The organism is Actinoplanes sp. NPDC026670 (genome assembly GCF_040638175.1).
Lineage (GTDB): Bacteria > Actinomycetota > Actinomycetes > Mycobacteriales > Micromonosporaceae > Actinoplanes.
In genome coordinates this window covers 1-51,733 of sequence record NZ_JBEZXU010000080.1, presented here as the reverse complement: position 1 = coordinate 51,733, position 51,733 = coordinate 1, and the positions used below count along the sequence as shown (strand labels likewise).

Here is a 51,733-nt window from a genome sequence, read left to right as displayed (position 1 = left end):
CCGCCACCGGCAAGTACGGCGGCGCCGCCAAGTGCGGTGACGCCGACGGTGACGGTGTGCCGGTGGCCATCTGCAGCTGGACCGCGGCGGGCCCCTCTCTCCCGCGATGTCTAGGCGGCCGCCACCGGCAGGCCGTCCGGGCCGGTCAGGGCCAATCTGGTACGCAGAGTGCCCCGGCTGGCGATCTTGTCGTAGTACGCGGCCCGCCGCCGGGCCACACAGCCCTCCTTCGGCGGGTTCTCCGCCGCCAGCGCCGGGTCCAGGTGGGTGTTCAACCCGTCCCGGAGCAGCAGCAGCGCCTCGGCCCGCAACTGCGACACCCGCGACTCGCTGACCCCGAGCTGGGCGGCGATCTGGGCCATCGGCCGCTCACCGTAGAAGTAGCCCTCCACCACGACACGCAGCCGCTCGGGCAGCGCGTCGACCGCGTGCCGCAGGTAGCCGAACCGCTCCCGGCGCAGCAGCATCTCCTCCGGGCCGAGCCCCGGCTCAGTGACGATGTCGTCGGCGGTCGCGGTGGCGAAGCCCTGGAGGCTGAACACCGTGGCGCGATGCACGTCACCCTCGCCGTGCTCGATGTCCTCGACACTGCATCCCAGCTTGTCGGCCACCTCCTGTACGGTCGGGGTACGACCCAGTTCGGCCATCAGCTCCTCACGGGCCGAGTCGGTTCGCCGGGCCCGCTGCCGTACCGACCGGCTGGCCCAGTCCAGGCCACGCAGCTCGTCCAGCAACGCGCCGCGGACCCGGGCCGCCGCGAACCGTGGGAACGGCACTCCTCGCTCGGGGTCGAAACCCCGGGCCGCCGCCACCAGCGCGGCATAGCCGGCCGACAGCAGGTCGTCCCGGTTCACATGCGAGGGAACCCGGGCCAGCATCTCGCGGACCAGGTGCCCGACGAGCGGCATGTTCGCCCGGACGATGTCCTCGCCACGCCGCTCGATCGCAGGTGTCTCAACACTCATCGGGGGTCTCCTCAGGTACCGGCCGGTCAGGGGGGATGTCCGGCGCTGAGGAGAAAGATGGGGCGCGCTGAGTGCGGACCGGTTCGCCTTCGGGTGCGAACCGGTTGCAGAGGGTGCCGAGCTAGAATGATCAGTAATCGACCACTCGGAGTTTCCATCTTCATGACTTCCTTCACCGAGCTCGGCGTGCCCGCCGTCCTCAACACGGCGCTCGACCGGCTCGGGATTACCACCCCGTTCCCCATCCAGACGGCCACCCTGCCCGACTCGCTGGCCGGGCGTGACGTGCTGGGCCGTGGGCGTACCGGTTCCGGCAAGACCTACGCCTTCGTGATCCCGGTCGTGGCCCGTCTCGCCGCCGCGGCCCGCAAACCGCAGCCGGGCCGCCCGCGCGCGCTGATCCTGGCGCCCACCCGCGAGCTGGCCACCCAGATCGAGGCGACGCTGCGGCCGCTGGCCGACGCGGCGGGCCTGCGCACCCTCGTCGTCTTCGGCGGCGTCGGGCCCAACCCGCAGATCAAGGCCCTGAAAGCGGGCGTCGACGTGCTGGTGGCCTGTCCCGGCCGGCTCGACGACCACATCCGCGGCGGCCACGCCTCGCTCGACGCGGTCGAGGTGACCGTCCTCGACGAGGCCGATCACATGGCCGACCTGGGCTTCCTGCCGGTGGTGCGGCGGCTGATGTCGCAGACCCCGGCCGGCGGCCAGCGGCTGCTCTTCTCGGCCACCCTGGACAACGGGGTCGACGTGCTGGTGCAGAAATTCATGCGCCGCCCGGTCACCCACCACGTCGACTCGGCCGCCCAGGCGCCGATCGAGATGGACCATCACGTCCTGCACGTGCGTGACGACGACCGGTTCGGCATCCTCGTCGAGCTGCTCGCGGCGCCCGGGCGGACCGTGGTGTTCACCCGGACCAAGCGGCGTGCCAAGGTGCTGACCCGCCAGCTCAACGCGGCCGGGGTCCCGGCCGTCGAGTTGCACGGCAACCTGGCGCAGAACGCGCGTAACCGCAACCTGTCGGCGTTCTCCGACGGTTCCGCGGGCACGCTCGTCGCCACCGACATCGCGGCCCGCGGCATCCACGTCGATGACGTGAGCCTGGTCATCCACGCCGACCCGCCGGTCGAGCACAAGGCCTACCTGCACCGGTCCGGCCGGACCGCGCGGGCCGGCAACCGCGGCACGGTGATCACCCTGATGACCGACGAGCAGCAGGCCGACGTGCGTGACCTGGCCCGCAAGGCCGGCATCCGCCCGGTCACCACCCGCACCCGGCCCGGCGACGCGCTGCTGGCCCAGCTCGCGCCGGGTGAGCGGACCTTCGTGGCCCCCGCTCCCCCGGCCGCTCCGTCGACGCCTTCCGCGCCGTCGCGCCCGGCCTCCCCCGAGGACGGCGCCGGTTCGGCCGGGCGGTCCCGCTCCCGCCGTCCGCGGCGTGGTCGCGGCCGCTCCACAGCGGAGGGGGCGGCGACGACAGCGCCCGCGACCGGTCAGGGCCGTCCGCGGGCTGCGGCCAAACCCGCTGACGACGGGCAGGGTTCCCGGCGGCGGACGTCCGGGGCCGGGTCCGGGCAGGGCCGTGGTTCCGGTTCAGACCATCGTTCTGGTACGCCGCAGCAGCGCGCCACCCCGGCCGGTGGAGGCACGCGTGCCGCCGCGCCCAGGACCGCCTCGGCGCCTCGGACCGCTTCGGCGCCTGCACGGTCCACTTCGGCCTCCACCGGGGCGGGAGCGGCCGCCTTCTCGGCACGTGGCGGAGGCCGCCGCGGCGGTCGGTGATCCTCACTTCGATCTTGTGGAGTTCGGCGATGACGGTGTGCCGGAACTCCACAGGATCGAGGTTCTGGCTTCAGTGACGGTGGAGGTGGGCGGCCAGCTGGGTGCGGTTGGTGACGCCCAGTTTGGCCAGGGTGTTGCGGACGTGGGTTTCCACGGTTCGTTCGGAGATGTGCAGGCGGGCCGCGATCACCCGGTTGGCCAGGCCCTCCGCGGCCAGCACGGCGATCTCCCGTTCCCGGGCGGTCAGGCCGTCGCGGGACAGGGCGGCGGCCTCGGCGGCGATCGCGGGCAGGTTCAGGCGGCGGGCGATGGCGAGCGCCTTCCCGGCCAGGGTTCGGCTGCGGTGCCGGTCGGTGTCGTGGACGCTCCGGGCGTACGCCAGAAAAGCGAGTGAAGCGAAAGGCGCGGCGCCGGCGTCCTGTTCCAGGGTGATCGCGTCGGTGAAGTGCCGCTCCGCGGCCGCCCGGTCGCCGATCGCGGCGGCGATCGTGCCGAGCGGCCGGGCCAGCACCCCGTAGCAGGCGGTCGTCATGTTGAGGAACCGGTTCGCGAACGGCAGCACCCGCCGGTAGCCGTCGGCGGCCAGGTCGGTGTCACCGGTCCACGCCGCGACCTCGGCCGCGCTCAGCACCACGAACAGCTGCCGGCTGTCCGGCGGCAGGTCGGGCACCATCCCGCGGAACAGCCGGACACAGTCGCCGGCGGTCTCCCGGTCACCGGCGAGCACCGCCAGCCGGCCGATGTTGGCCGCCGCGATCGGCTCGGCGCCGTACCGGGCCACGGCCTCCCGCAGGTCACCCGGCCAGCCGGGCAGCTCACCCGTGAACGGCGCCAGCGAACCGACGAACGCCGAATGCAACTCCCGCATCGGCTGCTCCTCGAACGTCCCGGCCAGCACGAACGCCTCGTCGGCGGCCTCCCGGGCGGCGATCGTACGGCCACCGAGGAACAACCGCGCGGCCCGCGCCCGCAGCAGATGCCAGCGGGCGACCGGCCAGCCGATCCGCTCGGTCAGCGCGGCCAGCCCGGCCATCTCGGCATCGAAGGCCGCCAGGTCACCGAGCGTGAGCAGCCCGTCGAGCCGCCACAGCCGGCCCCACAGTTCGGCGTCGGCCCGGCCGGAGGCGACCGCCAGGTCACGGCTGCGCCGGGCCAGGTCGAGCACCTCCTCGGTCGCCGCGTACGGGTCCAGCACCTCGTGGCGCGCGTGCACCGCGGCGGCGAGGGCGCCGGGGTCGCCGGTCCGCTCGGCGAGAGCCATCGCCTGCGAGCTGGCCGCCTCGGCCCGCGCATGGTCCCCGGTCTCGACCAGCAGATACGCGTAGTGCGCCAGCAGTTCGGCATGCGCGGCGTCCGGCTCGGTCGGCGGTGCGAGGGCCAGGGCGCGTTCGCAGAGGCGCAGCGCCGCGGGCGCGACCTGACCGCCGTAGCCCCGGACGACCAGTGCGGCGGCCGTCGCCAGACGCGGATCGTCGTCGTTCTCGGCGGTGTCGAGGACGGTGGCGCAGTCGGCGATCGCGAGGGCGAGGCGTCCGTCCCGGCAGGCCGCCTCAGCCCGGGCCAGGCGCAGCCACGGGTCGCCGGGCCGAAGGTCGAGGGCCTGCCCGAGCCAGGTGGCGGCGTGGTGGTCGAGCCGGCGGGTCGCTTCGGTGGCGGCGGCCGCACAGGCTTCCCCGGCGGCCCGCCGGGACTCCTCGTCGACGGCGGCCCGCACCCGGTGCCGGGCGGTCTCCTCGGACCGCGCACCCGACGCGCACAGGGCGTCCGCGATCCGGCGATGGGCGCCGATCCGCTCGGCCCGGCTCAACCGCGCGTAGCAGGCCTCCCGCAGCAGCTCGTGCACGAATCGCAGCCGGGCCGGCGCCCACGGATCCTCGGCGAGCACCCCGGCTCCGATCGCCTCGTCCAGCAGCGACTCCACGCAGACGCCGGCCGAACGGTCCGTATCGGGCGCGGTGAGGCCGGCACGGTCCGTATCGGGCGCGGTGAGGCCGGCCAGGAGGACGGCATCGACGTCGGGCCCCAGAGCGGCGGCGAGGCCGAGCAGGTCGCGGCAGGCGGGAGTCAGGGCCGCGGTTCGGCGGCCGGCGAGCCGCAACAGGCCGTCGGGCAGATCCAGATCAACGGCGGGCTTCAGCGGTACGGGAATCAGCCTCGCCAGCTCACGGGTGTAGAGCGGGTTGCCGCCACCGAGCCGGTGCACCAGTGGCGGCCAGCTCGGGTGTACCGGTCCGCCGGCATGCCGGGACAGGTAGCTCGCGACCGCCTCCCGATCCCACCGGCGCAGCACCAGCGGCACCGCGTCGGGCAGGTCGAGGCTCCGGGCGGTGGCGACCACCAGCATCGGGATGTCGCCGACCTCCCTGGCCAGCGCGGTGAGCAGGGCCAGCGAGGCGGGATCGGCCCAGTGCAGGTCCTCGAGGACCAGGATCAGGCCACCACCGGCACATCCGGTCGCCGCAGCCCGCAGCGCGGCGACGGCGGCCCGGACGGCACGAAACCGGGCGGTAGCGGGCGGCTCACCGGTGTGACCGGTCACCAGGATCTCCGGCCCGAGCTCGACCGGCCGCCGCCCGGGTGTCGCGCCGTCGAGCACGCCGGACAGGCCGGACAGGCCGGGCAGGCCGGGCGCGTCGGGCAGGCCGGGCGCGTCGGGCGGGCCGGGCGCGTCGGGCGGGCCGAGCAGGCGCAGCCACGGCCAGAAGGCGGGCGCGCCCTCGTCCGGGTCGGCTCGGCCGGTCAGGACCGTCGCTCCGGTCGCCGTGGCCTGGGACACGAACTCCTCGACCACGGCGGTCTTGCCGATGCCCGCCTCGCCGGTGATCAGCACCACCGCCCCGGAACCGGCGGACGCGTCGGCGCGCAGCCGGTTCAGAGTGACCGATTCGGCCGCTCTGGCGACCAGCTGGGAGAACCCCATGGGCACATCCTGCCGGTGCGGCGAGCGCGGAGGACGTACCCGAGCGGGTCTTTCTGGAATCGGCCGACCGTGACGTGCCCGAGCGGTCTTTCTCGAATCGGACGACCGTGACGTGCCCGAGCGGTCTTTCTGGAATCGGCCGACCGTGACATGCCGGCCGCGGTGAGCGGGCGCGGTGTCAGGCCTCCGGGACGCTCACCGCGATCTCGTCGCCGAGGGTGAAACCGGCGCAGAGTTCGAGTTCGTCGCCGCTCCAGAAGCGGCCCGGGTCGTACCAGTTGGCCTTTCGGCCGGTCGGCAGCAGGCCCATGTCCTCGTAGGTGACGGCGACGACCTCGGCGCAGTATGCCTTCTCCAGGGTGGCCTCGCTCTCCCGGCTCTCCTGCCAGGGCAGCCGGATCTGCGGGACCCGGCCGCGCACCCACCTGGCGGCGAGCTGCGACGTCGACGGGAAGGGGGTGCCGTCGAGACGGGCGACGGTCTTGAGCGCTTTGTCCTCCATCGTCCGGGTGATGCCCGGGTCGAGCTGGCGCAGCCATCCGCGCTGGCCGTAGCGGCGGGCCCAGACGGTGACCGCGTCGCGCAGGTCGTGGAGCTGGACGCCTCGCTGGAACTTGCCGGACCACATGTCCGGGAGCGACTTGCCGAGCTCGGCGTGCCACATCAGGGGCGGCATGTCGTCGATCACCAGGGACATGCCGACGTGGTTGACCGGGCTGTTGGTGAGGGTCTGGATGGCCCGGTCCGGCCCGGATCGTCCACGGAAGATCCAGATGTCGCCGGTACGGGTCAGGTCGATGGCCTCGTCGAGGCTGAGTTCTGCTCCCACATGTCTATTCTCGGCTGATGCGTTGGTGGAAGATAGCGGGACTGGCGGGGCTGGCGGGAGTAGCGGCGACGGGCGTGGTGGTGGCCCGGGCCGAACGGAAGCGCCGGGCCTACACAGCCGATGAGATCAGGGGCCGCCTGCACGAGCGGGCCGCCGAGGCAGCAACCAAGCCGGAGCTGGAGAAACCCTGACCGCCACCCCAAATTTCGATCTTGTGAAGTTCGACGATGACGGCGTGCCGCTCGAGTTTCGCCATTTAGCGCAGCGACATCGCCGGTCAGGGTCGACGCTGAGGTGAATCTTGCATTCGTCCTGGTAAGCGAGCTTCGCAAGATCATCGTGAGGTCTGATGACCTTGGGTGGCCGTCCGGAGGCGGTGCCGGGAGCGGGCCGCCGAGGGCGGGCCCGCTGGCCGCAGCGATGGTCAGCGCACACGTTCGCCTGGGCGCAGCGATGGTCAGCGCACACGTTTGCCGGGCTGGAGCGATGGTCAGCGCACACGATCGGCGAACGTGTGCGCCTGCTTCGCTCTGACGGGGACGGGCGCACGCGTTGTGCCGTCCGTGTGCGCTGGTCGTCGTCCCGGCGAGGATGAAATCGCACATTGCCGCATTGTGTGCGCTGGTCGTCGCGCGCCGGCCGAATACCGGCGACCGCGCCGGGCCGGGCGCCGGCGACCGCGTCTGGCGGACGGTCCGGCGACCGCGTCTGGCAGGACCATCGACGCCCGGCCCACCGGCCACACGGCCCGGGCGAAGAAAGATCGTCTAGTTTCTGGGTTTGCGGACCAGGTCGGTGTCGCGTAGCAGCGACCACAAGCCGGCACCGTCGGGGGCCGAGAACCAGGTCTTGCCGCCGGACGGCACCACCTCGGCGGTCTCCGACGGGCCGGGGATGGCGCCGGCGAGCACGGCCTGGGTCGGTGACAGCCGGCGGATCGCCACGGCCGCCACGTTTTCCGGGTGCTCGCGGGCGAACTCGGAGTAGATCTCCTGGTCGTGCTGGCCGTCGTCGCCGATCAGCAGCCACCGCACGTCGGGGAACTCCTCGGCGAGGCGGCGCAGCGACTTGCGCTTGTGCTCCTGGCCGCTGCGGAACCAGCGGTCCGGGGTGGGGCCCCAGTCGGTGAGCAGGATCGGCCCGGCCGGGTAGAGGTGGCGGCTGAGGAACCTGGTGAGGGTGGGCGCGACGTTCCACGCGCCGGTGGAGAGGTAGACGACCGGGGTGCCGGGGTTGGCGTGCACCAGCCGCTCGTAGAGGACCGCCATGCCGGGGACTGCGGCGCGGGCGTGCTCGTCGAGCACGAACGTGTTCCACGCGGCGAGCAGCGGGCGCGGCAGTGTGGTGACCATCACGGTGTCGTCGATGTCGGAGATCACACCGAATTTGACGCCGGGGTCGATGACGCGGATCGGCGCCTCGACCGGGACGGTGCCCTCGGTGGAGAGTTTCGCGCTGCCCCAGCCGGGGTCGAGGTCGCCCTTGACGCGGACGTCGAGGTAACCGCTGCGGTCGGTGCGGGCCTCGGTGATCGTGCCGCCGAGCTCGATGCGGACCAGCGCGCTGCTCACCGGGGTGGTGGTGAAGCTGCGCCAGCCGCGGACCTTCTCCCGGCGCCGGCGGACCATGCCTGGCCTGGCCAGCAGCACCCGGGCCATCACGCGGGCCCAGCCGGGAGCGCCGTAGCCGGTGTACGCGGTGATGTACGGCTTCCAGCCGCGGGCGCGCAGACGGCGCTCGACGATCTCGTGGACGGCGTCCTCGATCAGGGCGGCCCGGTGTATCCGGACCACGGGCGAGGATCCACCCGCGGGAGTTATCGTCACCATCGCCTCCTTGCCGTTCCGTACCGCCCGCCCGGCCACGTTACCCGGCGCTTGTCACGGTCCGCTGGGAACGGTCGGCGGATCCAGGGTGGACATCAGGCGGCGGCCGGAAGTTCCGCCGGTGTCCAGTGTTCGGCGAACACCTGCTGCTCACTGGCCTCGGTGACCGGGCCGCGCAGCCGGGCGGCGGCCGCTTCGGCGCGCAGGCCGCGCAGGGTCTCGGCGGCCGCCTCGGCGCTGCGCCAGGTAGCCCGCTCCTTCTCGACCGCCCGCTGGTACGCGGCGAAGCGGTGCGCCCGGACCGCGTTGAACAGGACCGGCTCCTGCTGGACCGGGTGCAGCCGGGGGTTCCAGCCGCGGTGCGCGTAGACGTCGTTGAGCTGGGCGATCGACAGGTTCTGGGAGCGGCACAGCTCGGTGGCGGCGCGGTGCAGGTAGCGCTCGCGGTCGACGTTCTCGCCGGGCTTGCGGCGGCGGCTCATCAGCGGGAACGCGGTGGTGGCGCCGATCCGGCGGGCGTCGTCGGAGGCCTGGTCGTAAGCGGCCCAGCTCTCGTCGACGGTCTGCTGGGCGGCGAGCCATTCGGTGCGGCGGCGCTCGGCGACCTCCGCGGCCTCGGCGGCGGCTGCCTCCAGCCGGTCGGCGAGCCGGTTCTCCGCGCTCGGCGGCGCGGGTGGGGTCACGCCGCGGGGCAGGGCCGCGACGGCGACCGCGACGGCCAGGGCGAGCAGGACGGCGAGCCAGATCACGGTCGCCTGCGGGACCGCGCTCAGAAAGGTTTGCAGGACGGATTCCATGGAGCACCCCAGTGGTAGGTCGATCTACGGCCGGCGGTGACGGGTCCGTTGGGGCCCGTCAGTGAGCCGGGGGCGCCCGGGGGCCGGTGGCTGCCGGGGTCTCGCCATGCGGGATACGGGTGGTGAACGTCACGCCCGCGGGGGCTGCGGCAGCCTCGCCGACCGGCGCCGGCTCGATCCGCTCCGCCTCGTAGACGGCCGGATCGGGGGCGGCCACCGCGGCCGGAGCAGGCAGGGCCGCGACCGCCGGGGCCGGGGCCGCGGGCGCCGCGACCGAGGCCGGAACCGCAGGTCCGGGCAGGCGCAGGGTGACCGCCAGGGCGAGCATGGCCAGCCCGGTCAGGAAACGCAGAATCCGCTGCCCGTCCCAGGGACGGGCGGCCGGCTGCGCCACCGTGATCACGTCCATCAACCTACTCGCCGGACCCCCGGGGAGCATCGGACGAACTCGGCTCCACCACTCGTACGGGTTGCTCGCACGGTCACCCGGACGAGGGACGATGGACGGCATGGATCTCGAGTTGGTGGAACAGGTGGCCCGGCTGGACGAGTGGGTCGCCGAGGGTGACGTGGTGGTGCTCAGCGGCGCCGGCCTGTCCACCGACTCCGGGATCCCGGACTATCGCGGGCCGTCCGGCTCGGCCCGGCGGGGTTCGCCGATGACCTATCAGACGTTCACCGGCGACCCGGTGGCCCGGCGGCGCTACTGGGCGCGCAGTCATCTGGGCTGGCGCACGATCGGTGACGCGCGGCCCAACGACGGGCACCGGGCGGTGGCCCGGTTGCAGGAGCGTGGCCTGCTGGCCGGTCTGATCACGCAGAACGTGGACGGTCTGCATCAGGCGGCCGGCGCCCGGGACGTGATCGAGCTGCACGGCAATCTGGCCCGGGTGGTGTGCCTGGGGTGTGGCGAGGGTTCCGGCCGTGACGTGCTGGAGGAGCGGCTGTCGGCGGCCAATCCGGGGTTCGCGGCGGTGGCGGCGACCGTCAATCCGGACGGCGACGTGGAGCTGGATGACGCCGAGGTGGCCGGGTTCGCCGTGGTGGACTGCCTGGCCTGTGGCGGGGTGCTGAAACCGGATGTGGTCTATTTCGGCGAGACGGTGCCGCCGGACCGGGTGTCGCGGTCGTTCGCGCTGGTGGCGGGCGCGCGCACGCTGCTGGTCCTGGGTTCGTCGCTGACCGTCATGTCGGGTCGCCGGTTCGTGTTGCGGGCGGTCCGGGACGGGATCCGGGTGGCGATCGTCAACCGGGGCGTGACCCGTGGGGAACCCTATGCGGACCTGGTGATCGACGCCCCGCTCGGGGTGATTCTTCCGAATCTTGCCCCGCTTACCGTTTAAGACTGTTTACCGATCTCGGTTACCGTCTTGAAATCGAAATAGCTCTCTCGGCCCGTTGACGTGACCGCTCTCACTGAGGTTGACTGCCGAAACCGGTCCCGAAACCGGTTCCGAAACCCCGGGGCAATCAACCGGTAGCAACTGAGGAGCGAGCGTGCCGATCACCATCGCCGACGTGGCGGCCCGGGCGAAGGTCAGCAAGACCACCGTTTCCCGGGTTCTCAACGGCAAGGGTGAGCTGGACGAATCGACCGCCGCGCGGGTCCGTGCGGTGATCGAGGAGCTCGGTTACGTGCCCAGTGCCCGCGCGGTCAACCTGGCCCGCGGCCGCACCCGGGTGGTGGCGATGCTCGTGCCCTCGCTGACCTGGCCGTGGATGGGCGAGGTGGTCCAGGGAGCGGTCGACGTCCTGGAAGCCGAGGAGTACGGCCTGCTGCTGTTCACCTGCAACCGCGGCGAGGACTCGATGCGCCAGTTCGGCGCCCAGGTCGCGGCCAAGTCGTTCGACGGGCTGCTGGTCATCGAGCCGGAGGGCACCCTCGACTACATTGCCACCCTGCACGCCCGCGGCCTCCCGATGGTCCTGATCGACGATCGCGACCAGATGTCGGGGCAGATCCCCAGTGTGGGGACGACCAACCACATCGGCGCCGGCGCGGCCGCCCGGCACCTGATCGAGGTGGGCCGGCACCGGCCGCTGATGATCACCGGGCCGTCCCGGTTCGGTTGCACGCAGCAGCGCCGGGACGGGTTCGCCGCGGTCTACGCGGAGGCCGGCCACCCGATCGACGAGGACCGGATCATGCTCGGCGACTTCACCTTCGAGCAGGGCGCCGAGGCGATCCACCGGGCCACCGCGGCCGGTATCGAGTTCGACGCCGTCTTCTGCCACAACGACGTCTCCGCGGCCGGCGCCATGCAGGCGCTGCTGGAGCATGGCCGGCGCATCCCGGAGGACGTGTCGGTCGTCGGTTTCGACGACATCCCGATGGCGGCGCACACCCAGCCGCCGCTCACCACGGTCCACCAGCCCATGCGCGAGATGGGTGAGGCGGCGGCACGTGCGCTGCTGGCCCATTTCGAAGGAACACCGCTTCCGAACCGCACGACGATAATCCCGGCGACTTTCACCGTCCGAGAGTCAACGGTCAGTTCCGCCTAGCAACACCCGCACCCGATAGCGCATCGACCGGCCGCTGCGACGGCCGGGGATCGGTGGCACCCGGGGCCGGCCGACGGCCGGTCACGCGATGCCGCACGCCCTCGTGGCACCCCTCTCACCCTGTTTCACCCCTCTCACCCCTCACCCGCAGATGAATCCTCCGAGGAGAATTTCGATGCAGCGACGCAAGCTCTTCGCGGTCGCCCTGGCCGGCGTGCTGGCCGGTGGCGGGCTCGCCGCGTGCAGCGACTCGCCGAACGCCAACAACAACGCGAACAACGCCAAGCAGGCCGAGTTCCTGTCGATCGGCATGCCGAACGGCACGGTGACCGAGAACAACAACCCGTTCATCGGCACCTCGGCGGGCGCCTCGCTCGGCTACCGGTGGATGATCTACGAGCCCCTCGGCCAGTGGAACAACACCAAGCCGGCCGACCCGCTGACGCCGTGGCTGGCCAGCGAGATCAAGTGGTCCGCCGACTACAAGACCGTCGACCTGACCATCCGGGACGGCGCGACCTGGTCCGACGGCAAGCCGCTGACCGCCGAGGACGTCGTCTACACGTACAACCTCGTCAAGAGCAACGAGGCGCTGAACATCTTCGCCATCCCGTTCGACGCCATCACGTCGGAGGGCAACAAGGTGAAGATCACGTTCACCTCGTCGCAGTTCACCACCCAGCACAAGGTGATCGGGCAGATCCCGATCGTGCCGAAGCACATCTGGGAGAAGATCGCGGACCCGGCCACCGACCCGATCAAGGAGCCGGTCGGCAGTGGCCCGTACGTCCTGAAGTCGTTCAGCCAGCAGGCGACGATTCTCAGCGTCCGTGAGAGCGGTTACTGGCAGCCGCTGCCCAAGGTGAAGGAGCTGCGCTACACCTCCTACGCCGACAACAACGCGATGTCCACCGCGCTGGCCACCGGCCAGGCCGAGTGGAGCTTCGTCTTCATCCCGAACTACCAGCAGACCTTCGTCGCCAAGGACCCGGAGCACTACAAGGTCTGGGCGCCGGGCGTGCTGGGCATCCACGGCCTGTACATCAACACCACGCTGAAGCCGTTCGACGACCCGGCGCTGCGCCGCGCGATGAACATGGTCATCAACCGCAACGACATCTTCGTGCAGGCCGAGGCCGGCTACTTCCACCCGGAGATCAAGAGCGTCACCGGCCTGCCGGAGGGCGCGGGTGACGCCTACATCGCCGACGAGTACAAGGGCAAGACCTTCTCGGTCGACGTCGAGGGCGCCAAGAAGCTGCTCGCCGACTCGGGCTACAAGCTGGAGGGCACGACCCTCAAGGACAAGACCGGCAAGCCGGTGTCCATCAAGCTGAGCGACCCGGCCCCGTGGTCGGACTACCAGACCACGCTCGAGATCATCAAGAGCAACCTGGCCGAGATCGGCATCGAGGCGATCGTCGAGAAGCCGAACCAGAACGTCTGGGACGCCAACGTCCAGAAGGGCGACTTCGGCGGCACGATGCGCTGGACCAACGGTGGCTCGACGCCGTTCGACATCTACCAGACGGTGATGGACGGCGACCTGATGAAGCCGATCGGCACCGCCGCCCAGCAGGGCAACTTCGGCCGCTTCCAGAGCCCGGAGGCCACCGCCGCGCTGAAGGCGTACTCCAACGCGACCGACGAGACGGCCCGTAAGGCCGCGCTCGCCACGATCCAGAAGATCTTCGTGGAGCAGGCCCCGATGCTGCCGGTCGGCTCGGACAACGTCGGTGGCGCGTACAGCACCAAGAACTGGACCGGCTGGCCGTCGGACGCGGACTCCTACGCCCCGATGCAGCCCACGCAGGCCGGCGCTCTGACCGTCGTCCTCAAGCTGCAGCCCGCCAACTCCTGATCGCCCCGCGGGCGCCCCGGTCACCGACCGGGGCGCCCGCCTCAGCATGCAAGAAGGACACCGGCATGACGTCGATCCCGGAAGCCAAGGCGCCGGCCGACGAGGTGGTGCTCGAGGCGATCGGCCTGACCAAGCACTTCCCCGTCCGCCGGCGGTTGCGCGACCTGTTCTCCAACCGGCACGACGCGGTGCACGCCGTCGATGATGTGCACCTCACCCTCCGCCGCGGCCAGGTGGTGGCCCTGGTCGGCGAGTCCGGCTCGGGCAAGTCCACGGTCGCCCGCCTGCTCGCCCAGCTCTACCCCCGTACCGGCGGCGACATCCGGCTGCACGGCCGGTCGACGAAGGTCAAGTCGGGCTCGGCGTTCCGCGCCTACTGCGCCCGGGTCCAGATGATCTTCCAGGACCCGTTCGCGTCGCTGAACCCGGTGCACACCATCAGGTACCACCTGACCCGGGCGCTGAAGATCCACGGCAACGCCGGGAAGACCGACGCCGACCTCGAGAAGGCGCTGCACGAGCTGCTCCAGCGGGTGTCGCTCACCCCGCCCGAGCGCTACCTGGACAAGTTCCCGCACGAGCTGTCCGGCGGTCAGCGGCAGCGTGTGGCGATCGCCCGGGCGCTCGGCGCCGAACCGGAGGCCCTGCTCGCCGACGAGCCGGTCTCCATGCTCGACGTGTCGATCCGGCTCGGTGTCCTGAACCTCCTGCGTGACCTGAAGGAACGCTTCAACCTGGCGATCCTCTACATCACCCATGACATCGCGTCGGCCCGGTACTTCGCCGATCAGACGATGGTCATGTACGCCGGCCGGATGGTCGAGGGCGGCGACAGTGAGACCGTCACCCAGTCGCCGGCTCACCCGTACACCCGGCTCCTGATCGACTCCGCGCCGGACCCGGACCGGCTCACCGGCGTGTCCGACGTCGAAGACGAGGACCGTGGCAACGGCGAGCCGCCGAGCCTCATCCACCCGCCCGCCGGGTGCCGCTTCCACCCGCGCTGCCCGATGGCGATGGCGCGCTGCTCGACCGACACGCCGGTCCCGCTGGAGATCGGCGACGTGCCCGGGCACTGGGCCGCCTGCTGGCTGTACGACAAGAGCGAGGTCGCGAAGTGAAATACTTCCTGCAACGGCTCGCCTTCTACCTGTTCACCGCGTGGGCCGCGATCACCCTGAACTTCTTCATCCCGCGGATGATCCCCGGCGACCCGGTCCAGGCACTGATCACCAAGTACCAGGGCCAGCTCAGCAGCCAGGCGATCGACTCCCTGTACGTGCTGTTCGGCCTGGACAAGGACGCCAGCCTGTGGTCGGAGTACGTCAGCTACTGGAAGCAACTGCTCTCCGGTGACCTGGGGCTGTCGTTCACGTTCTTCCCGACACCGGTGTCCGAGATCATCAGCAACAGCCTCCCGTGGACGCTGCTGCTGGTCGGCATCACCACGATCATCAGCTTCTTCCTCGGCACCGGCCTGGGCATCCTGGCCGGCTGGCGGCGCGGCTCGTGGACCGACGGCCTGCTGCCGGTCACCACGTTCCTCTCCTCGGTGCCGTACTTCTGGCTCGGCATCATCGCGATCTACCTGCTCACCGGCCCGGACAGCTTCTTCCCGTCGTCCGGCGGCTTCGACAACGGCCTGGTGCCGGCCTGGGACCAGTACTTCATCCCGAGCGCCATCCAGCACAGCCTGCTACCGGCTCTGACCATCCTGATCTCCTCGGTCAGCGGCTGGATCCTGAGCATGCGGAACATGATGGTGACCGTGTCGTCGGAGGACTACATCACCGTCGCGCACGCCAAGGGCCTGTCCGACCGCCGGGTGGCGATGAGCTACGCGGCCCGCAACGCGCTGCTGCCGAACGTCTCCGGCTTCGCGCTGTCGCTCGGCTTCATCGTCGGTGGCACGCTGCTGGTGGAGATCGTCTTCTCCTACCCGGGGGTCGGGTTCCAGCTGTTCCAGGCGCTGGGCGCCTCGGACTACCCGCTGATGCAGGGCGTCTTCCTGATCATCACGATCTCGGTGCTGGTGGCGAACCTGCTCGCGGACATCGCGTACCTGCTCCTCGACCCGCGTACCCGCAAGGAGGGCTGAGCGATGACGATTCCCACATCGAGCATCGAGCAGGTCATTCCCGGTCAGGGCTCGATGGCCCAGCCCCAGAAGGTCAAGCGCCGCAGCTTCCGGTTCGTGGCCAACAAGAAGGCGGCCACCGGCCTGATCATCCTCGGCATCTACCTGGTGCTGGCGGTCATCGGCCCGTGGATCACCCCGTACGACCCGGGCGCCCGCGGCAACGACCTGGTCCAGCCGCCGTCGGCGGACCACTGGATGGGCACCACCCACCTCGGCCAGGACGTGTTCAGCCAGCTGCTGGCCGGCACCCGCAGCGTCATCTTCGTCGGTTTCTTCGCCGGCATCGTGGCGACCGTGCTGTCGGTGATCGTCGGGGTGACCGCCGGTTACGTCGGCGGCAAGACCGACGAGGTCCTCTCCGCGCTCTCCAACGTCTTCCTGGTGATCCCGGCGCTGCCGCTGATCATCATCATCACGTCGACCCTGGAGAACGCCGAGGACTGGCTGATCGCCCTGGTCATCGGCCTCACCTCGTGGTCCTGGAACGCCCGGGTGCTGCGCGCCCAGACCCTGTCACTGCGGCGGCGGGACTTCGTCGAGGCGGCCCGGGCCAGCGGCGAGCGCACCTGGCGGGTGATCGGTTTCGAGCTGCTGCCGAACCTGACCGCGGTGATCGCGTCCGGTTTCGTCGGCACGGTCATCTTCGCCGTGCTCTCCGAGATCACCCTGGCGTTCATCGGCGTCACCTCGGCGACCACCTGGAACTGGGGCACCATCCTGTTCTGGGCGCAGGGCCAGCAGGCTCTCGCGCAGAGCGCCTGGTGGTGGTTCGTGCCGGCTGGTCTGGCCATCGCGATCCTCGGTACCGCGCTGTCGCTGATCAACTTCGGCATCGACGAGTTCGTCAGCCCCCGGCTGCGCAGCGCCGGCAAAACCAAGATCAAGACCGCTTCCGGCCGTACGGTCCGGATGCGCATCGGCTTCACTCCGGTCCTGGACAACCGGGCCCAGCACAACCACGCCACGCCCACGCCCGTGGTGCGGCAGGAGGTCACTCAATGAGCGAGCTCGCGAGCGAATCATCAGGACACGCTCAGAACTCATGTCAGCACCGGAGCGAAGCGGAGGTGCTGACATGAGCCAGCCGCCCGTGATCGAGATCCGCAACCTGAACGTCGGGTACGGCCTGGGTGACCAGGGGGTCCGCGCGGTCCGCGACGTGAACCTCACCCTGCACCGGGGCGAGGTGCTCGGGCTGGCCGGGGAGAGCGGCTCCGGCAAGTCGACGCTCGCCTACGGGATGACCCGGCTGCTCGCCCCGCCCGGGGTGATCACCGGCGGCGAGGTCATCTACCACCCGGAGCAGGGCGACCCGTACGACGTGCTGTCGCTCTCCGACTCCGAGCTCCGCAAGTTCCGGTGGAACGAGACGGCGATCGTGTTCCAGGGCGCGATGAACTCGCTCAACCCGGTGCACAAGATCTCCACCCAGCTCACCGACGTGCTCAAGGCCCACGAGCCGAAGATGAGCGAGACCGAGCGCAACGCCCGCGCCCGGGAGATGCTCAAGCTCGTCGGCATCGCCCCGGACCGGATGGACGCCTACCCGCACCAGCTCTCCGGCGGCATGCGCCAGCGCGTGATGATCGGCATGGCGCTGATCCTCCAGCCCCAGGTCGTGATCATGGACGAGCCGACCACGGCCCTCGACGTGGTCATGCAGCGGCAGATCCTCGGCCAGCTCATCGAGCTCCGCGAGCGGCTGGGCTTCTCGGTCATCTTCATCACCCACGACCTGTCGCTGCTGGTGGAGTTCTCCAACCGGATCGCGATCATGTACGGCGGCCGGATCGTGGAGGAGGCGCCGGCCTCGGCCATCTACCGGGACGCGCTTCACCCGTACTCCAAAGGCTTGTTGGGGTCCTTCCCGGCCCTGAAAGGCCCGCGTCGTGAGCTGTCCGGCATCCCGGGCTCGCCGCCCGACCTGAAGGGCATGCCGACCGGGTGCTCGTTCCACCCGCGGTGCCCGAAGGCGTTCGAACCGTGCTCGTCGCAGATCCCGGTGCTCGAACAGAAGGACAGCCGTTCGGTGGCGTGCTGGCTGGTGAACAACTGATGGATTTCACCTGGGGGGTCGCCACCTCGGCCTACCAGATCGAGGGCGCGGCCGCCGAGGACGGGCGGACCGCGTCGATCTGGGACACCTTCGCCCGTGACGTGGTCGGCGAGACCGGGGACGTGGCCTGCGACCACTACCACCGGATGCCGTCGGACGTGCAGCTGATCAAGAGCCTGGGGGTGAACGCCTACCGGTTCTCGGTGTCGTGGACGCGGGTCCAGCCCAACGGCCGCGGCCCGGCCAACGTCAAGGGACTCGACTTCTACGACCGGCTGGTCGACGAACTGCTGGCCGGCGGGATCGACCCGTGGCTGACGCTGTACCACTGGGACATGCCGCAGGAGCTGGAGGACGCGGGCGGCTGGGGGAACCGGGACACCGCGTACCGGCTCGCCGAGTACTCCGAGATGGTCTTCGCTCGCCTGAACGACCGCGTCCGAAACTGGGGCACGGTCAACGAGCCCTGGTGCGTGGCCTACCTCGGCTACGAGTACGGGGTGTTCGCGCCCGGACGGCGTGAGCCGGCGGTCGCCGCGGCCGCCACACACCACCTGCTGCTCGCGCACGGGCTGATCGCGAACTCGATCAAGCGGCCGGACAACAACATCTGCATCCCGCTGAACATCGGCACCGCCACCCCCGCCTCGGACGATCCGCTGGACGTGGCGGCCGCCTGGCGGGCCGACGGCAACGTGGCCCGGATCTTCCTCGACCCGCTGAAGCACGGCCGCTACCCGGCGGACGTGCTGGCCGACCTCGCCGTCCGGGGCATCGAGCTGCCGGTCCGCGACGGCGACCTGGAGATCATCTCCCGGACGCAGATCGACACGCTCGGGGTCAACTTCTACTTCGGGCAGGACTTCGCCGGGCGCGACCTGGACGGCAACACCGTCGACGCATCAGGGCTGCCGGTGGTGCGGGAGATCAAACCCGACGTGCCGCAGACCGATCTGGGCTGGCCGATCACCCCGGACCGGTTCACCACGCTGCTGCTGCGGCTGGACCGCGACTACGGGTATCCGCTGGTCGTCACCGAGAACGGGGCGGTCTACCCGGACCACCCGGACGCGGACGGCTTCGTCGAGGACACCGAACGGACCGCGTACCTCGCGGCCCACGTCGACGCGGTCGCCGCGGCCCGCGCCCAAGGCGCTGACGTGCGCGGATACTTCGCCTGGTCGCTGATGGACAACTTCGAGTGGGCCGAGGGCTACGCGAAGCGGTTCGGCCTGGTGCATATCGATTACGAGACCCAGAGGCGTACGCCTAAACGCAGTGCGCTGTGGTTCCGGGATCGCATATCGTCCGCCCCATGACCGACTATCTGGAGATCAACCGGGCCAACTGGGACGAGCGGGCGGTGCCGCACGCGGCATCGCCCGGCTACCGGGTGCAGGATTTCGTCGACGACCCCTCTTTTCTGAGCGACGTGGTGCGTTTCGACCTACCACGGCTCGGCGACGTGGCCGGGCTTCGCGGCGTGCACCTGCAATGCCACATCGGCACCGACACCGTCTCGCTGTCCCGCCTCGGCGCCACCATGACCGGCCTGGACTTCTCCGGGGCGGCCCTGGAGCAGGCCCGGTCCATCGCGGATCGGGCCGGCGCCGACATCGAATTCGTCGAGAGCGAACTGTATTCGGCGCGATCGGCCCTGACCGGCGAGTTCGACCTGGTCTTCACCGGGATCGGGGCGCTCGGCTGGCTGCCCGACATCAAACGCTGGGCGCAGACCGTGGCGTCGCTGCTCGCGCCCGGTGGCCGGCTGTTCCTCCGGGAGGGGCACCCGGTGCTGTGGACGCTCGACTACTACCGAACCGACGGGCTGCTGTCGCTCACCGAGCCCTACTTCGAGACCGTGGAACCGCAGATCTTCGACGACCCCGGCACCTATGTGGAGTCCGATCACGAGTTCAAGCACACCCTGACCCACGAGTGGAACCACGGGCTCGGCGAGATCGTCACCGCGGTCCTCGAAGCCGGGCTCGTGCTGACCGGGCTCGAGGAACACCAGAGCGTGCCGTGGGAGGCCCTGCCCGGCCGGATGCGCAAACTGGACTCCAAGGAGTGGCAGCTCGCCGAGAAACCCGAGCGGCTGCCACACACGTACACCCTGCAAGCCCGCAAGCCCGTTTAATGATCGCCTCCGCCGGGGTATGAGCCGCTCATCCCCGGTTTGGAGGCTCTCATGCGTATCGGTGCGGTCATCATCGTCATCTGGCTCGTCCTCGGCGTCATCGCCGCGTACGAGCGTGGTTATTTCTCCGACAGCGAGGACGCCAGCTGCGCGGAGGCCGGCACGGTCATCGTGACCACGGTCGCCGGCCCCCTCAACTGGATGGGCGTCAACCCGAAGATCACCTGTGACGTGCCGGAGCCGAGCAAGTAGGACACGTCACCGCTTTCGCCTCACCTTTCGCCTCACCTTTCGTCTCACCGCAGGAAACCCCGCTCGTCGATGTGCCGGGTGGGCTCGCCGAAGAACAGCTCCGGATCGGCCGGGCCCACCGCGATGTTCAGGGTGTCCTGCCGGTACTCCCAGCGTCCGCCGTCGATCCGCGAGCCGGACGACCGGTAGTTCACCTGCCAGCGCAGCCACTCGCCCGGGGCCAGCCAGACGGCCGCCGGGCGGGTTCGCGTCAGGTCGCCCCGTCTGGCGTTGCCCAGCCTGGCATCGCCCAACCTGGCGTCGGCCAACCTGGCGTCGCCCAGCCTGGCCAGGAGTAGCTCCACCCGTACCCCCTTGTCTGCCCGGACCAGCCGCAGACCGGAACGCGCCAGGCTCGGCTCGCGCTCCGGAGGCTCCGCGCCGAACGACTCGATCGGCCGGAAATCATTACGTTCGGTGATCATCACCTCGTGCACCACGCTGCGCCGTTTCCCGGGCAGGCGGAAGCCCTGGGGCACCGCGCTGCGTAGTGCGGCTCCCGGACCGCCCCGGGAGCGCTTGGTCCACTCGGTAGTCACCCACTGCGTCACGACGTCCACCGCTCCCCCTTTCCCGCAGGCGCCATCCTCCCTGGTTGAGGCGCGCGGAAGCACGGATTATTCACGTGCTGGACACCTCTGCGCCGACGGCGCGCCGAATCGATTCCAGGACTTGTCCTGGAGCGCGCTCCAGGTTCTACGGTCGATTCGGACAGCCGGGAACGAAGAGGAGAACATCATGGAACTGCGGGCCTCCGGCCGACTCGGCCGTGTCAGCGCGCTCACTCTCGGTGGCGGCGGAATCGGTGGCGTCTGGGGCGCCACCGACCGCTCCGAAGCCGTCGCCACCGTCCACGCCGCACTCGACGGCGGCATCAACATGCTCGATCTGGCCCCCAGCTACGGCACCGGATTCGAATCCGAGCTGGCCGTCGCCGACGCGCTCCGCGGCCACGACTCCGACGTCATGATCACCAGCAAGGTGCAGCTGCCGGACGACGACGGACGCGACTTCGCCAAGCGCATCCGGCGCAGCCTGCACTCCAGTCTGATCCGGCTGGAACGCCGCCACCTCGACGTGCTCGTCCTGCACACACAGTTCCGCCGCCAGGGAACCGTCCTCTCCGGAACCGTCGACCCGGCCGGATACCGCGACGAGATCGTGCCGGTCTTCGAATCCCTGCGCGACGAAGGTCTCATCCGCGCTTGGGGGATCACCGCGGTCGGCGATCCCGAGCCCCTGCTGGAGGCCTTCGGCGCCGCGGCCGGCCCTCCCGCGCCTCAGCCCGACGCCACCGGCGCCGCAGCCGGCTCTCCCGCGCCTCAGCCCGACGCCACCGGCGCCGCGACCGGCTCTCCCGCGCCTCAGCCCGACGCCACCGGCGCCGCGACCGGCTCTCCCGCGCCTCAGCCGGAGGCTTTCGGCGCCGTGCCCCGGCCGGACACCGCGCAGATCGTGGTCAACGCCCTCGACCAGAGCGGTGACCTGTGGATCCACGGGGACGGCGTCCGCCCGGACAACGCCGGCCTGGTCCGGGCGGCCGCCTCCGCGGGCATCACGGTCACCGCCATCCGGGCCGTCGCCGCCGGCTCGCTCGCCGACGCCCTCGACCGTTCGGTTCCTGCCGACCACCCGGCGGCCGTCGACTTCGCGCGCGCCGCGCCGTTCCGCGCCCTGGCCGCGTCGTTCGGTGAGAGCGCGGCCTCGCTCGCGCATCGGTACGCACTCAGCGTTCCCGGCGTCACCACGGTCATTCTCGGCGTCAAGAACCGCACCGAGCTCGCTGAATGCCTCGCCGCCGAGGCGCGCGGACCACTGACCGCCGATGAGCTCAAGGCGATCAGCGCCCTCACCGACTGATCGCATCCGACCCGCCGTTGACTGCGGGCCGCCACCGCACCCGGCCCGCTCAAGACCGCGAGCCGCCGCATCCGGCCCGCACACAATCGCGGGCCGCCGCTGCATCCAGCCTGCCCACACCGCGGGCCGCCGCTGCATCCGGTCCGCCCACGACCGCGAGCCGTCGCTCAGGTGCCTTTCGGGGCCTGCATTCCCGCGGTGAGGTACGGCTGAGCCCGCCAGCCGTACGTCACCGCGGGAATTCGGACGGGATTCGGTCGCTCAGCGACGGCTGGCGGTCTTGGCCTGGGCAACTCGGCGACGGCCGGTGGGTGGTGGCCGTCGGGCTGGTCAGCTCGCCCACGGTGGGGTGAGCGTGGTGCCGTCCGGCAGGGTCGCCTCGAAGCCGGCGCTGGTGGTCACCCAGGCCGCGGCGGTCTCGGTTCCGTCGTTGTCGACTCGGAACTCCGTCCCGGCCGGCACGACCAGCACATCCCCGGCCGCGACCCGGGCGGCGACACCGTCCAGGCTGACCGACAACTCGCCGGCCGACATCATCAGGACCTCGTCGCGCCCCACCCGGTGCGGCACGCCTGTCACGCCGGCCGCGATCTCGACCCGCCAGGCGCACAGTTCCGCGCTGCCGTTCGACGGCGACGCGAAGGCGTGGAAGACGCTGCCGTGCATCCGGTGGACCACCGCTTCGGTACCGCGATAGATCGCCATGCCCTCTCCTCAACTAGTCAAGCTGATTGACCAAATAGTCAAGCAGCTTGACCTCTATGTCAAACTCGTTCTGTGCGTGACGATCTCCACGACCTCCCGGTGCTCCTGCTCAGTGCTGCTCGCGCGCTGGTGGACGGCATCGACTCCCGGGTGCGGGCCGGCGGCTTCACCGACCTGCGTCCCGCGCACGGCTTCGCCTTCGCGCGCCTGTCCGGTGGCGGGGCCACCGTCACCGATCTCGCCGAACACCTGGAGATCACCAAGCAGGCGGCCAGCCAGATGGCCGAGGAACTGATCCGCAAGGGCTACGTCGAACGCCGCCCGCACCCGACGGACGCCCGCGCCCGCCTGCTGGTCCTGACCGAAAAGGGTCACGCGTGCACCCGGGCCGCCGACGAGGGGGCCGTCGAGACCCTGGCCCCGCTGGCCGCCACCCTGACCCCGGCCCAGGCAGCGGCCCTCAGAACGGCGCTGGCCCACCTGGCTACTCCCGGCCGGATCCGCCCCATCTGGTGACCCTGCCCGGACCCGCAAACCGCCTGCCCTGCCCCGCACCCGCCTGCCGCCCCGCACCGCCTGTCCTGCCCCGCGACCCGCCTGCCCGGCACCGCAACCCGCCTGCCGCCCCGCACCGCCTGCCCGGCCCCGCAACCCGCCTCCGTCCCGGCAGCCGGACCCGCAACCCAAACCCTGGCCCGAAACCTCGCAACCAGCTGGCCTGGCAGCTTGCCATTCCACCCCCTCGCCACCCGCACGCTGGCCGGGCAGCCGGCCGCCGGTCGGCGAGCAGCGGGGGCCGTGGCACTCAACCGATGGAGTGGTCGCCGTGGACGGCGGTGGCGTGGGAGTGTTCTCGGCATGGGTGAGACTCGTGCTGAATCAGTCGTCCGAGAGCTGTACCGGGATCTGCTCACCGCCTGGAACGACCGGGACGCCGAACGTTTCGCGGGATTGTTCGCGGACGACGGTGCCCTGGTCGGGTTCGACGGCAGCCAGGTGGACGGACCCGAGATCGGCAAGCACCTCGCGCCGATCTTCCAGGATCACCCGACCGCCACCTATGTGGCCAGGGTCCGGGAACTTCGCATCCTCGGTCCCGGAGCCGTCCTGCTTCGTTCGATCGCCGGCATGATCCCGCCCGGCGCCGACGCCCTCAACCCGGCGGCAAACGCCGTCCAGACCCTGGTGGCCGAGCGACGACTGCCCGGCTGGCGAGTTGTCCTGTTCCAGAACACGCCTGCCCAGTACCACGCCCGGCCGGAGGCCGCCGCTGCCCACACAGCCGAGCTGGCGCCACAGGCCACCGACGGCCGGCTCCTGACCTGACTCGCGGGCAACCGACCCGGCACCGCCGATGAACTCACACAGAACCGACGGTGACCACCGCATCAGCCCGGCGGTCGCGCTGGGGCCGTGCCCAGGCAGCCACCTCGCGGGGACTCTCGGGAACAGACTGGTTCGAGTCGACGGCCTGACCCGTACCGAATGAAAATCGCCGGACGGAGCACGATCCCGCCCGGCGATTCGGTGGAAGGGCCGTCAGTCTCGTTCGATCAGGTGTCCGATGAGCTGCGGTCCCATGATGACCGCGTTGCCGGACCCGTCGCGGCGGGCGTCGGGTTCGGGGAGTTCGACCGGGTCGCCGGTGTTGGACGCGCCGACCGGCCGTGGGCCGACCCAGGCGACGATGAGCTGCGACTCGCCCTTGAGGAACCGCTGCACCCGGACGCCGCCGGTGGCGCGGCCCTTGGCCGGGTAGGACGCGAACGGTGACACCTTGACCTGGGTTCCGGTGGAGGTGACGACCATGGGCTCGCCGTGTGCGCTGTCGGAGGTGACGACGGCGTTGAACGAGATCACCTCGGCCTCCGGGCCGACGTTGACCCCGGCCATGCCACCGCCTTTGAGGCCCTGTGGTCGCACGAGTTTCGCCGGGAAGCGGAGCAGGTTGGCGTCGGACGTGACGAAGACGAGGGCTTCGGCACCGTCGGTGAGCCAGGTGGCCTGGAGGACCTCGTCGCCCTCCTTGAGGGTGATCACCTCGAACTCGTCGGACCGGACCGGCCACTCGGGCGCGCACACCTTGACGATGCCGAACTTGGTGCCCATCGCGAGGCCCGGGGACTCGCCGCCGCCGAGCGGGGCCATGCCGACGACCCGTTCGCCCTTGTGCAAGGGCACCAGCTCGGACGCGGACATGCCGCCGCGCAGCGAGACGGTGCCGGACTGCTCGGGCAGGACCGGCAGGGTGAGCACGTCGGTCTTGAAGGCCCGGCCGCGGTTGGTGACCAGCAGGATCCGGCCGCGGGCGGTGGAGTGGATGATCGCGCGGACGGCGTCGTGTTTGACGCGGCCGCTGCGGCTGCGGGCCTCGGTGGACTCCTCGCTCTCGGCGGCGGTCCGGGCGATCAGGCCGGTCGCGGAGAGGATGACCTGGCAGGGGTCGTCGGCGACCTCGAGCGGGCCGGCCGGCACCGAGGCGGCGAGGACCTCCTTGAGGTCGCCGTCGATCAGGGTGGTCCGGCGGGCCGCCCCGAACTCCTTGGCGACGGCGGCCAGCTCGTCGGAGACGACCTTCTTGAGCACGTCCTCGTTGTCGAGGATCCGGGTGAGCTCGGCGATCTCGTTGCGCAGCCGGTCCTGTTCGGTCTCCAGCTCGATCCGGTCGAAGCGGGTGAGCCGCCGCAGCGGGGTGTCCAGGATGTAGGTCGCCTGGATGTCGGAGAGCCCGAACTCGGTCATCAGGCCGGCCTTGGCCGCGGCCGCGTCGTCGCTGGCCCGGATCAGCGCGACCACCCGGTCGATGTCGATCAGGGCGATGAGCAGGCCGTCGACCAGGTGCAGACGGTCCTCGCGCTTGGTCCGCCGGTAGAGCGTACGCCTGGTGACGACGTCGTAGCGGTGCTGCACGAAGACTTCGAGAAGAGCCTTCAACCCGAGCGTACGGGGCTGCCCGTCGACGAGGACCAGGTTGTTGATGCCGAACGAGCTCTCCAGCGGGGTGAGCCGGTAGAGGTCGGCCAGCAGCGCCTGCGGGTTGACGCCGACCTTGCACTCGATGACGAGCCGGGTGCCGTGCTCGCGGTCGGTGAGGTCCTTGACGTCGGCGATGCCGGTGAGGCGGGCCGCCTGGCGCTGGCCACGCCGCGGGCCGGAGGTGATGACCTTGCCCTTCACCTCGTCGGTGATCGCCTCGATGATCTTCTCGGCGCCGACGCCGTAGGGCAGCTCGGTGACGGTGATGGCCTGCCGGCCGCGGCCGCCCTCGAGCAGGCCGGTCTCGGCGCGGGCCCGGATCCGGACGACACCGCGCCCGGTCTCATACGCCCGGCGCACCTCGTCGAGCCCGAGCAGCTGACCGCCGGTGGGCAGGTCGGGACCGGGCACGAAGCGCATCAGCTCGTCGAGGTCGGCCGCCGGTTTCCGGATCAGGTGCCGGGCGGCCGCCACGACCTCGCCGAGGTTGTGCGGGATCATGTTGGTCGCCATCCCTACGGCGATCCCGGACGTGCCGTTGACCAGCAGGTTCGGGAAGGCGGCGGGCAGCACCTTGGGCTCCTGCTCGGAGCCGTCGTAGGTGGGCTTGAAGTCGACGGTGCCCTCACCGAGCTCGCCGACCAGCAGCATCGCCTCGCGCGACATGCGGGCCTCGGTGTACCGGGCGGCGGCCGGGCCGTCGTCGGGCGAGCCGAAGTTGCCGTGCCCGTCGATGAGCGTGGCGTTGAGCGAGAAGTCCTGGGCGAGCCGGACCAGGGCGTCGTAGATCGCGACGTCGCCGTGCGGGTGGTACTTACCCATCACGTCGCCGACGACGCGGGCCGACTTGACATACGGCCGGTCGGGGCGCTGCCCCTGCTCGGACATCGACCAGAGGATGCGCCGGTGCACCGGCTTGAGCCCGTCCCGGGCGTCCGGCAGGGCACGTGAGTGGATGACCGAGTAGGCGTACTCCAGGTAGGAGTCCTCCACCTCGGTGGTGAGCGGGTTGTCGATGACCCGGGCGCCCGCCTGGTCGAACGCGGACAGGTCGACGCGCTTGTCGGATTTGCGGCGTGCCATTGGTAGCGGACCTCTCAGGCGTCGATCGTCTCTTGGTCGATCCGGCCCGCGGCCTCGATCAACCAGTTCTTCCGGGGCTCGACCCGTTCACCCATGAGCAGTTCGAGGGTGGCTTCGGCTTTCTCCGCGTCCTCGATGGTGATCCGGCGGACGGTGCGCTCAGCCGGGTTCATCGTGGTGTCCCACAGCTCGTCGGCGTCCATCTCACCGAGACCCTTGAACCGGGGCACCGGTTTCTGGACCTGCCGGCCGGCCCGCTCCAGGCGGCCGACGGTGCTCTCCATCTCCTGCTGGGTGTACGTGTAGAGAGTCTCCGAGTTGCGGCCCTTGGTGACCACCTTGTGCAGCGGCGGCATCGCGGCGAAGAGCCGCCCGTTCTCGATGACCGGCCGCATGTACTTCGCGAAGAGCGTGATCAGCAGGGTCCGGATGTGCGAGCCGTCGACGTCGGCGTCCGCCATGATCATGACGCGGCCGTAGCGCATCGAGCCGATGTCGAAGGTGCGGCCCGAGCCGGCCCCGAGGACCTGGACGATCGCCGAGCACTCGGCGTTGTCGAGGACCTGCTGGAGGCTCGCTTTCTGCACGTTGAGGATCTTGCCGCGGATCGGCAGCAACGCCTGGTACTCGGAGCTGCGGGCCATCCGGGCGGTGCCGAGCGCCGAGTCACCCTCGACGATGAACAGCTCGGACCGGTCGATGCCGATGGCCCTGCAGTCGACCAGCTTGGCCGGCATCGACGCGCCCTCCAGGGCGGTCTTGCGGCGGGCCGCGTCCTTCTGCTGTTTCTGGGTGAGCCGGACGCGGGCCGCGTCCACCACCTTCTGCAGGACGGTCCGGGCCTCGGTCTTGGTGCGGCGGCCGTCGATCCACTCTTTCAGGTACGTCTCGACGAGGGTCTGCATCACCCGGGCGACACCGGCGGTGGACAGCTCGTCCTTGGTCTGCGAGGTGAACTGCGGCTCCGGCACCCGCACGTGGATGACCGCGGTCATGCCCTCCAGGAAGTCGTCCAGGACGGGCGGCTCCTCCTTGGGCTTGAGCAGCCCGCGGGCGTTGCGGATGGCCTCGGTCAGGGCGCGCACCAGGGCCCGCTCGAAGCCCTTGCGGTGGGTGCCGCCGTGCATGTTGCGGATGGTGTTGGTGAAGCACTCGACGGTGCGCTCGTAGCCGGTGCCCCAGCGGAAGGCGACCTCGATCTGTGCGTGCCGGACGACGTTGGACTGCATCACGCCGTTGGCGTCGGCCGCATTCTCCTTGTAGGTGCCCTCGCCGGTGACCAGCAGCGTGCCGGAGACCGGCTTGTCTGCGGCCGGGGTGAGGAAGTCCACCATGTCGGCCAGGCCGTTGGGGTAGTGGAACGTCTCGGTGGCCGGCTCCTCGGCGCCCGCGTCGAAGAGGGTGTACTGCACGCCGGGGACCAGGAACGCGGTGTTGCGCAGCTTGGTGCGGACGGCGTCGACGTCGAGCCGGGCGCCGGTCTCGAAGTAGCGGGCGTCATACCAGTACCGGATCGAGGTGCCGCTGGGCTCGCCCCGTTTCATCCGGCGGGCCACCCGCAGGCCGGGCTCGCGGGTGAACGGCGCGTCCGGCCCGGGACCGTCGAAGACGCCCGGCACGCCACGCTGGAACGAGATCTCGTGGACCTTGCCGTCCCGCTTGACGGTGACGTCGAACCGGTGGGCGAGCGCGTTGACCGCGGACGCGCCGACGCCGTGCAGGCCGCCTGACGTCTTGTAGCCGGAGCCGCCGAACTTGCCGCCGGCATGCAGCCGGGTCAGCACCAGCTCGACGCCGCTCAGGCCGGATTTGGCGTGCACATCGGTGGGGATGCCCCGCCCGTCGTCGTCGACCTGGACCGAGCCGTCGCCGTGCAGCGTCACGGCGATGCGGGTGGCGTGGCCGCCGACCCCCTCATCGGTGCAGTTGTCGATGATCTCGTTGGCGAGGTGGTTGATGCCTCTGCTGTCGGTGGACCCGATGTACATGCCCGGGCGTTTGCGGACAGCGTCGAGCCCTTCCAGGTGCGTGAGGTCGTCAGCCCCGTACAAGGTCTCTGGTTGCGCGGTCACGAGGCGGCACTCCCGGTCAAGCCATGGTGGTCAAGGACGGCGCGAGCCTACCCGGCGCCTATGACACTTCTGCCCCAGGCGAGGCAGGTCTAGACCAGTCCGTGGCCAAAATAGGGATGATCCACCCCAAGAAGTGCGCTACGCCACAGTCGCCAGGGACACGGTCTGCGGCTGAAGGGCCCGGAAGAGGTCCAGCGGATACGCCTTGCCCGGAACCGACACCGGTGGCAGCTCCTGGTAGGCGATGAGCGCGTCGGTCACGTCCCGGGTGGCCGAGCAGACCACCACGGTGCCGTGCGGCGCATAGGCCTGGAGACGGGCCGCCGTGCTCACCACGCTGCCGCTGATCATCCCGTATCCGCCGTCGAAAGCCGCCATCGGGTCGACGATCACCTCGCCGGTGGCCAGCCCGACCCGGGTCCGGACGGGGAACCTGCCGGCCAGGAGACGCCCCCTCAACGACTCCTGGACCGACAGGCCCGCCTGGACCGCGGAGGCGGCCGCCCCCGGGCCGAATCCCCCCTCCGCGGCGCCGAACACCGCCATCACCGCGTCCCCCACGTACTTCTCGACGATCCCGTCGTTGTCACGGACCACGGCCGAGACGGTCGAGAAGTAGTCCCTCTGGAGCGCCCGCACCTCCGCGCAGTCCAGCCGGTCCACCAGAGAGGTGAACCCGACGATGTCGATGAACAGCACGGTTACGGTCTGCCTACGCTCCTGAACGGCACTGCTGACGGTGCTCATGTCTTCGCTCCCCCAGATCACTGCGTTGACCGGGAGTACGGTGCCAGCCTCGGACAAGACGCGGATCCGCAGAACGACGTATCTCTGACAGCATCGAATTCCGTCGTTTTTGTGACGCAGAACAGTCCGAACCGACGACATAGTGATAGGCGGATACGGATTAGGCTGCCGGGCATGGCCAGACAGGGGGACGAGGGGCCGCTTGTCGGGCGCACCGGCACGCTGGCCGACGTTCAGTCCAACCTCCGCAACGTCGGTACCGGTGGGACAGCCGCGGTCTTCGTGACCGGGGAGAGTGGCGTCGGCAAGACGCGGCTGCTGCGCGAGACCGCCGACGCGTTGCGTGAGACGGGCTTCTCGGTGCTGTTCGGCACCTGCCTGGACATCGGTGACGCCTCGCCGCTGCACCCGGTGCTCCAGGCGCTGCGCCGGCTGGACGGCTCGGCCCCGCCCGGCGCCCCCGACGACGCCGGCGCGCTGCTCGAGCGGGTGTCACGCGACCTGCGGGCGATCGCCGGCGACCAGCAGCTGCTGCTCGTGCTGGACGACCTCCAGTGGGCCGACCGGAGCACCCGCCAGCTGCTGCTCTACCTGCTCGCCGGGCTCGGTGACGTCCGGGTCTCGGTGCTCGCCGCGATCCGGGCCGAGGCGCTGCACGGCACCCACCCGCTGCGCCGGGTGCTGGCCGAGTTGCGCCGCCTGCGCTCGGTGCGGGTGGTCGACCTGGCCCCGCTGAGCCAGGAGCAGACCCGGGAGCTGGTGACCGCGATCGTCGGCGGCACGGTGGCCCTGGAGGACGCCGACCGGGTCTTCAAGCGCAGCGGAGGCAACCCGTTCGTGGTCGAGGAGCTGTCCCGTGACCTGCGTGACGGCCGGGTCGAGCTGTCCGACACGCTGCGCGAGATCTTCCTGTCCCGGGTCGACGAACTGCCGCCGCACGCGCACACCGTGGTGCACGCCATCGCGGCGGGTGTCGAGCCGGTGGAGCACGCGGTGCTGGCCGGGGTGGTCCCGCTGCCGGAGGACCAGCTGATCGAGGCGGTCCGGGCTGCGGTCACGCACCGGTTCGTGGCCAGCGACCGGGACGGTTACAAGCTTCGCCACCGGCTCGTCGCCGAGGTGCTGGAGCAGGAGGTGCTGCCGGCCGAGGCGGCGTCGCTGCACCGGCGGTACGCGGAGACGCTGGAGTCGGTGGAGGGCGAGCCGGACAACGCGCGCCTGGCCCATCACTGGCAGCGGGCCGGCGAGCCGGATCGGGCGCTGCCGCCGGTGGTGGCGTCGGCCCGTGCCGCCGAGCGGATGTACGGCTTCGCTGAGGCGCACCGGTACTGGACGATCGCGCTCCAGCTGGCCGGTGAGACCGACGAACGCCGCACCGAGCTGCTGGGGCACGCCGCCGAGTCGGCCCACCAGTGCGGCGAGCACCTGCTGGCGCTGGCCCGGCTGGAGGAGCTGGCCGGCCGGCCGGATGCCCCGGGTCAGTCCGAGCTGCACCTGCGGCGGGCGCGTTACCTGGCCGCGGCCGGGCGTTCGGCGACCGCCGAGGTCGAGTACCAACGAGCTCTGGAGGCGCCCGACTGCACCCCGCGCCGGCGGGCGTCGGCTGCGGCGTACCTGGCTGAGCTGCTCTTGCATCTCGGCCGCTATGCCGACGCCAACCAGCACGCACGGGAGGCGCTCGAACTGGCCGCGGTCAACGGGGCCACCACCGACCTGGTCCGGGCGAGCGCCGCGCTGGGCTTCAGCGCCGCGTTCCGTGAGGACCCGGATGCGGGGCTGGCCGTGATCCGGCACGCCGTGGAGATCGCCGAGCGGTCCGGGCACCCGGACGACCTGGGTGTGGCCTACCTGCACCTGGCCGAGCTGCTGGCCGGCCCGCTGAACAGCGTCGAGGAGGGTGTGCTGGTGGCCCGCCGGGGCGCCGACCTGCTCGCCGCCCGCGGGGTGGGCCGCACCTACCAGACCCGGCTGCTGGCGGTCGCCGCCAAGGGGCTGTTCCGGAACGGTCAGTGGTCCGAGGCGTACGCGGTGCTGGAGACCGCGATGCGTTACCACCCGTCCGGCGCCGACGCGGTCGAGCTGCTGCTCGCCCGTTCCCAGCTGTGGGTCGGTTTCGGTGAGGTGGACAACGCCCGCCGCGACCTGGACGCGGTGGCGACCCTGCTGGCCGGTGGCGGGGCACGGCACGTGCTGCCGATGCTGACGCTACGGGCCGGCCTGGCGATGTGGCAGGGCGAGCACGCCGAGGCGCGGGCCGCGGTGCAGCGTGGCCTGACCGAGACCCGCTCCGACGACCTGGTGCTGCTCGGGGTGCTGGCCTGGCACGGCCTGCGGGCCGAGGCGGAGGCGCGCGTCGCCGGGCAGCCGACCGACCCGGGGGCGCTCCGCCGTCTCCGGACGGTGATGGATCGCCTGGTCAAGGGCGTGGTCGAGGCGCCCGCACCGGTTCGTGCGGTGGTCGACGGCTACCTGGACCTGTGCACCGCCGAGCTGAGCCGGGTCGAGGACCGGCAGGATCCCGAGCCGTGGGCGCGGGCGGCCGCCATCTGGGACCGGCGCCAGCAGCCGTACCCGGCGGCGTACGCCCGGCTGCGGCACGCCGAGGCGTCCCTGCAACGACGGGTGCGGCGGACGTCGGCGGCCACCGGGCTGCGTCAGGCGTATGCGACGGCTACCGCGATGGGCGCGCGCCCGTTCGCCAACGAGATCATCGGGGTGGCGCAGCGCTTCCGGGTGACGCTCGGCGACGACGTGCAGGCGCTGCCGGCCGGGCCGGAGCGGGCCGCCGACGAGCTGTCCACGCTGACCGGGCGCGAGCGCGAGGTGCTGGCGGCGGTGGCCGAGGGCTTGACCAATCGCGAGATCGGTGAGCAACTGTTCATCAGCGAGCGCACCGTCGGCGTGCATCTGGGGCACATCTTCGACAAACTTCAGGTGCGCACTCGGGTACAGGCCAGTCGCGTGTATCTGACAGCGGCCTGACCAGGCGATCGTTATCCGGGCGTGACATACGTACACGGAATACGTCGTTCTACCGATCCGATGACGGACCCCCGGTGGAAGTGTAGGCGCCACGGGGGAGCACCGCCCGGCGACAGGCTTCGCCGGGCGGTGCTGGGGGCCCTCCGTTGCCTTTGCATCACCCACGGAGGAACCCATGACCCAGCCCATCTGGGGCCCCGTACAGCAGGAGATGTCCGACCTCCTGCAACGGCACCCCGACGACGTCCCCGGAGTGGTCGACCTACTCGCACAAGTGCAGGTCGTGCTGTGCCGAGTGCCACCGTTGCTCGATAGCAACCCGCTGGCCGACTTCAACAGGCTCTATCTCACGATCACCGAGAACGTGCTGGAGCGTCTCTACGCCGGCAAGTTCAAGGACCCGTCATTCCTGGCCCGGCTCGATGTCGAATTCGCCGCCCGCTATTTCGACGCCCTCCGCTACTGGACCGAGGGCAGCCCAGCCTGTCCGGGCGTGTGGGCCGGCCTGTTCTCCCGGATCCCCGGGCCGGACGCGCGCGCTCTGCCGTCGGCGGTCGCCGGGGTCAACGCGCACATCAACTTCGACCTGCCGTTCGCCCTGGTGACCACGTTCGACCACCTGGGCAGCGATCCGGTCGACGGCAGCGACCAGCACCACGACTATCTCCAGGTCAACGACATCTTCGCCGAGGAGATCCCGGGTCTGCGCCGCGGCTATCTGGACCGCTGGCAGCTGCTCATCGACACGATGAACGGTGATCTGGACGACTGGTGGCAGGGCGAGATGGTGGAGTACACCCGAAACGTCGCCTGGCGCAACGCCCAGAAGATCTGGGCGCTCCGGCACGACCTGGGCGCGCTCGACAAGGAGCGCCGCCGCCTCGACAACACCGCCACCGGCCTCGGCAAGCTGCTGCTGTCGCCGTTCGGCAGCTTCCTCCAGTGAGAGGCGTCACTTCACGATGATCAGGCGGGCCGTGGTGGCCGAGCCGTCACGGACCCCGCCGACGCCCACCTGAACACCCGCCTTCACCGCGCTGCGCTCGGTCTTCTCCCTGTTCTGGGCCACCCGCAGCGGGTCACCGAAGGCCCAGGTCAGCTCATAGCCGTCGGACGACTTGACGGTGAAAGTCTTGTCGTCCGCGGCGGTGACCTCGCCACGCTGCACCACGATGGTGCGGTCCTCGCCGTCGCGGGTCCGCACCACGACCTCACCGTGCAGCGTGTTCTTCCGCAGCAGTCTGCGCACGGCCTGGGGCCGCACTCCGGGCGAGTCCGAGGCGGCGTCCCCGGCATCGAACCCGACCTCTTGCAGCGCCACCATTTCGGCGGCGACGTCCGCGGGCGCTTGCGCGCCACAGCCGCTCACCGCAAGAGCAACAGCAAAGATCAATACCTTCACAGATGTACGAGCCATGCGATCGATGTTCGACAGGATGCAATCAGGCCGGATCAGGCAGATGTTCGAGTTCGGTAAGAGCGTGGTGACGTGTGGCTCGATCCGCACCACAGGTCACCACACACCGGCGCGTAAGCACCCGCGGCGCACGAGCTCAGCGGTACGGGAGCTCGACCGTGAACATCGCGCCGCCTTCGGGGGCGTGGCCTGCGGTTATCCGGCCGCCCAGGCGGGTCACCAGGCGGGCCGCCAGGGCCAGGCCCAGGCCGCTGCCGACCTTGCGGACGCCCCGGTAGCGGCGGTTCAGTTCGCCGCGTTCGAAGGCCACGGCCAAGTCGTCGTCGGTGAAGCCGGGGCCACCGTCGCGTACCTCGATGATTCCGCCCTGGTCGCCTGGCCGGACCGCCAGGATCAGTGGCGCGCCGGTCGGGACCACACGTAACGCGTTCTCGCAGAGGCCGTCCAGCACCTGCCGGATCCGGCCCGGGTCGGTGCCGACGGTGACCGGGGCGTCCGGGATCTCCACGGTCAGCGCCGGGCCGCCGTCGGCACACCGGGCAGCCCACGCCTGGCCGGCCTGCCGGACGAGTTCGCCCAATTCGACTTCGGTGACGTCCAGGGGCAGGTCGGCGGCCTCCAGCCGGGAGAGCACCAGCAGGTCGGAGATCAGCCGGTCCAGGCGTTGTGCCTCGGCCAGCACGGTCGATCCGGCGGCGGCCGTGTCGTCCCCGGCGATCACCCCGTCGGCCAGCGCCTCGGCGTAGCCGCGGATCGTCGCGAGCGGGGTGCGCAGTTCGTGCGACACCGACAGCAGGAAGTCGCGTTCCCGGCCCTCGCTCGTCTGCAGAGCGGCCGCCAGCTGGTTGAACGCGTCGGCGAGCCGGACCGCCTCGGCCGGGCCGGCGCGGGTGATCCGCACCGAACGGTCCCCGGCGGAGAGCCGGCCGGCGGCGGCCGCGGCCAGCCCGATCGGCCGGGCCACGAACCTGGCCAGCAGCGCACCGGCCAGCACCCCGCCGAGCAGGCCGGCCACCAGCGCCACCCAGACACCGCTGAGCACCCGGAACCCCACACCGGAGGCGACCCGGCGGGTGAGGATCACACCGGCGGCGGCGCCCGGGAGTGGACGGCCGGCGATGAACGAGGGCCGGCCGCCGATCAGGGCACGGATGTCGACGTTCTCGCCGGCCAGCACCCGGCGGACCACCCGGGGCGGCAGGCCCTCCCGGTCCACGCGACCGTTTCTGATCAGGTAGATCTCGATGTCCTGGGCACGCAGCCGGTCGGTGATCCGTTTCCGGGCGGCCGGCCGCTCGTCGGTGAGCGACTCGACCGCGAGGACCGTCTTGTCCACCAGCTCGGCGCGGATCTGGGTGTTCACCGAACGGACCGCGATCGGCACGGCGACCAGGGCGGTCACGATCACCGCGACCACCGCGGTGGCGGCGGTGACGAGCACGGCACGGCCGGTCAGGGTACGGAAGAAGTCACGCATCAGCGGTGTACCCGACCCCGCGGACGGTCCGGATCAGACCGGCGGACGAGCCGAGCTTGGCACGCACCTGCGCCACGTGCACATCGACGGTACGGGTGCCGGCGTGCGACGCGTATCCCCAGACCGCGGCCAGCAGCTCCTCCCGGGTGAACACCCGTCCCGGGCGGCCCAGCAGATGGGCGAGCAGGTCGAACTCGGTGGCCGTCAGGGTCACCGGGGCGCCGTCCACGGTGGCGGCCCGGCGGCCCGGGTCGAGGGTCAGGGGGCCGAGCGACCGGACCCGATCGGTCTCCCCGGTGACCGCCACGCGCCGCAGCAGCGTCTTCACCCGGGTCACCAGCTCCCGCGGGCTGAACGGTTTCGTCACGTAGTCGTCGCCGCCCAGTTCCAGCCCGAGGATCCGGTCCACCTCGTCGTCCCGCGCGGTCAGGAAGATCACCGGCGTCCAGTCACCGTCGGCGCGCAGCCGGCGGCAGATCTCGGTGCCGTCCAGTCCGGGCAGAGCGATGTCCAGGATGCACGCGACCGGGCGCAGCCGGCGGGCGGCGGCCAGCCCGGCGGCGCCGTCCTGTTCGACGTGCACACCGAACCCCTCGCGGCTCAGGTAGAGCCGGACCAGGTCGGCGATCGGCCGTTCGTCCTCGACCACGAGGACCAGTCCCCTGCCCGGTGTGTCCGTCACCGGCCCATCATCGGCTTCCCGGCCAGTCATCACCAGGTCATCATGCCGCCGGACGGGCATCCGGAACGTTCGAGGAAGGTAAGGACCAGTCGTCGCGCCCTGGCCCCGGCACCCGGGTCAGGGAGCGACGGCGGGGCCGGCGGAGTTGTCGAGGCCGGCCGGCGCGCCGGGTCAGGGCACGGCGGCGAGGGCCGGCCGACCCGACCGGGTGATGTGTGCGTGTCGCACCGGGCTGTGCGACATCGCCGGCCTCCCGGCCATGACCAGCGACCAGGCCTGGATGGGCGCGCTCCCAGAAAGACTCTGGAAGCGCTTTCCCGGCGTGCTATAAAGGCGACAGCCGGGACCACGAGCAGGGGCGAGGCGTCGAACACGGGGGGATGCCTCGCCCCTTTCCCCACCGATGGCCGTGATGACCGTCTCCCCGGGCCTCAGCCCGGCGGCCGCGTTTCGGCGGCGACCCACCGGCTTTCTCGCGTGGCCGCCACGGGACGCGCGGATTGCGGTCGGGCCGGGCCTGGGGCGTACCGGAAAAAGTGGTTCGGGATTTGCCGTTCGGGAACGATGGATGGCATGGCCTACGTGAATCCGGCGGGTGAGTTCACCCGCGATCAGCGGTACATCGCCACCCGGATCACCGCCGACGGGCGGGATGGTTTTCCGGTCGAGGCGGGGCGGTATCGGCTCGTGGTGGCGCGGGCGTGCCCGTGGGCGAATCGGGCGATCATCGTGCGGCGGCTGCTCGGCATCGGCGACGCGCTGTCGATGGGCGTCTGCGGGCCGACGCACGACGAACGGAGCTGGACGTTCGATCTGGACCCGGGCGGCCGTGATCCGGTGCTCGGAATCGAACGGTTGCGCGACGCGTTCCTGGCCCGTTTCCCGGATTACGACAAGGGCGTCACGGTTCCCGCGATCGTGGACGTGACCAGCGGAAAGGTCGTCACCAACGACTTCGCGCAGATCACCCTCGACATGTCGCTGGAGTGGGCCGGATTCCATCGGCCGGGCGCGCCGCAGCTCTATCCGCCGCACCTGCGCGACGAGATCGACGAGGTGAACGAGGGCGTTTTCGCCGACGTCAACAACGGCGTCTACCGGGCCGGATTCGCGGGCACACAGGAGGCCTACGAGAAGGCGTACGGCAGGTTGTTCGCCCGTCTCGATCAGCTCTCGGAACGCCTTTCCGGGCAGCGTTACCTGGTCGGCGACACGATCACCGAGGCGGACGTCAGGCTGTTCACGACACTGGCCCGATTCGACGCCGTCTACCACGGCCATTTCAAGTGCAACCGGTCCAAGCTCACCGAGATGCCGGTGCTGTGGGCGTACGCGCGGGATCTGTTCCAGACGCCGGGATTCGGGGACACGATCGATTTCGCGCACATCAAACGGCACTACTACGAGGTGCACCGGGACATCAATCCGCGCGGCATCGTCCCGGCCGGCCCGGACCCGCGCGGCTGGCTGACCCCGCACGGCCGCGAGTCCCTGGGCGGCCGCCCCTTCGGCGACGGCACTCCCCCACCCCCACCACCGGCAGCCGAAACCGTCCCGGTCGGCCACGGGCCGCAATGATCGTCAGGCGTTGCGGATACGGTCCACAAGCCGCCACATTCCCGAACCGGGATTGGCGCCGAGTGGCGAACCGTCACCCTCGTGTTTCTCCTCCAGTTTCTGCGCGCGAAGGGTGGCGTCCTCGATCCGCGCGATGAGAGTCTCCAGGGCCCTCTCGTGGAGAACCTTGCCGGCTCCCAGATGGGCACGGGCGAGCCGCTGTGCCTCGTACCGGTCGAGGTAGGCGAAGCGTTCCGCGAAATGGAGCAGGAACCACAGCTCGATGCACGGATTCGACACGGCGAGAGCGATGTCGTTCCGTTCCGCCAGGCTCCGGGCCGCCTCGATATTGGGGTGCTCGTCGATGTCGAAGACACACCAGATCTCGTCGTACGGCTTCCCACGCCCACGCTTGGCGTCACGCTCATCTCGCCTCTTCGCCGCGACCGCGTGCTCGACGAGTTGGAGCGGACCACCCCGGAACGGATCGATGGTGACGAGAACCCGGTCACGATGACGCCGAGCCCAGTGGGTCAGGTACCGCTCCTCGGTCTCCCGGCCCTCGACGAAAGCCAGGATCTCGCGGCGCTGGGCTCGTGCCGTGACCTGCCGGACGGGCGGCTTCGAACCCCTCACCGGCCGTCTACCTCGGCCGGTCCACGGACCGCGTCGGCGAACTGTTGCCGGGACAGGATCGGCACCGCACCGTAGCGTCCGGCGAGGTATCGGCGGCCGATCGCCTCCTCCTTCCGTGGTGCGAGGTCGGCCAGTCCGTAGATCCGGGAACTGCCGTCGTCGCGTTTCTCGGTGAACCACACCTGGTCCCGGCCGAGCGGACCGGCCCCACCCGGTTCACCCAGCAGGGCGGCATCGTGCGAGTTGAAGATCAGCTGGGCGCGGCGCGGATTGGTGGCCGGGTCCTGGAACAACCGGACCAGCTCAGCCACCAGAGCCGGGTGCAGGCTGGCGTCGAGCTCGTCGGCGAGCAACACGGAGCCGTCGGTGAGCGCGGTCAGCACCGGGCCGGCCAGACCGAACCACACCAGCGTCCCCAGCGATTCGTCCTCGGCGCCCATCGCGACTTCGATGTCATCGACCCGGTGGACGAGCATCAGCCCGAACGAGGCGAAGGCCGGGCCGTCGGCTGCCGGATCGGGCTCCTCCTCCTGGCCGAGAATGATGCGCACGGCCCGCTGCATCCGTTCCCGAGTGACCGGGTCCGGTTCGACCATCTGGGCGCCGGTGATCCCGAGATCAGCCGCACGCAGGAACGCGAGGACCCGCTCCCGCGCACCGGGATCCTCCAGAAGCTGTGCGGTGAGCGCCTGGCGGAACTGCCTGCTGTTCGCCTCGGCCAGCAGAAGGTTCCGCTCGAACCAGGCATAGAGCGGAAGGAGGACGGCGTGGTTGGCCGACGCCGCGGTGGAGAGGAACAATGCGTTCGGCCGCAGCAGCTCGGTCACGGCGCGGCCCTTGGCGCGTTCCACCGAACCCAGCTCGACGGTGTCCGCGTGCCGGTGGAACAGCATCGCCGGACGGCCACGGGGATACCGGTACGCCCACTCCTCCAGGATCCGCGTGTCGTCGAGGACGAACCCGTACTCGTGCCGGACACCGTTGAGAACGAGGTCCACCTCGAACCGGGAGGGCGCGGCGCGCGTCGCCGGATCCAGCAGGTAGGGACGCCGGCTGATGCCACCGGTCGGGTTGCCGAATCGGAACGACTGAAGAACGTGCAGGCGCATGTCGTGCATTGCCCGGAGCACGTTGCTCTTGCCGGTGGCGTTCGCCCCGAAGATCCCAGCCGCGGGCAGCACACCGAGCGGACGCCCACCCTCGCGCCAGCCCACCTGACGGACACAGTCGGCCTGCGCCAGGGTGGTGGCCAGCATGCTGACCTCCAGCGGATCACGGAAGGAACGCACATTCTCCGCTCGGAAGGACAGCAGGACCGAAGCGCCAGAAGCCACACCCTCGCTTGCCATGACTCGATTTTTGCAGGAAACCCGCAATTAGGCGAATCAAAACCCCTCAGAGGCCGTTCAGGAGGTCTCGTAGCAGGGCGCTCAGCTGGGCCCGCTCCTCCGCGGGGAGGTGGGCCAGGAGGCGCTGCTGCTCGGCCAGGCCGGCGGTGACCGCCTCGTCGGCGATGGCGCGCCCCTCGGGGGTCAGGCGGACCAGGATGCCGCGGCGGTCGTTCGGGTCGGGGGAACGGGCCACCAGGTCGGCCTTCTCGAGGCGGTCGAGGCGGGCCGTGGTGCCGCCGGTGCTCAGCATCATCGACGCGGCCAGGGCGCCCGGCGACAGCTGGAACGGGGCCCCGGAGCGGCGCAGCGTGGCCAGCACGTCGAAGTCGGCACGGGCGATGCCGAACCCGGCGTAGGCGCGCTCGGTGGCGTCGCCGGCCAGCCTGGCGAGGCGGTAGATGCGTCCGAAAACGCCCATGGCCTCGGTGTCCAGGTCGGGGCGTTCGCCGGCCCACTGGGCCAGGATCCGGTCGATGTCGTCGGTCACGTTCCCCATTCTCTTGATGACAAGCTTCTCGGCAAAGTTTATCTTTACGTCGAGATACTTCTTGTCGAGAGATATGCCGAGGGAGTTGAGTCGGATGCGGATCCTGCTGGTCACCGCCCTCACACCGGTGCTGTGGGGGACGACGTATGCGGTCACCACCGAGTTCCTGCCACCCGACCGGCCACTGCTGAGCGGGATGCTGCGGGCCCTGCCGGCCGGGCTGGCGCTGCTCGCCATCACCCGCCGGCTCCCGCGTGGCGCCTGGTGGTGGAAGTCGGCGGTGCTCGGCGCGCTCAACATCGGCATCTTCTTCGCGCTGCTCTTCGTCACCGCCTACCGCCTGCCGGGCGGGATGGCGGCGGTCCTCGGAGCGGTTCAGCCACTGCTCGTGGCCGGCCTCAGTGTGCTCCTGCTGAGTGAGCGCGCCTCCGGCCGTACCGTCGCCGCGGGTTTGATCGGGGTGGTCGGCGTCTCGCTCGCGGTGCTGACCGGTTCCGCCCACCTCGACCCGGTCGGCGTCGCCGCCGGCCTGGCCGGCGCCGGATCGATGGCGCTCGGCCTCGTCCTCACCAAGCGGTGGGGGCGACCCGGCGTCTCGTTGCTCACCGTGACCGGATGGCAATTGACCATGGGGGGTCTGCTGCTGGTCCCGGTCACTCTCCTGGCGGAGGGCCCGATTCCCTCACTGTCAGTGACAAATCTCAGCGGGTACGCCTACCTGAGCCTGATCGGGACGGCGCTTGCCTACACGCTCTGGTTCCGCGGACTGGATCGCCTGCCGGCGGCACGGGTGTCGCTGCTCAGCCTGTTCGCGCCGCTCACCGCGACGGTGGTCGGCTGGGCCGCGCTCGGCCAGACGCTGACCCCGGTGCAGCTGGCCGGGATGACGCTGGCCTTCGGCGCGGTCGTGTGGGGACAGTCGTCAGCGCATGTCCGCCGTCGTGACGATGCGCTTGGCGTAACCGCCCCGGGCGGCCCGCAGCATGGCCCGGCCGAGCTCGTCGGTGGTGGTGATGTAACGCGGCGCGACCCGGCGGATCAGCGGGACCAGCGGCGCGATGACCGTGTAGGCGGTGTTGTACCAGCCGGTCTTCGAGCGCACACCGTGCGTGGGCTGGATGAACCCGGGGCGGAAGGCGAATCCGTTGCGGAACGTCGCCATGATCTCCCGCTCGGTGCGGGCCTTCACCCGGGACCACATCAGACGGCTGTCCGCGTCGGTGCCCTCACCGGAGACGTAGACGAAGGTCAGGTCCTCGCCGAGCGGGGCCAGCAGGCGGGCCGCGGCCATCGGGAAGTCGTAGGACACCCGGGTGTAGGCGGCCTCGTCCATCCCCACCGATGACACGCCCAGGCAGTAGAAACAGGCGTCGTAGCCGGTCAGCTCCCCGGCGATCGGGCTCAGGTCGGCGAAGTCGTCCAGCATGACCTCACGCAGTTTCGGATGCTCGACACCCGTCGGATTACGGGTCACCACCAGCACCTCGGTCACATCCGGCGCGAGCAGGCACTCCCGCAGCACGCCCTGACCCACCATCCCGGTCGCCCCGAAAACGATCACCCGCATGTCACCAGTGTGCCGCGTGCGGGGGCGGAAAAACGTCGTACCCCGGGCCTAGGGTCGTCGTGTGTCAGTTGAACGATGGTCCGCCGCCCAGGTCGAGGCGCTCGCGCCCGATCCCGCCTCGCTGCGCAACGCGCGTGGCGCCGCCGGCCAGTTCTCCGCCACCGGCCTGACCGGCGACATCCTCTGGGGACTGTGCCGGGGCTATCAGGTCGCCGCCGACCTGGCCGGGCCGGCCTTCAAGTGCTCCTGCCCGAGCCGCAAGATCCCCTGCAAACACGTGCTCGGGCTGCTGCTGCACTGGTCCGAGTCCGGCGTCGCCGATCTCCCGGCGCCGGAGTTCGCGACGCGGTGGCAGGCCGCCCGGTCCCGGCCGAGGAGCACCGCCCCGCCCGACCCGGTGGCCGCCGCCAAACGCGCCCGGGGCCGCGCCGACCGGGTCGCCGGTGGCATGGCCGAGCTGCGGCGATGGCTCGACGACCAGATCGAGCAGGGCCTGGCGGTGGCCGGGCGGGCCGGTCCGGAGCCGTTCGAGACGATGGCGGCCCGGCTCGTCGACGCGCAGGCGCCCGGGGCGGCCGGCGCGGTCCGGCGGCTCGGCGGCTTCGCCGGGGTCGGGCCACACTGGGCCGACCGGCTTCTCGGCGAGCTGGCGCTGCTGCGGCTGCTGGTCGACGGCCACTCCCGGCTCGGCGACCTCGATCCCGGGCTGGCGGCCACCGTCAAGTCCCGGATCGGCATTCCCACCCCGGCCGAGGAGGTGCTGGCCGGGCCACGCGTCGGTGATCGCTGGCAGGTTCTCGGGCAGGTGGAGACCGACGAGGGCGCACTGACCAGCCGGCGCACCTGGCTGCACGGCTCGACCGGGCGGTTCGCGCTGGTCCTGTCGTTCGCGGCGCCCGGCCAGCCGTTGCCCACCGACCTGATCCCCGGCACCGAGTTCCGCGGCGACCTCTGCTTCCATCCGGGCGCGGCGCCGCTGCGGGCGCTCGTCGCCGAGCGCGTCTCGGCGGCCGAGCCGTTCGGCTCCCCCGACGGCGCCGGCTCCATCCGGGCGGGTCTGTCCCGGTGGGCGGCACTCGTCGCTTCCGAGCCCTGGCGGTATGACGCACCGATGCTCCTCGCCGCGGTCCGCCCCACGGCAGACGGTCACCTGGTCGATGCCGAGGGTTCCGCCCTGCCCCTCGCGCCCGGCCATCGTGAGCCGTGGTGGCTGCTCGCGGCGGCCGGCGCCGGACCCGCCACCGTCGCTGCGGAGTGGTCACCGGCCGGGTTGCGGCCACTCGCGGCCTGGGTCGACGGGCGATTCGTCCCGGCCGCGGCGCCGGTGCCGGATTCCGGTGCGCGGCGCTCAGCCGAGCTGCCGCCCGAGCTGTTGACGGCCGCCCTGGTCGGCACCGGGCGACGGCCGTGGTCGGCGTCCGCACTGCGGGTCGGCGCCCTGACGGTCGATCTCGGAGCTGGAGCTGCGCTTCTCGAAGCGGCGGCGGTGGCTCTCACCTGCCGGCGGGCCGGAGTGGAGCCGGCGATCGGGCGGGTCCCGCTGGAGGCAGCGCCTTCGGAGACGGACGCTCCCCTGCCGCCGGCCGCCGGGGCGCGGCTGGGCCGGATCCTCGGTGGCGGGGCGCCCGGCGGCGGCCATCACGAGCAGGAGCTGCTGGCTCAGTGGCTGGCGGCCGCCGCGAGCCGCGGTGGCGTCGTGCCACCGGTGCTCCTTCCGGACCTGCTGGAGGCCGGCCGCCGCAACACGTCGGTGCGGGCCGACATGGCCCGGGTCGCCGGGCGGCGTGGCGCCTGGCTGGCCGCGCAACGTGCTGAGTGGCGCTGGCTGCTCAACGAAGCGGCCCCGGCGCTGACCTGCGATTGGACCACGGCGACCAGCGCCGAACGCCTCGGTCACCTCACCGCGCTGCGGGCCACCGACCCCGACAGGGCCCGGGAGCTGCTGGAGAGCACCTGGGCCGAGGAGTCCTCGGACAACCGGGCCCGTTTCCTCGAGACGTTCGGCCCGGGTCTGTCCACCGCCGACGAGCCCCTGCTCGAACGCGCCCTCGACGACCGCCGCAAGGAGGTCCGTGAGGCCGCGCTCGACCTGCTTCGCCACCTGCCCGGGGCGGCTCTCGGCCGGCGGATGACCGACCGCGCCCACACCGCGGTCCGGTTCGGCGAGTCCGGGCGGCTGACCGTCGAACCACCCACCGAACTCGACCGTGACCTGCGGCGCGACGGCGTCGGGGCGACACCTGTCCGCGGTGTCGGCGTGGGGGCGTGGCTCCTCGAAGAGGTGCTGGCCGGCACACCACTCGACACCTGGACCGGCCAGGCGCCAGGACCGGGTGGGCCGTCCGACGATCAGCCGGGTCGCCCGGGCCTCGGGCTCGAACCGGCCGGGTGGATCGCGGCGGCTCGTGGGCATGACTGGGCCAATCCGCTGCTGCACGGGTGGGCCAAGGCGGCGGTCGTCCAGCGGGATGCCCGGTGGGCGTCGGCGCTGCTCGCGGCCGACAACGGGACGCTGCGGGAGGCCGTCCGGTGGGATCTGCACCTGGTGCTGCCACCCGACGTGCTGGCCCGCCTGGCCACGACTGCGCTGCGTTCCGAGGACGGCTCCGCGCAGCGGCTGCTCGGGCTGCATCCGGGACCGTGGTCGGACGGGCTTTCGGTGGCCGTCCTGGAGACGGTCGAGCAGCGGGCCCGTACCGACCGGCACACCTGGCAGCTCGGCGAGCTCTGCCGGGCGGCCGGGCTGGCCATGCCCCCCGGATACGCCGACCTGGCCGGGCGACTGGCCGCACGCCTCGACCAGATCGTCGACCCGGCCCGGGTCCGCCCGGTCGCCGAGCTGGCCCGCACGCTCACCTTCCGCCACGAGATGCTTCAGGAGCTCCAGTGAACGACGGCACGACCCCGACGTCCGAGGCGCTGCGACCGCACGCCGAGGACCAGTATTCCGAGGAGCTGGCCCTGCTCGCGGCGGCCGACGACCGGCCCCGCCCGCCGGGCTGGCGGCTGTCGCCACAGGCCGTCGTCACGTATCTGCTCGGCGACGGCGCGAAGATCACCCCGAAGTACGTGGGTCCACGCCGGCTCATGGAGGTGGCCGTCTCCACCCTGGCCACCGACCGGGCGCTGCTGCTGCTCGGGGTGCCCGGAACCGCCAAGACGTGGGTGTCCGAGCATCTCGCGGCGGCCATCTCCGGCGACTCGACCCTGCTCGTGCAGGGCACCGCGGGCACCGCCGAGGAGGCGATCCGCTACGGGTGGAACTATGCGCGCCTGCTCGCCGAGGGCCCGACCGACGCGGCACTGGTGCCGAGCCCGATCATGCGGGCCATGCGGATCGGGTCGATCGCCCGCGTCGAGGAGCTGACCCGGGTGCCGTCCGACGTGCAGGACGCGCTGATCACCGTGCTGTCCGAGAAGACGCTGCCGGTTCCCGAGCTGAACACCGAGGTGCAGGCGCGGCGCGGGTTCAACCTGATCGCCACCGCCAACGACCGGGACCGCGGGGTCAACGAGCTGTCCAGTGCGCTGCGGCGCCGGTTCAACACGGTGGTGCTGCCGATGCCGGCCAGCGCCGACGACGAGGTGGAGATCGTCGCTCGTCGGGTCGCCCAGCTCGGCCGGGCCCTGGAGTTGCCCGAGGTGCCGGCCGCGATGGAGGAGATCCGCCGGGTGGTGACGATCTTCCGGGAGCTGCGGTCCGGGGTGACGGAGGACGGCCGTACCACCTTGAAGTCGCCGACCGGGACCCTCTCGACCGCCGAGGCCATCTCGGTGGTGACGAACGGGATGGCGCTGGCCGCCCATTTCGGTGACGGCACGCTGCATCCGGGCGACGTGGCCGCCGGCATCGTCGGCGCCGTCGTCAAGGACCCGGTGTCGGACGGTGTGGTCTGGCGCGAATACCTGGAGACCGTGGTCCGGGAGCGGTCCGGCTGGCTCGACTTCTACCGGGCCGCCCGCGATGCCTGAGCGGATCTACGGGATCCGGCACCACGGCCCGGGTTCGGCTCGCGCGGTGGTGCGCGAACTCGACGCGCACCCGCCGGAGGTGCTGCTGATCGAGGGCCCGCCGGAGGCCGACGACCTGGTCCGGTGGGTGGCGGACGGCGGCCTCGAGCCGCCGGTGGCCCTGCTCGGCTACGCCGTCGACGACCCGGGGAAGGCGGCGTTCTGGCCGTTCGCGGTCTTCTCACCGGAATGGCAGGCCATCCGGTGGGCGGTCCGGCGCGGCGTCCACGTCCGTTTTTTCGACCTTCCGTACGGGTACCGCGTCCCGCCTGCCGCGGAGGCGTCCACGGCGCCGGAGGACGCTGTCCCGCACCCGGTGACCGGTGCCGGCGTCTCGCGAGCCGCTGTGGAGTCGGCGCCGGTGCCGGAGACGGGGACCGCGGATGGGCCGGACGGCGTCGATCCGGCCGGGCCGGTGCGGCCGGTGGACCCGATCGCGGAGCTGGCCGCCGCGGCCGTCTACGACGATCCGGAGCGCTGGTGGGAGGACGTCGTCGAGCACCGCGGGATGCCGGCGTTCGAGGCGGTCGCCGAAGCGATGGCCGCCATCCGGGAGCACGCGCCGGAGGACCCGGACGATCTGGTGCGCGAGGCGTTCATGCGGTCGGTGCTGCGTGAGGAGCGGCGACGGCACGAGGACATCGCCGTGGTGTGCGGGGCCTGGCACGTGCCGGCACTGACCCGCAAGGTCGCGGTCAAGGACGACACCGCGCTGCTCAAGGGCCGGCGTAAGGGCAAGGTGGCGTTCACCTGGGTGCCGTGGACCTACGGGCGGCTGGCGTCGTGGTCGGGTTACGGGGCCGGAGTGCGGTCGCCGGGCTGGTATCACCACCTGTTCACCACCGGGGACGACGTGGTCGCCCGCTGGCTGGTGGACGCCGCGGGGGTGCTGCGGGCGGAGGGCGTACCCACGTCGTCGGCGCACGTGATCGAGGCCGTCCGGCTCGCGGAAGCCCTGGCCACGATGCGCGGGCGGCCGCTCGCCGGGCTGGCCGAGGTGACCGAGGCCGCCGAGGCGGTGATGTGTGACGGTGAGCCGTTGCGGTCCGAGCTGATCGCCCGCCGCCTGGTCGTCGGCGAGCGGCTGGGGACCGTGCCGGACGACATGCCGTCGGTGCCGCTGGTGCGGGACCTGACCGCGCAGCAGCGTTCGATGCGGCTCAAGCCGGAGGCCGCCGAGCGCCACCTCGACCTGGATCTGCGGCAGGACAACGACCTGCGGCGCAGCCGGCTGCTGCATCGGCTCACGGTTCTCGGGGTGCCCTGGGGGCAGCGGGCCGCCACCCGGCGCGGGACCGGGACGTTCCGGGAGGAGTGGCGTCTGGCGTGGCAGCCGGAGTTCGCGGTCCGGCTGGTCGAGGGCAGCATGTGGGGCACGACCGTGGTGGCGGCCGCGACCGCCCGGGTCACCCGGCGTGCCCGGGAGGCGCAGACGCTGGCCGAGGTCACCGAACTGGTGGAGACCTGCCTGCTCGCGGATCTCGCCGGGGCGTACCCGCCGGTGCTCGCCGCCCTGGACACCCGCGCCGCGCTGGACACCGACGTGCATCACCTGATGGCGGCGATCCCGGCGCTGGCCAGGACCCTGCGGTACGGCGACGTGCGCCGCACCGACGTGGCCGGGCTGGCCACGGTGACCGCGAGCCTGCTGGGCCGGGTGTGCGCGGCGCTGCCGTCGGTGGCCGGTTCGCTCTCCGACGAGGCGGCCCGTCAGCTGCGGGACGGCATGGACGGGGTGCACCGGGCGGTCGGGCTCCTCGACGACGAGCCGTTGCGGGAACGCTGGCTGGCCACGATCGGCTCGCTGGCGTCCCGGCCCGGGTTGCACGGGCTGCCGGCCGGGCGGCTGACCCGGCTGCTGCTGGACGCCGGACGGCTGGACGGCGCCGAGGTGCGCCGCCGGTTGCGGCTGCCGCTGACCGTCGGGACGCCACCGGCGCACGCGGCGGCCTGGGTGGAGGGGTTCCTGTCCGGCGGCGGGCTGCTGCTGGTCCATGACGAGGCGCTGTTGTCGCTGGTGGACGACTGGCTGGCGGACATTCCGGCGGACGCGTTCGACAGTGTGCTGCCGTTGCTGCGGCGGACGTTCGGCGGTTTCGACCCGGGCGAGCGGCGGGCCATCGGCGAGCGGATCGCCGGGGGCGGGCCGGCACAGGCCGGAGAGCTCGCCGAAATCGACCCGGACCGGGCGGCGGCACCGTTGGCGACGCTGAGCGCCCTGCTCGGCCGCCGGGTCACGACAGGGGGTGCGGGTTGAGCGACGACGAGCAGGTGGGGGCGGAGCGGCGGCGACGGTGGCGGCTGGTGCTCGGCGGGGCCGCGGAGGAGCCGCTCGGCAAGGCCGACGGGCGGGACGGGGCGATGGATGCCGCGATGGCGGCGCTCTACGACGCCGGGGACACCGATGACCGGCCGGCGAAACGGTCGGCGGGGCTGGGGAGCTCGGCGCCGAAGGTGGCCCGCTGGCTCGGTGACATCCGGGAGTATTTTCCGGGCACGGTGGTGCAGGTGATGCAGGCCGACGCCATCGAACGGCTGGATCTGACCCGGCTGCTGCTGGAACCGGAGATGCTCGCCGCCGTGGAGCCGGACGTGCACCTGGTCGGCACGTTGCTCTCGCTGAACCGGGTGATGCCCGACGCGGCCCGGGAGACGGCGCGGCAGGTGGTCCGTACCGTCGTGGAAGAACTCGAACGCCGCATCGCGCAACCGACCCGCACCGCGGTGACCGGCGCGCTGAACCGGGCCGCCCGGATCAGCCGGCCGCGGCACGCGGACATCGACTGGGACCGGACGATCCGGGCGAACCTGAAGCACTATCAGCCGGAGCACCGCACGGTCATTCCGGAACGGCTCGTCGGGTACGGGCGGCGCGGCACCGCGGTACAGCGGGACGTGGTGCTGTGCGTCGACCAGTCCGGTTCGATGGCCGCGTCGGTGGTGTTCGCCGGGGTGTTCGCGGCGGTGCTGGCCTCGATGCGATCGCTGCGCACGTCGCTCGTGGTGTTCGACACCGCGGTGGTGGATCTGACCGATCAGCTGGCCGACCCGGTGGAGGTGCTGTTCGGCACCCAGCTGGGCGGGGGCACCGACATCAACCGGGCGATCGCCTACTCGCAGCAGCTGATCACGCGACCACGGGACAGCATCTTCGTGCTGATCAGCGATCTGTACGAGGGTGGCGTCCGGGAGGAGATGCTGCGCCGGGTGGCCGAGATGACCGCCGCAGGTGTGCAGGTGGTGGTGCTGCTGGCGCTCTCCGACGAGGGCGCGCCGGCCTACGACCACGAGAACGCGGCGGCCCTGGCGGCACTGGGTGTGCCGGCGTTCGCGTGCACGCCTGACGCGTTCCCGGACCTGATGGCGGCGGCGATCGAACGCCGCGATCTGCGGGCCTTCGCCGAACGGCTCACCGCCCCTTGAGCGATCCCGCTGATGTAACTACCGTGAGGGTTATGAGTACTTACCTGACGAACCATCGCGAGTGGCAGGAGAGCTGGGACCGGCAGCAGGCCGCCTTCATGCCGGACCGGGAGGAACGGTTCGCGGCGATGCTCGACGCCGTGGCCGCGGTGACCGGCGGCGAGGCCCCGCGGCTACTCGATCTGGCCGGCGGCACCGGCACGATCTCGCTGCGCACGCTGGCCCGCTTCCCCGGGGCGCAGGTCACCGTCCTCGATCAGGATCCGGTGCTGCTGACGATCGCCGGGTCCTCACTGCGGGACCGGGCGACAGTGGTCGACGCCGACCTGGGCGACCCCGGCTGGCGGGCCAAGCTGCCGGCCGAACCGTTCGACGCGGTGCTGACCGCGACGGCGCTGCACTGGCTGCCGGCCGAACGGGTCGCCGCACTGTATGCGGAGATCCGGGAGGTGCTGCGCCCGGGCGGCCTGTTCGCAAACGCCGACGAGATGGCGGACGAGGGCCTGACCGAGTTGTCCCGCCAGTTGCACGAGCACCGGCGGGCGCAGCGCGAGGCGCGATATGCGACAGGCGCGGCCACCTCGTGGCCACAGTGGTGGGCACTCGCCGCCGCCGACGAGCAACTGGCACCGAAGGCGGTCGAGCGGGAGCGGATCTACCCGTCACACCGGCACAGTCAGGAGTGGACGCCACCGGTGTCGTGGCACGTCGAGACGCTGCGCGCGGCCGGCTTCCGGGAGGCGGGCATCATCTGGCGCGGCGGCACCGACGCGGCGGTCGCCGGCCTTCGCTGATCAGGCCGGGCCGGACGGGCCGCCGGTCCAGCGCAGGAAGCGTTCGAACGCCGGCCTTCGCTGATCAGGCCGGGCCGGACGGGCGGTCGGTCCAGCGCAGGAAGCGTTCGAAGAGTTCCGAGGCGGGCGTCTGGGGCATGTCCCGGGCGGCCTCCTCCAGGTGGTTCCACATGAGGACGGCCAGTTCGACCCGGCCGTTGGCGCCCGCCAGCTGTTCGCGCGCCGGGTCGCACGGCCACGGGCGGCCGCAGGCTCGGCAGTCCCACGACGGCCTGGCTGGATCATGGTCCGCCTGGTCGCCGGTCACGTGCCGCCACCTCCCCACCTGCTGGTCCGGCGGCGGGGCACGGTGCATCACTGCCGGATCCGCCCGCCCTCGAACCCGCGTGCCCACACGATGCGCGTGCATCGGCCCGACGGTCAACCGCCCGGACCGGCCCCTCGCCGTTCCGGGTGACGCCCGGCAGAGGCATCGGCACCCGTCGTTCCGGTCCGGTCACGCAGGGTCCACCCCGGCGGCTCCCGCCGCATGCTGCGGCAAAGGCAGATTCCGATCCGGGGGTACGGCCAGAGCCCGCCCCAACGACGACGGGCTGACGAGATGCCGACAGTGCCTGTCGATGATCCGAATTCCGCCCGATATGTACCTTTCTTTGGGAGTATGGGCCTAGACGACAGCGACATCACCGCGATCTTGCTCGTCGAGCCCCAGCCCGCCACGCTCCGGCACCGCCCGCGATCTTGTGGAGTTCTGCGGGACAGGTGTCAACAAGATCGCGAGTGGCTGGGCGCGAGACGTCGTGGGCGGTCGGGGCGGGAGATGAGCGCGGGACATCGCGGAGAAGCAGGCGCGGGACGGTGACATGGCCTACGACGAGCATCACGACGATCACGATGAATACGCGGCGCACGAGGGTGGCCTCTACGCCTCGGTGTCGGCGACCGGACCCGACGAATCGGCGCGGCACCGGAGACGGCTGGTGGCCTCGACCGCCGTGGCCGTCGTGGCATTCGTCGCCGCCGGGTTCCTGGCCATCCAGCTGATGAACGAGCAGCAGCCGAGCCTGCCCGAGCCGGAGGCACTGGCGCCGCAGACAGCCCCGGCGACGGCCTCGTCCACTCCGGAGGAGACGGCGCCGGTCAGCCGTACCCCCGGAATGATGCATGCCGCACCCGTCGAACTCAGCCCGGTCCCCTCGGTCGAGGCGAGCCGTCAGGCGAGCCCTGATTCGGCCGAGGCGCGGGCCTCGGCCGCCATCGACGACCTGCGCGACCGTCTGCGGGTCAGCGGACGGACCAGGAGCCAGGAGATCGCCTACCAGGACGGCACGATGCTGGTCGTCGGGTCGTGGCGGGACGCGACGGGCGACCCGCTGCTGCGGCGGGCACGGAACGCCGGCACACCTGCTGGAAACGGGATCCGCTGCACGACCGAGGTCGGCAACGATCCGGACCTGAACCTCGGCCGCCCGCCGACGTTGATGTGCTGGCGCACCTCGGCCTCGCGGAGCGTGATCGTCGTCTCGTCGGCGTCCTCGGCGGGCCGGGAGGCGGTCACCGACTCGGCCCGCCTGATCGAGACCGAGTGGCCGAAGCTGGAGTGACCGGCTGGCAGGCCGAGTTCTCGAAGCGGGAGTGACCGGCACGAACGCGAACCGCGGGGGGGGCCCCCGGGGGCCCCCCCCGCCCCGGGGTGGGGGTCGGGTTGCGGGACAAAAAAGAGCGGGGGTGGGGCCGAGGCACCGCGGCGCGAG

At 71.3% G+C, this 51,733-nt stretch carries 43 protein-coding genes and 1 pseudogene; 25 read left to right on the top strand and 19 right to left on the bottom strand.

Annotated features, from left to right (window positions below; all coding sequences use genetic code 11):
- Positions 1-110: 110 nt before the first annotated feature.
- Complete coding sequence (locus AB0E94_RS45560) at positions 111-965, bottom strand: sigma-70 family RNA polymerase sigma factor (RefSeq protein WP_360340502.1); 855 nt, start codon at positions 963-965, stop codon at positions 111-113.
- Positions 966-1,127: 162 nt separating this feature from the next.
- Here AB0E94_RS45560 and AB0E94_RS45555 point away from each other — a divergent pair, with 162 nt between their 5' ends.
- On the top strand, positions 1,128-2,747 hold the full coding sequence (locus AB0E94_RS45555; protein ID WP_360340499.1) for a DEAD/DEAH box helicase: 1,620 nt from the start codon (positions 1,128-1,130) through the stop codon (positions 2,745-2,747).
- A gap of 70 nt (positions 2,748-2,817) precedes the next feature.
- On the opposite strand, the gene AB0E94_RS45550 is transcribed toward AB0E94_RS45555, so the two are convergent.
- Complete coding sequence (locus AB0E94_RS45550) at positions 2,818-5,667, bottom strand: AAA family ATPase (protein WP_360340496.1); 2,850 nt, start codon at positions 5,665-5,667, stop codon at positions 2,818-2,820.
- A 178-nt stretch (positions 5,668-5,845) separates the two neighbouring features.
- Positions 5,846-6,496 carry a hypothetical protein gene (locus tag AB0E94_RS45545; protein ID WP_360340493.1) on the bottom strand — a complete coding sequence of 217 codons (651 nt, stop codon included), beginning with the start codon at positions 6,494-6,496 and terminating at the stop codon, positions 5,846-5,848.
- A gap of 17 nt (positions 6,497-6,513) precedes the next feature.
- Between AB0E94_RS45545 and AB0E94_RS45540 the strand changes: the two genes are divergently transcribed.
- Positions 6,514-6,687 carry a hypothetical protein gene (locus tag AB0E94_RS45540; protein WP_360340490.1) on the top strand — a complete coding sequence of 58 codons (174 nt, stop codon included), beginning with the start codon at positions 6,514-6,516 and terminating at the stop codon, positions 6,685-6,687.
- Positions 6,688-7,263: 576 nt separating this feature from the next.
- Here AB0E94_RS45540 and AB0E94_RS45535 read toward each other — a convergent pair.
- The 3 genes from AB0E94_RS45535 to AB0E94_RS45525 all read right to left on the bottom strand — a co-directional run bounded on the left by AB0E94_RS45535 (position 7,264) and on the right by AB0E94_RS45525 (position 9,528).
- The gene (locus tag AB0E94_RS45535; protein ID WP_360340487.1) at positions 7,264-8,325 is read right to left on the bottom strand and encodes a phosphatase domain-containing protein; all 1,062 of its coding nucleotides are present in this window, start codon (positions 8,323-8,325) and stop codon (positions 7,264-7,266) included.
- 92 nt (positions 8,326-8,417) lie between these two features.
- Entirely contained in the window at positions 8,418-9,119 is a 702-nt protein-coding gene (locus tag AB0E94_RS45530) for a hypothetical protein (protein WP_360340484.1), read from the bottom strand.
- Between the two features lie 58 nt (positions 9,120-9,177).
- A complete protein-coding gene (locus AB0E94_RS45525) occupies positions 9,178-9,528 on the bottom strand; it encodes a hypothetical protein (RefSeq protein WP_360340481.1) in 351 nt (116 codons plus the stop codon).
- A gap of 91 nt (positions 9,529-9,619) precedes the next feature.
- On the opposite strand from AB0E94_RS45525, the gene AB0E94_RS45520 reads away from it, so the two are divergent.
- The 10 genes from AB0E94_RS45520 (at position 9,620) to AB0E94_RS45475 (ending at position 20,073) form a co-directional block, all read left to right on the top strand.
- The gene (locus tag AB0E94_RS45520; protein WP_360340478.1) at positions 9,620-10,462 is read left to right on the top strand and encodes an NAD-dependent protein deacetylase; all 843 of its coding nucleotides are present in this window, start codon (positions 9,620-9,622) and stop codon (positions 10,460-10,462) included.
- Between the two features lie 154 nt (positions 10,463-10,616).
- Complete coding sequence (locus AB0E94_RS45515; RefSeq protein WP_360340475.1) at positions 10,617-11,624, top strand: LacI family DNA-binding transcriptional regulator; 1,008 nt, start codon at positions 10,617-10,619, stop codon at positions 11,622-11,624.
- Between the two features lie 175 nt (positions 11,625-11,799).
- On the top strand, positions 11,800-13,485 hold the full coding sequence (locus AB0E94_RS45510; protein ID WP_360340472.1) for an ABC transporter substrate-binding protein: 1,686 nt from the start codon (positions 11,800-11,802) through the stop codon (positions 13,483-13,485).
- A 65-nt stretch (positions 13,486-13,550) separates the two neighbouring features.
- On the top strand, positions 13,551-14,606 hold the full coding sequence (locus tag AB0E94_RS45505; RefSeq protein ID WP_360340469.1) for an ABC transporter ATP-binding protein: 1,056 nt from the start codon (positions 13,551-13,553) through the stop codon (positions 14,604-14,606).
- Entirely contained in the window at positions 14,603-15,583 is a 981-nt protein-coding gene (locus AB0E94_RS45500; RefSeq protein WP_360340466.1) for an ABC transporter permease, read from the top strand. The genes AB0E94_RS45505 and AB0E94_RS45500 overlap by 4 nt, the downstream gene beginning before the upstream one ends.
- Positions 15,584-15,586: 3 nt before the next feature.
- Positions 15,587-16,627 (top strand): ABC transporter permease, encoded by a 1,041-nt coding sequence (locus AB0E94_RS45495; RefSeq protein ID WP_360340463.1) that lies wholly within the window; start codon positions 15,587-15,589, stop codon positions 16,625-16,627.
- Positions 16,628-16,700: 73 nt separating this feature from the next.
- On the top strand, positions 16,701-17,681 hold the full coding sequence (locus tag AB0E94_RS45490; RefSeq protein ID WP_360340460.1) for an ABC transporter ATP-binding protein: 981 nt from the start codon (positions 16,701-16,703) through the stop codon (positions 17,679-17,681).
- On the top strand, positions 17,681-19,000 hold the full coding sequence (locus AB0E94_RS45485; protein ID WP_360340457.1) for a GH1 family beta-glucosidase: 1,320 nt from the start codon (positions 17,681-17,683) through the stop codon (positions 18,998-19,000). The genes AB0E94_RS45490 and AB0E94_RS45485 overlap by 1 nt, the downstream gene beginning before the upstream one ends.
- Positions 18,997-19,821: a class I SAM-dependent methyltransferase gene (locus AB0E94_RS45480; protein ID WP_360340454.1), complete on the top strand. Its 825-nt coding sequence runs from the start codon at positions 18,997-18,999 to the stop codon at positions 19,819-19,821. The genes AB0E94_RS45485 and AB0E94_RS45480 overlap by 4 nt, the downstream gene beginning before the upstream one ends.
- Before the next feature lie 51 nt (positions 19,822-19,872).
- Positions 19,873-20,073, top strand: a complete 201-nt coding sequence (locus AB0E94_RS45475) for a hypothetical protein (protein ID WP_360340451.1) — start codon at positions 19,873-19,875, stop codon at positions 20,071-20,073.
- A 44-nt stretch (positions 20,074-20,117) separates the two neighbouring features.
- On the opposite strand, the gene AB0E94_RS45470 is transcribed toward AB0E94_RS45475, so the two are convergent.
- Entirely contained in the window at positions 20,118-20,672 is a 555-nt protein-coding gene (locus tag AB0E94_RS45470; RefSeq protein ID WP_360340448.1) for a hypothetical protein, read from the bottom strand.
- A gap of 178 nt (positions 20,673-20,850) precedes the next feature.
- Here AB0E94_RS45470 and AB0E94_RS45465 point away from each other — a divergent pair, with 178 nt between their 5' ends.
- A complete protein-coding gene (locus AB0E94_RS45465; RefSeq protein WP_360340445.1) occupies positions 20,851-21,972 on the top strand; it encodes an aldo/keto reductase in 1,122 nt (373 codons plus the stop codon).
- A 330-nt stretch (positions 21,973-22,302) separates the two neighbouring features.
- On the opposite strand, the gene AB0E94_RS45460 is transcribed toward AB0E94_RS45465, so the two are convergent.
- On the bottom strand, positions 22,303-22,677 hold the full coding sequence (locus AB0E94_RS45460; protein WP_360340442.1) for a cupin domain-containing protein: 375 nt from the start codon (positions 22,675-22,677) through the stop codon (positions 22,303-22,305).
- Positions 22,678-22,749: 72 nt separating this feature from the next.
- Here AB0E94_RS45460 and AB0E94_RS45455 point away from each other — a divergent pair, with 72 nt between their 5' ends.
- Together AB0E94_RS45455 and AB0E94_RS45450 are read left to right on the top strand one after the other, a co-directional pair.
- Positions 22,750-23,193, top strand: coding sequence for a MarR family transcriptional regulator (locus AB0E94_RS45455; protein WP_360340439.1), 444 nt, complete (start codon positions 22,750-22,752; stop codon positions 23,191-23,193).
- A 342-nt stretch (positions 23,194-23,535) separates the two neighbouring features.
- Complete coding sequence (locus AB0E94_RS45450; protein WP_360340436.1) at positions 23,536-24,003, top strand: SgcJ/EcaC family oxidoreductase; 468 nt, start codon at positions 23,536-23,538, stop codon at positions 24,001-24,003.
- 213 nt (positions 24,004-24,216) lie between these two features.
- Here AB0E94_RS45450 and AB0E94_RS45445 read toward each other — a convergent pair whose 3' ends face one another.
- The 3 genes from AB0E94_RS45445 to AB0E94_RS45435 all read right to left on the bottom strand — a co-directional run bounded on the left by AB0E94_RS45445 (position 24,217) and on the right by AB0E94_RS45435 (position 29,555).
- Entirely contained in the window at positions 24,217-26,736 is a 2,520-nt protein-coding gene (locus AB0E94_RS45445) for a DNA topoisomerase IV subunit A (RefSeq protein ID WP_360340433.1), read from the bottom strand.
- Between the two features lie 14 nt (positions 26,737-26,750).
- On the bottom strand, positions 26,751-28,808 hold the full coding sequence (locus tag AB0E94_RS45440) for a DNA topoisomerase IV subunit B (protein WP_360340430.1): 2,058 nt from the start codon (positions 28,806-28,808) through the stop codon (positions 26,751-26,753).
- Positions 28,809-28,946: 138 nt separating this feature from the next.
- A complete protein-coding gene (locus AB0E94_RS45435; RefSeq protein WP_360340427.1) occupies positions 28,947-29,555 on the bottom strand; it encodes an adenylate/guanylate cyclase domain-containing protein in 609 nt (202 codons plus the stop codon).
- Between the two features lie 174 nt (positions 29,556-29,729).
- Here AB0E94_RS45435 and AB0E94_RS45430 point away from each other — a divergent pair, with 174 nt between their 5' ends.
- Both AB0E94_RS45430 and AB0E94_RS45425 read left to right on the top strand, forming a co-directional pair.
- The gene (locus tag AB0E94_RS45430) at positions 29,730-32,537 is read left to right on the top strand and encodes an AAA family ATPase (RefSeq protein ID WP_360340424.1); all 2,808 of its coding nucleotides are present in this window, start codon (positions 29,730-29,732) and stop codon (positions 32,535-32,537) included.
- A gap of 175 nt (positions 32,538-32,712) precedes the next feature.
- The gene (locus tag AB0E94_RS45425; RefSeq protein WP_360340421.1) at positions 32,713-33,483 is read left to right on the top strand and encodes a DUF5995 family protein; all 771 of its coding nucleotides are present in this window, start codon (positions 32,713-32,715) and stop codon (positions 33,481-33,483) included.
- A 6-nt stretch (positions 33,484-33,489) separates the two neighbouring features.
- Here the strand turns inward: AB0E94_RS45425 and AB0E94_RS45420 are convergent, their stop codons facing one another.
- Genes AB0E94_RS45420 through AB0E94_RS45410 form a run of 3 tightly spaced genes read right to left on the bottom strand, consistent with a single transcriptional unit; the run spans position 33,490 to position 36,113 of the window.
- The gene (locus tag AB0E94_RS45420; protein ID WP_360340418.1) at positions 33,490-34,044 is read right to left on the bottom strand and encodes a hypothetical protein; all 555 of its coding nucleotides are present in this window, start codon (positions 34,042-34,044) and stop codon (positions 33,490-33,492) included.
- 46 nt (positions 34,045-34,090) lie between these two features.
- Complete coding sequence (locus AB0E94_RS45415; protein WP_360340415.1) at positions 34,091-35,431, bottom strand: histidine kinase dimerization/phospho-acceptor domain-containing protein; 1,341 nt, start codon at positions 35,429-35,431, stop codon at positions 34,091-34,093.
- A complete protein-coding gene (locus AB0E94_RS45410) occupies positions 35,424-36,113 on the bottom strand; it encodes a response regulator transcription factor (protein WP_360340412.1) in 690 nt (229 codons plus the stop codon). Before AB0E94_RS45410 ends, AB0E94_RS45415 begins: the two co-directional genes overlap by 8 nt.
- Positions 36,114-36,686: 573 nt before the next feature.
- Between AB0E94_RS45410 and AB0E94_RS45405 the strand changes: the two genes are divergently transcribed.
- Positions 36,687-37,691, top strand: coding sequence for a glutathione S-transferase C-terminal domain-containing protein (locus AB0E94_RS45405; protein WP_360340409.1), 1,005 nt, complete (start codon positions 36,687-36,689; stop codon positions 37,689-37,691).
- Positions 37,692-37,694: 3 nt separating this feature from the next.
- Here AB0E94_RS45405 and AB0E94_RS45400 read toward each other — a convergent pair whose 3' ends face one another.
- The 3 genes from AB0E94_RS45400 to AB0E94_RS45390 are packed head-to-tail and all read right to left on the bottom strand — an operon-like array spanning position 37,695 to position 40,184.
- Entirely contained in the window at positions 37,695-38,306 is a 612-nt protein-coding gene (locus AB0E94_RS45400; RefSeq protein WP_360340406.1) for an RloB family protein, read from the bottom strand.
- Complete coding sequence (locus AB0E94_RS45395) at positions 38,303-39,655, bottom strand: ATP-binding protein (protein ID WP_360340403.1); 1,353 nt, start codon at positions 39,653-39,655, stop codon at positions 38,303-38,305. Before AB0E94_RS45395 ends, AB0E94_RS45400 begins: the two co-directional genes overlap by 4 nt.
- Before the next feature lie 46 nt (positions 39,656-39,701).
- Positions 39,702-40,184, bottom strand: coding sequence for a MarR family transcriptional regulator (locus AB0E94_RS45390; protein ID WP_360340400.1), 483 nt, complete (start codon positions 40,182-40,184; stop codon positions 39,702-39,704).
- Between AB0E94_RS45390 and AB0E94_RS45385 the strand changes: the two are divergent.
- Positions 40,096-41,082 (top strand): annotated as a pseudogene (locus tag AB0E94_RS45385) (EamA family transporter); the annotation flags it as partial. The gene AB0E94_RS45390 and the pseudogene AB0E94_RS45385 sit on opposite strands and share 89 nt — an antisense overlap.
- Positions 41,083-41,106: 24 nt before the next feature.
- On the opposite strand, the gene AB0E94_RS45380 reads toward AB0E94_RS45385, so the two are convergent.
- Positions 41,107-41,751: an epimerase gene (locus AB0E94_RS45380; RefSeq protein ID WP_360340397.1), complete on the bottom strand. Its 645-nt coding sequence runs from the start codon at positions 41,749-41,751 to the stop codon at positions 41,107-41,109.
- A gap of 61 nt (positions 41,752-41,812) precedes the next feature.
- Between AB0E94_RS45380 and AB0E94_RS45375 the strand changes: the two genes are divergently transcribed.
- The 5 genes from AB0E94_RS45375 to AB0E94_RS45355 are packed head-to-tail and all read left to right on the top strand — an operon-like array spanning position 41,813 to position 49,979.
- Positions 41,813-44,641, top strand: coding sequence for an SWIM zinc finger family protein (locus AB0E94_RS45375; RefSeq protein ID WP_360340394.1), 2,829 nt, complete (start codon positions 41,813-41,815; stop codon positions 44,639-44,641).
- Positions 44,638-45,723 (top strand): AAA family ATPase, encoded by a 1,086-nt coding sequence (locus AB0E94_RS45370; RefSeq protein WP_360340391.1) that lies wholly within the window; start codon positions 44,638-44,640, stop codon positions 45,721-45,723. Before AB0E94_RS45375 ends, AB0E94_RS45370 begins: the two co-directional genes overlap by 4 nt.
- The gene (locus AB0E94_RS45365) at positions 45,716-48,019 is read left to right on the top strand and encodes a DUF5682 family protein (protein WP_360340388.1); all 2,304 of its coding nucleotides are present in this window, start codon (positions 45,716-45,718) and stop codon (positions 48,017-48,019) included. The genes AB0E94_RS45370 and AB0E94_RS45365 overlap by 8 nt, the downstream gene beginning before the upstream one ends.
- On the top strand, positions 48,016-49,185 hold the full coding sequence (locus AB0E94_RS45360; RefSeq protein WP_360340385.1) for a VWA domain-containing protein: 1,170 nt from the start codon (positions 48,016-48,018) through the stop codon (positions 49,183-49,185). The genes AB0E94_RS45365 and AB0E94_RS45360 overlap by 4 nt, the downstream gene beginning before the upstream one ends.
- 32 nt (positions 49,186-49,217) lie before the next feature.
- Positions 49,218-49,979: a class I SAM-dependent methyltransferase gene (locus AB0E94_RS45355; protein WP_360340382.1), complete on the top strand. Its 762-nt coding sequence runs from the start codon at positions 49,218-49,220 to the stop codon at positions 49,977-49,979.
- A 64-nt stretch (positions 49,980-50,043) separates the two neighbouring features.
- On the opposite strand, the gene AB0E94_RS45350 is transcribed toward AB0E94_RS45355, so the two are convergent.
- Positions 50,044-50,286, bottom strand: coding sequence for a hypothetical protein (locus AB0E94_RS45350; RefSeq protein ID WP_360340379.1), 243 nt, complete (start codon positions 50,284-50,286; stop codon positions 50,044-50,046).
- 556 nt (positions 50,287-50,842) lie between these two features.
- On the opposite strand from AB0E94_RS45350, the gene AB0E94_RS45345 reads away from it, so the two are divergent.
- On the top strand, positions 50,843-51,583 hold the full coding sequence (locus AB0E94_RS45345; RefSeq protein ID WP_360340376.1) for a hypothetical protein: 741 nt from the start codon (positions 50,843-50,845) through the stop codon (positions 51,581-51,583).
- Positions 51,584-51,733: the final 150 nt, after the last annotated feature.

Coding starts and splice junctions, on each gene's coding strand:
- AB0E94_RS45480 (WP_360340454.1), top strand. CDS start 18,997: ATGACCGACTATCTGGAGATCAACCGGGCCAACTGGGACGAGCGGGCG.
- AB0E94_RS45475 (WP_360340451.1), top strand. CDS start 19,873: ATGCGTATCGGTGCGGTCATCATCGTCATCTGGCTCGTCCTCGGCGTC.
- AB0E94_RS45490 (WP_360340460.1), top strand. CDS start 16,701: ATGAGCCAGCCGCCCGTGATCGAGATCCGCAACCTGAACGTCGGGTAC.
- AB0E94_RS45355 (WP_360340382.1), top strand. CDS start 49,218: ATGAGTACTTACCTGACGAACCATCGCGAGTGGCAGGAGAGCTGGGAC.
- AB0E94_RS45530 (WP_360340484.1), bottom strand. CDS start 9,119: ATGGAATCCGTCCTGCAAACCTTTCTGAGCGCGGTCCCGCAGGCGACC.
- AB0E94_RS45525 (WP_360340481.1), bottom strand. CDS start 9,528: ATGGACGTGATCACGGTGGCGCAGCCGGCCGCCCGTCCCTGGGACGGG.
- AB0E94_RS45510 (WP_360340472.1), top strand. CDS start 11,800: ATGCAGCGACGCAAGCTCTTCGCGGTCGCCCTGGCCGGCGTGCTGGCC.
- AB0E94_RS45495 (WP_360340463.1), top strand. CDS start 15,587: ATGACGATTCCCACATCGAGCATCGAGCAGGTCATTCCCGGTCAGGGC.
- AB0E94_RS45560 (WP_360340502.1), bottom strand. CDS start 965: ATGAGTGTTGAGACACCTGCGATCGAGCGGCGTGGCGAGGACATCGTC.
- AB0E94_RS45555 (WP_360340499.1), top strand. CDS start 1,128: ATGACTTCCTTCACCGAGCTCGGCGTGCCCGCCGTCCTCAACACGGCG.
- AB0E94_RS45520 (WP_360340478.1), top strand. CDS start 9,620: ATGGACGGCATGGATCTCGAGTTGGTGGAACAGGTGGCCCGGCTGGAC.
- AB0E94_RS45395 (WP_360340403.1), bottom strand. CDS start 39,655: ATGGCAAGCGAGGGTGTGGCTTCTGGCGCTTCGGTCCTGCTGTCCTTC.
- AB0E94_RS45345 (WP_360340376.1), top strand. CDS start 50,843: ATGGCCTACGACGAGCATCACGACGATCACGATGAATACGCGGCGCAC.
- AB0E94_RS45415 (WP_360340415.1), bottom strand. CDS start 35,431: ATGCGTGACTTCTTCCGTACCCTGACCGGCCGTGCCGTGCTCGTCACC.
- AB0E94_RS45465 (WP_360340445.1), top strand. CDS start 20,851: ATGGAACTGCGGGCCTCCGGCCGACTCGGCCGTGTCAGCGCGCTCACT.
- AB0E94_RS45425 (WP_360340421.1), top strand. CDS start 32,713: ATGACCCAGCCCATCTGGGGCCCCGTACAGCAGGAGATGTCCGACCTC.
- AB0E94_RS45485 (WP_360340457.1), top strand. CDS start 17,681: ATGGATTTCACCTGGGGGGTCGCCACCTCGGCCTACCAGATCGAGGGC.
- AB0E94_RS45380 (WP_360340397.1), bottom strand. CDS start 41,751: ATGCGGGTGATCGTTTTCGGGGCGACCGGGATGGTGGGTCAGGGCGTG.
- AB0E94_RS45550 (WP_360340496.1), bottom strand. CDS start 5,667: ATGGGGTTCTCCCAGCTGGTCGCCAGAGCGGCCGAATCGGTCACTCTG.
- AB0E94_RS45445 (WP_360340433.1), bottom strand. CDS start 26,736: ATGGCACGCCGCAAATCCGACAAGCGCGTCGACCTGTCCGCGTTCGAC.
- AB0E94_RS45365 (WP_360340388.1), top strand. CDS start 45,716: ATGCCTGAGCGGATCTACGGGATCCGGCACCACGGCCCGGGTTCGGCT.
- AB0E94_RS45435 (WP_360340427.1), bottom strand. CDS start 29,555: ATGAGCACCGTCAGCAGTGCCGTTCAGGAGCGTAGGCAGACCGTAACC.
- AB0E94_RS45505 (WP_360340469.1), top strand. CDS start 13,551: ATGACGTCGATCCCGGAAGCCAAGGCGCCGGCCGACGAGGTGGTGCTC.
- AB0E94_RS45430 (WP_360340424.1), top strand. CDS start 29,730: ATGGCCAGACAGGGGGACGAGGGGCCGCTTGTCGGGCGCACCGGCACG.
- AB0E94_RS45450 (WP_360340436.1), top strand. CDS start 23,536: ATGGGTGAGACTCGTGCTGAATCAGTCGTCCGAGAGCTGTACCGGGAT.
- AB0E94_RS45535 (WP_360340487.1), bottom strand. CDS start 8,325: ATGGTGACGATAACTCCCGCGGGTGGATCCTCGCCCGTGGTCCGGATA.
- AB0E94_RS45405 (WP_360340409.1), top strand. CDS start 36,687: ATGGCCTACGTGAATCCGGCGGGTGAGTTCACCCGCGATCAGCGGTAC.
- AB0E94_RS45460 (WP_360340442.1), bottom strand. CDS start 22,677: ATGGCGATCTATCGCGGTACCGAAGCGGTGGTCCACCGGATGCACGGC.
- AB0E94_RS45540 (WP_360340490.1), top strand. CDS start 6,514: ATGCGTTGGTGGAAGATAGCGGGACTGGCGGGGCTGGCGGGAGTAGCG.